This window comes from Vibrio qingdaonensis (assembly GCF_026191675.1).
In the GTDB taxonomy this organism is placed as follows: domain Bacteria; phylum Pseudomonadota; class Gammaproteobacteria; order Enterobacterales; family Vibrionaceae; genus Vibrio; species Vibrio qingdaonensis.
On sequence record NZ_JAKRRY010000014.1, the window covers coordinates 57,672 to 115,342 of the forward strand.

Sequence of the window (57,671 nt, forward strand, 5' to 3'; positions counted from 1 at the left end):
TGCGAAAACAAGGGTATGCCTTTAAGCTCTTTAGCGGTGACAACTTCGAAGATGACCTTTACCGAGATACCATTTTTAGGAATTACCCGTGGGTTGATATATCGAAAAATACCGATGGCACCCCCTCGGAAATCCCCATCAGTGATAACGCAGCAATTGAACGCTGGCAACAATCCCTTATTAGCGATGGAAGTGAGCCTTGGTTTAGTTATATAGAACTGACTACGGTTGATAGTTTTGACAACTATCAACCCGTGAAAGCAAACCTTTCACCTGAGCAACAATTCATTGCCGCCTATTCGGCCGCTGCAAGCGCTGCCGATTTTGAATTCGGAAAAATACTGCAAACACTTGTCGACCAAAAGTTGCTGGACAATACCATTGTAATTCTCACCTCCAACCATGGTACAGAATTTAATGAAACAAAAAGCCGCAGTTGGGGTTCAAATACTAATTACAGCCAATACCAATTAAAGGTTCCTTTAGTGATACATTGGCCTGGTAAGTTGGCGGCGGATTATACTCATATGACTAGCCACCTCGATGTCCCCGTTACCATCATGCAGGATTTAAGTGGTGTTTCGACCAACGCTAAAAACTACAGCAGTGGACGTAACCTGTTTGATGAAAGAAAGCGCAAGTGGATCATTGCAGGAGATACAAAAGAGCTGGCGTTGATCACCGACAATGACACCACGGTCGTCGACAAATTTGGTAACTACAGCCTTTATGATCGAGATTACCAGAAACTTGACGATAAAAACCCTCGCTTACCGATACTGATGCAAGGCTTTACCGAGTTACAGCGTTTCTACTCCAAAAGTCAGTAAAACAAAGGTTTATATCTATAATAGTGTTGACCAACGCATAATTGATCGTTTAAATTATTCCCATCGGATATTAGCGCAGCTTGGTAGCGCACCACTCTGGGGGAGTGGGGGTCACTGGTTCGAATCCAGTATATCCGACCATTATTTAGCCCCAAGTAGCAATACTTGGGGTTTTTAGATAGTTTTGTATAAGTAATAGACATCTAAGCTCACTTTTTAACCCAACAGCGATTAATCGTATTTTTTGGATTAAAAAGGGTTTACAAAGAGTAAGATGGGCATTAATATACGCTGCAACAACGGAGGGATGGCTGAGTGGTCGAAAGCACCGGTCTTGAAAACCGGCAAGGGTTAATAGCCCTTCTAGGGTTCAAATCCCTATCCCTCCGCCACATTAAAAAAGCCTGCTGATTATCAGCGGGCTTTTTGCTTTCTAGCGTATTATGAATTTAGACAACCACCGTAAAATCATCAAAACCACATCATTTAGATACAAGCATCTATTTTCTTCCATACACTCCATTGAGATGAATGTGTCTCAGGGTCGTCGCCTTTTGTCCACCACTTCGCTTCATACTGATGCCCAGCATACTGTACTCGATCACCACCAAGGTACACCTCACTACTGCTCCAAACTTGCAAGTTAGAGCAACTGCCGCCACCAGTATTCGCCTGTACCGCTATGGTCTGCGTCACGGCATCCGATAGACCACTATTATCGATCACCGTGAGCGTTACCGCGTACTGTCCATCAATCGCGTAGCTGTGCGACGTTGTAGGCGATGATGCAGTGGAACCATCGCCAAACTTCCAGCTGTAAGTTACGATGCTCCCATCGCTATCCAATGACTGAGAGGCATCAAAACGACACTGACGCTGCTCACATTGGATATCAGCCTTAGCGAAAGGCGCTTGCTGAGTACCACCGCTATTCACTTGGCTATCTGGGATCCCTGCAGGGAAATGGCTGGCGATTTTTGGCCATATTTTACTAATGTGCGCCCCTTTGTTATAGCATCCACCTAAATGATGCAGCGCAATGACTTTGTTACTGCGTAATGCGACAACTGGAGAGCCAGATGAACCTCCTTCAGTATCACATAAATACCCAGCATCCGTGCCAGCGCCTCGTCCATCAATGACAGGTTGGTCTACTTGGCATCGTGTTCCAGACGTATCCATTACCACGCCCAGCTCTTTCAAACGTCCTCCGGGATGCTGTGGTATGTAGATAGTCTCTGATTGCGAAGGAATACGAGGATCTAAACCTAAATATCCGAATGACTGAATCGCCGCAAAGTTGTTCACATTAAACAAGGTGTAGTCTAACGTTGTGCCAGTTTCCAACAGTTGATTAGCTTGCACTTTCACTGTTGACGCTTTCGCACCGTTGCAACTTGCTAGCTGATAGTTAAACCATACCTCTGTATTCGCAGCTTCTGCCGCTGACTCAATACAGTGATTATTTGTCATCATGGTGTTATCAGGTCCAACTCGCCATGCGGTGCACAAACTTCGCCCGCCAATCAACAAGCGTGCAACTGGCTTTGAGTGTTGATACTCATTACTATAGCTATTGGCATAACACGCTGCTGGTTGTTTGTTATCCGAGCCACAGATAGACTCCTCACCAGCCGGACCCAAATTGATGACCTGCTCTACTTGCTCAACGGGCAAGCCGACTTGTAGATAGTCAACCGTAACGCTAGCTTGCTCTTTGACATTACTTGCCACTAAACGAATTTCAACGGCATCCCCTTCTATCGACATCGCATAGAATTGATGAATACCATCGTCTCCTCGGTTGCTATCCCATGTTCTAGGAGTATTGTGAGTGCGACTATACTGGTAGACCTCATCTCTTTCTGGATCCGAAATCTCGAGTACGGCACCATCAGGCAGTGATACTTGGCTAAAGTGAACCTTTATAAAGCTCGCGCCAGGTTCAGAGAAAGACAGCGTGTTGGTTTCCCCTTCCAATTGTTGCTGCTCTACGAGGCCACTCGCTATCAGTTGAGTATTCATACTAATGGTATTCGATATAACGGGTAGTTCAGTCTGATCGTTCACTAGCGCCAAAGCAGAAAAGCTCAGACCATATGTGACGACTAGCGTGCTAGATACGCTCAAGGCTTTTCGCATCATGGCCGATAATTGTTTAACCATAGTTCTTCCTTTAAATAGATAAAACACAACACTGTGTTACTCATTCAAAGTAGCCTCGAGGAAGATCACGGGCGCAACGGTTTGCTATCGAGGTTAAAATTTTCGAGAGAGATAAATACAATCTGTAATTGATATGTTTGTTGTCTTTCCGGTCTATACTACGGTGATCTGATTAGTCTGAGGTTGGACTATTATCAACAAGGAACAAGCTTTATGTCTTTCATTCAAAAAATCTTCGCAGGTATCTTTTTCTTGGTATCAATGATGGCAACCGGCGCTATCGCATCTGACCATTTCCCATCACCACCCAATAAAATTCAGCACCCCTACCCCGATGTTGCGGTGACGACATTAAAATCAGCCCAAACGCTGCTCAAAGAATTCGAGCAATATGACTATACATTGGCTGGCCTTGCTCAGTCTCACACGCTACCGGCCATCTATGTTGAGACGCTTCCTCATGACTTAAACTCGCTTCCAGTGAAACAAAAAACGTCTGGCTTCATCCGCCTATTGCTACCAACAATTAGCGAGGTAAATCAGCATATTCTCGACGTTAGGCAAACGTTACTTACAATTGAGAAACGTCCTCAAACGAATTGGAGCAAAGCGGAACGACAATGGGTAGAGAGCCTTCTTAAAGACTACGACGTCAAGTCAGGGAAAATTGAAGACTTACTACTTCAGGTGGACATTATTCCGGTAGGGATGGCGCTAGCGCAAGGCATTGATGAAAGCGGTTGGGGAACCAGTCATTTCGCAATTGAAGGCAGTAACCTCTACGGTGAACATCTATCTTCACGCGGGGGCAAGTATCTCACCACACCTGGAGGGCACGTCAAAGTGGCTGCTTTTGATAACTTGTTCGCCGGTACGGCTAGCTATATGCATAATCTCAATACGACGGACGCGTACAAAGACATGTGGCTTCTTCGAAAGCAGTTGAGAAGCGAAAACAACTTAACGGGTCGTCAATTGATACAGGCATTATCACACTACTCAACCCGAGGACAAGCTTATGTCGATAATCTAGCGGCCCTGATCAAGCATCATAATCTTGATTCATTCGACCATTTACAATTAGAGTCCGATAAGCCGACACGCATTCGCTTATCTAACTAGATTGATATAAGTGCGTTGATAAAAGTGCATTGATAAAAGTGCGTTTATATAACTGAACGGATATAACCAGACAGCGAAAATAGACCTCGGTCATTATTGCTCAGCTAAGAGCTGAGCAATAATGCGATAGTATTGACGAGATTGACGACTAAAGAGAGTTACTGCTAACAAATTACGTGTAATAGATAACAAGCTTGCTATTACACATGGATGTGAGTCTTGCCAGCAAGGTGCACATTGTGCGTTACGACTCGATAGTGTTGTCCTGAGGAACAGAGGTTGCGTCTTGTTCAGCCGCGTCTTGCTCTTGAGTGTTTTCTGCTTGCGCCGAATCTAGTGCCGCTTGCTCCGCTTCCATTTTTGCGCGGTCAGCTTTAGAAATATAACGAGGCTTATTGCTCGTATGCTTCTTTGCGTTGGCTTTTTTCATTCTAGCTTTATGTATTTGATTGATCTTTTTCTTACGGTTCATCGCAGCGGTTACTCGTCTATATTATGAAGCGGAGCATAATAGCGCCCTCTTCTCACTTAATCCAGTCGATTCACTTCATCATCACAGCCTTGGACAAAACTACCAAGATGATAAGAGTGCAGCTGTTGTTCAATCAAAGGCAAAATTTTCTCATGTATGTCACTCGGAAAAGTTTTCATCGACGCTAATTGAGATAATGGTACCCATTCAACCGCATGGATATAGGATTGGTCATTGAGACCATCTAAGTTTGACAAACTCAGCTCACCCTCCCAACGGCTAATCTGATAAAACAACTCGACATGATACGTATCACGTGAAGTTTCAAGAAATTCACGAATGAAAAGCAACTCACCTACATCGACATCCAACCCGGTTTCTTCTTTATACTCTCTAATGAGGGCATGCTTACTGCTTTGGTCCGAGCTTTCCAAACCACCTCCAGGCGGTATCCAATACTCCCCTGAATAGGGATCTTTTACTCGTAGTAGCAAAATCTCATCGCCATTGATGGCAATGCCTGCCGCGCGAATGCGGTGTTTCATACCTTATGTCCCCAAAGTTTATTAGCGGCATTGATCAAGTTCATATGTACTGGAATGAGATCGCTATGTTGGCTCCGATAGCCACCACCAATCACACAGGCTATAGGTATGTGCGCTTCGAGGCAGCGAGCCAATATCCACTCGTCGCGTTTCGCAATACCCTCTGTCGTGACATTTAAATACCCGAGTTCATCGTCAATATGAATATCGACTCCTGCATCGTAAATAACCAAATCTGGATTGTGGAGTCGCAATGCAAGGTCGACCACCTCTTTGAAAGTCGCTAAAAATGCCTGATCACCAAGACCCTTTACCAAGGGAACATCTAAATCTGAGGCGGGTTTACGTGCTGGGAAATTTTTCTCACAATGAAAAGACAAGGTCACCACCTGAGGGTTATCAGCCATCAGCGTCGCGGTGCCGTCTCCTTGATGAACATCACTATCAATAATCAGTACTTTTTCTACTCCCGACGTTAAAGCATGCTGCGCCGCCAATGCTAAGTCATTAACCAAGCAAAATCCGCTGCCATAATCATAGTGTGCATGATGATATCCGCCACTAAGGTGAATCGCGACACCGTGATCCAACGCTTTTTCAACCGCTAGGCATGTTCCACCAGCAGACGTTAAGGTACGTTCAATCAGAGCCTGGCTCCAAGGAAAGCCAATACGACGCATTTTTGCCGCAGGAAGCGTACCTTGTAGTAACGCGTCAATGTAATCAGGACAATGTACTTGGGTTAGCTGAGTCGCATTAATAGCAATGGGCTCGAATAGCTCAAAGGGCGGTAGTTCTGTCTGTAAATATTGAGAGTCAATCGCCTGATATAACAAGCGATATTTATTAATGGGATATCGATGCCCTTCTGGCAGTGGTAAGTCAGAATAGATATGATGATAAATTAAGGGAACTGGCATGTCCGGCATCGTTAGTTAACTACAAAGTGATAGTCATATCTTAACGCTAGGAGAAGCAGATGAAAACCGTACTCATTACAGGTGCAAATAGAGGAATAGGCTTGGCGCTAACCAAACAATTTCTCGCACAAGACTACCAAGTACACGCCACCTACCGTTCCGTATCAACATCACAAGAGCTATTGACCCTTGAGCAAGAGCATCAACGCTTGCAACTGTATCGGTTAGATGTCACCCAATACGACGACGTTGCAACATTTGCAAAGGGGCTCCCAACGATAGATATCGTCATCAACAACGCAGGCTATTATGGCCCCAAAAAGGATCAGTCAAACCACATTGGACTTGGGCATACTGATCCCGAAGAGTGGCGCCGTGTTTTTGAAGTCAACACCATCGCCCCTCTTAAGCTCGTCGAGATGCTCTACCCCAAGCTGCAAGCTTCGTCGGTTAAAAAAATCATTTGTTTATCATCCAAAGTAGGCAGCATGACGGAAAATACGTCAGGGGGTGGCTACATCTATCGCTCATCGAAAGCGGCACTCAACTCGGTCGTAAAGAGCCTAAGTAACGATTTAACCAACCAGGGCTTTACGGTATTAGCATTGCATCCCGGCTGGGTACAAACCGCAATGGGTGGGCCTAATGCGCTGATTTCAACACAAACGTCAGCTCAAGGGTTGTTTTCTGTTATTCAATCCGCTCAAACCGAAGACTCTGGACGATTTCTCAATTTTGATGGCAAAGCACTGCCTTGGTAGCCTACATCTAGCCCTTCAAACAACGTCATGTCACGTTCCAATTAACAACAGGACTAAGCGAAGCACACCATTACTTCGCTTTTTTTCTCGTTGTAGGCTTTCGGCGCTTCTTATAAGCGGGTCTTTCAACTTTAGGTAAGTTTCTTAGTGACTCCGGCACCGGTCCTTCTTTTACTCGTAGCATTAACTGAACCATTTTTTCAGTCAAACCCGACATAAACGGTGAATAGGAATGCGTTTTTTCTGCCATGCCTTGGAGCTGATGTTCCCAATGTGCGGTCATATCAGGGTAAGTCGACTCATCCGGTAGCGCATAAACCAACCCCCTACCAGCAGGAGAACCAAGTACCGACTTGCCTTCACGCTTTAATAGCTGCCGTTTGAATAGCGTGTCCAAAATACCGGCCCGCGTCGCTTCCGTACCGATACCATCGGTTTCTTTAAGTATTTTCTTTAAAGAAGGATCGACGACAAACCTTCCGATGCCTGTCATCGCTTGTAGCAGTGTAGCTTCAGTAAAGTGCCTAGGGGGTTCAGTTTTTTTCTCTAAAATCAGTCCTTCTCGGCAGACAAGCTCTGTACCTACAGGTAATGGTGGTACCGCATCGACGCCGTCCTCTTTGTCATCCGATTGCTTGCCAAGTAATGCCCGCCATCCCGGCTCTTGAAGTCGCTTTCCTTTAGAAACAAAGTGACCACCTTGGATATCAAATTCAAGCATCGCTTCTGCGTAAACCGCTGGCGGATAAAACTGCATCACATATTGACGGGCAATCAAGCCATAAACATTCTCTTCATAGCTAGAAAGTACGCTACTGGTCTTTTTAGGCGTTGGAATAATGGCATGGTGTGCATCTACTTTACTGTTATTCCATGCTTTGGATTTTCGACTGCTGTCCGCACCATCGACACTACTGGCGTAAGCTTTACTGTTATTTTTAATCGCGGCTAACACATCGTTAGCTTGATAGAAGTGATCGTTAGGCAAGTAACGACAGTCAGAGCGTGGATAGGTAATCAACTTATGTTTTTCATACAATGCCTGACAGACATCCAGCACCTGCTGAGCACTCATGTTATAGCGTTTTGCCGCGTCAATTTGTAATGCCGATAAAGAATACGGTAAAGGTGCATTTTGCTTAGTGGATTTATGTTCAGACTTCACCACTTTTGCGGGCTGACCTTGGATACGATTCGCCACGTTTTCAACCAATTTACGGTTCAATACGCGCCCTTCTTCATCTTGCCATGGCTTACACGCTTCACTTGGTTTCCAGCGAGCACGAATATCAAACGAGTCTTGGCTATCTTGAAATGGGATTAATGCATGCAGAGTAAAGTAGTCCTTAGGGATAAAATTGGCAATTTCGTCATCACGACGAACCACCAGCCCCAATACTGGCGTTTGCACTCGCCCAACAGACAACACACCCTGATAGCCAGCTTTTTGCCCAAGCAAGGTGTACGCTCGGGACATATTCATCCCATACAGCCAGTCTGCTCTTGAACGCGCTAATGCCGACACTGACAACGGCACAAACTCTTTATTCATGCGCATGGCACCAATAGCTTTCTTAACAGCAGGTAGGTTTAGATCGCTAATCAACAGTCTCTGTGCAGCGTCTTTTTTCGCTTTGCTGACTTTGCAATAATCGATAACTTCATCAACAAGCAATTGCCCTTCTCTATCTGGGTCGCCAGCATTCACTAAAGAATCCGCTTGCTTGACCAGTTTTTTGACGACGGAAAGTTGTTTGGCTGCGGACTTTCTTGGCCGCAATTGCCACTGGTCTGGGATAATAGGGAGATCGAGTATGTTCCATTTCTTATATCGGTCATCGTAAACATCGGGCTCAACTTGCTCGAGTAGATGTCCGATACACCAAGTCACCACATCACCATTACCACACTGAATAAAGCCCTCTCCCTTTTTCTGAGGATTAGGCAAAGCCGCCGCAATTGCGCGACCTAAACTGGGTTTCTCTGCAATAAATAGACGTGTCATAAGAAATATACTGATAAAAGAAAAGGTAAGCTTAACCAAGCTTACCTTTATTAATCAAGAAAAACTGTATAAATAGACAGTTAAAGAAATTCAACAAACTTAGATAGATCGCGTTCTGGGACTTTCATTGGCGTACAGCCAGGTGTACCAACATATAGAAACCCAACAATCTGGTCCTGTCCTTTGACATTGAACGCCTGACGAACATGATCATCAAACATCCATTTTCCCGAACGCCAAAATGCCTGGAACCCCTGCGCCACTGCCGCCATCTGCATGGCTTGCACCGCACAGCCGGCAGAGAGATGCTGTTCAAACGCGGGGACTTTCTCATGTTCGGTTACGTTGGCGATCACAGTAATGACGAGCGGAGCTCGAAACGGCGCTTTTTTCGCCTTCTCAATCACTACCTCTTCACGACCTGCGTTGACCGCCGCTTCCTCTAAAATTTTTGCCAGTTTAGCCCTGCTTTCTCCTTGCGCGAGAACAAAGCGCCAAGGCGTTAACCCACCATGATCTGGTGCTCGAAGCCCCGCTTTGATGATGTTCTCTAATGCCGCCCCTTCTGGAGCCGGATCGCTTAGTCGAGCAATCGAGCGTCGGTTAAGCAGCAGTTCTAAAGCGTCCATAAACCATCCTTGATGTTATTATTCATCTCATATTGATTAATAATAACAAATAGTCAACGAGTTAACATCACTATTGATAACGATTATCAAATGCTTCGCCGTTACAGTTTTGCCGCTAATTCCACCCCTTGTCGAATGGCTCGTACCGCATCTAACTCACCTGCGTAATCGGCGCCACCAATCACATGAAGTTTATCGCCAAAATCCGGCCACTGTTCTTCAAACGGCTTAACCGATTCTTGACCCGCACATACAATCACTTTATCGGCTGGAATCAACTTGTGTTCACCTTTGACGCTAATGTGTAATCCTTCATCGTCAATTTTTTCATAAGTGACACTTGCCAGCAGATTAACGCCACGCTTCTCTAGCGTTTTCTTATGGATCCAACCCGTGGTTTTTCCAGGGCCTTTACCAACACGGCCTGGCTTACGCTGCATGACCCAAACATTAGTGTCAGATACAGTATCAGGGAAAGGATACAAGCCGCCGGGATGTTCCACTTGAGTATCGACACCCCATTCATGCAACCAGTCATCCAGTGTATGGCCAACAGGCTCAGTCAACATCGAAGCGACATCAACACCAATACCACCAGCGCCCATAATCGCCACGTTTTCCCCTGCATACACTTTGTCACGGATCAGAGTTTGATAATCAATAACTTTTTCTGGATGATCAATGCCTTCCAGTTTTGGCATTCTTGGTTTTACCCCTGAGGCCATGACAACTTCGTCGTATTCTTTGAGTAAATCAGCATTGGCTTCGGTTTCCAAGTGCAGTTTGACACCTGTTTCATCGATACGATTAGCGAAGTAACGGATGGTTTCACGAAATTCTTCTTTGCCCGGAATCTGCATCGCTAAGCGGAACTGCCCACCAATACGATCGCTCTTTTCAAACAAATCAACAGAATGACCTTTCTCAGCTAACATCGTGGCACAAGCAAGGCCAGCAGGCCCCGCGCCCACAACGGCGATGTTTTTAGATTGAGCCGCATTGCCAATCACCAATTCGGTTTCGTAACACGCTTGTGGGTTAACCAAACACGTCGCGCGTTTGCCTTTAAAGGCATTATCCAAACAGGCTTGGTTACAACCAATACAGGTATTGATTAGCTGCGATTGGTTCTGCTCAGCCTTTTTAACAAAATTAGGATCCGCCAAAAACGGTCTGGCCATCGATACCATATCCGCATGCCCTGCAGCTAACACGCGTTCTGCTTCTTCTGGCGTATTAATGCGGTTTGTCGTGATGACTGGCACTTTAAGTGAGGACGTACTTTCTCTGTCACCCAAGTAAACGCGGCTCTTGGAACCTGAGTGGCAATAGTAGGTACTTTTGCTTCATGCCAACCAATACCACTATTGATAATGGTAACGCCGGCTTCTTCAAGCGCTTTCCCAAGCTGAATAACTTCATCAAATGTACTGCCTTGCTCAACCAAATCGAGCATCGACAAGCGGAAAATGATAATAAACTCTTCACCCACGGCAGCTCGCACAGCCTTAACCACTTCTACCGCTAAGCGGATACGATTTTCATAGCTGCCCCCCCATTCGTCATAGCGCACGTTAGTACGTTTGCAGATGAACTGGTTAATGAAATAGCCTTCAGAGCCCATAATTTCCACACCATCGTAGCCGGCACTTTGCGCTAAAGCGGCGCTGTTTGCGTAAGCGTCGATGGTTTTCCAAATTTGACGACTGCTGATTTCACTTGGTGTAAAAGGAGAAATAGGGGATTTTATTTTCGAGGCACTTTGCGTAAAAGGATGGTAACCATAGCGACCTGCATGCAGAATTTGCAACGCAATCTTGCCGCCATGTTTATGTACCGCTTCTGTCACGACTTTGTGAGCTTTTGCATGCTTAGGCTTACTAAATTCAGCGGCAAATGGCGCAAGGCGACCACGTAAATTCGGAGAAAACCCGCCCGTGACTATCAGTCCAACCCCACCTTTAGCACGCTCTTCGTAGAACGCAGCGAGTTTTTGCAAGCCTTCTTTATGCTCTTCGAGGCCCGTGTGCATAGAGCCCATCAAGACGCGATTTCGCAGTTGAGTGAATCCTAAGTCGAGCGGTTTTAATAGATTTGGGTACATGGCAGACTTCACTTTGCTTTTATAATTGTGGTCTGACCAGATTATTACACTGAGGTTAATAAATCAAACTACCGTTTACATTTTTACAACATTGCGCAAAATAATTTTTGATTATTTGAACTTCATCGATGATGATAAGTCTTTAGTTTTTATGACGATGCGTTTTGATTGGGTGAAAGTCGTCACATTCACGTACAATTACAATATTCATACAGCTTATTCATGGTCGTAACACTAGACTAAGAGTTGATATTTAGGGATACAAGCACTCACCTCGTGTGATGTGGAGAGATGATGAAAAAAATAGTGCGCTTTATTGGTTTAATCTTCAAGGGGATCTGGAAAGTCATTAACTTTACCAGATTAGCGATTGTGAACCTGATCTTCTTTGCCGTCATTGCAATGCTGTACTTCGGCTTTACGCAAGTTGATTCCAGTACACCAGCCGTAAAAAAAGAGTCTGCGTTAGTGCTTAACATTGCTGGCCCTATCGTCGAGCAAAGCAGTTACGTCAATCCAATGGACTCCGTAACTGGCTCCTTGTTTGGCAAAGACATGCCGAAAGATAACGTGTTATTTGATATTGTCGATACTATTCGACATGCCTCAACCGATGATCATGTCACTGGACTGGTTCTCTCTTTGCGCGACATGCCTGAAACTAGCCTAACTAAATTGCGCTACATCGCTAAAGCCATTAACGAGTTTAAAGCGACAGGCAAGCCCGTACTCGCCTACGGATCTTTTTACAATCAGAGCCAGTATTACCTAGCCAGCTATGCCGATAAAGTTTACCTCGCCCCCGATGGTGCGGTTCTTATCAAAGGTTATAGCGCTTACTCCATGTACTATAAAACCTTACTCGAAAAACTTGATGTCACCACACATGTTTTCCGTGTAGGAACCTACAAATCAGCCGTAGAACCTTTTTTACGTGACGACATGTCTCCCGCTGCAAAAGAGTCAGCCACTCGCTGGGTTTCTCAGCTATGGGACGCGTATGTCGACGATGTTGCGACCAACAGAGAGTTAGCAACGGATGTACTCACTCCGACTATGGATGCCTTCCTAGCCGAGTTAAAGTCGGTCGATGGTGATTTGGCAGCACTTTCCAAAAAACTTGGTCTTGTAGATGAACTTGCCACTAAGCAACAAGTGAACCAAGCCATGATCGATGCCTTCGGTAGTGATGGTGATGGCAGCTTTAATGCCATTGGCTACTATGACTACCAAATGACGATTCCGTTTGATGTTCAAGCGCCACAAGACAGCGTCGCAGTTGTCGTTGCGAGTGGAACCATTATGGATGGTGAGCAGCCTAGAGGAACCGTTGGCGGCGATACCGTTGCTGGCTTGCTTAAACAAGCAAGAGAAGACGATACAGTGAAGTCAGTGGTATTACGAGTGGATAGCCCTGGTGGCAGCGCCTTTGCTTCAGAAGTCATTCGTAACGAAGTCGAAGCCCTACAGCAGGCTGGCAAACCCGTTGTTGTCTCTATGTCTAGCCTAGCCGCTTCTGGTGGCTACTGGATTTCAATGAGTGCCGACAAAATCATTGCACAACCAACAACGATCACAGGCTCTATTGGTATCTTTAGTGTCATTACTACTTTTGAAAAAGGACTCAATAACATCGGGATCAATACCGATGGCGTGGGGACATCGCCATTTTCTGGTGTTGGTGTGACCACGGGGCTCACCGAAGGCGCGTCAGCCGCGTTCCAAATGGGCATAGAGAATGGTTATAAACGCTTCATTACCTTAGTTGCCGATAACCGTGACATGACTGTCGACGGCGTGGATAACATTGCTCAAGGTCGAGTTTGGACAGGGCAAGACGCATTAGACCGTGGTCTTATCGACCAAATTGGTGATTTTGACGATGCGGTCGCGGTCGCAGCCGAGCTGGGTAATTTAGAAACCTATGATGTGTATTGGGTTGAAGAGCCACTTAGTCCTGCTCAACAATTTATGCAAGAAATGATGCAGCAAGTGAAAGTATCACTAGGCTACGATGTCTCAAGTTGGATCCCGGCTAGCTTACAGCCAGCCGCTGCGCAAATTCAGCAACAAGCCTCGCTAGTGGAAAGCTTCAATGATCCTAAAGGTCATTATGTATTATGCTTAACTTGTAATGTTGAATAGAACTAAATAAGTAGATTTAACCACTCAATTAAGCTGTAAAGAGCCGCCATTTCGGTGGCTCTTTTGTTTGTTTCCGCTATAATCGCGCTACCTGTCCAAATCATAAAAGTAATGTCTGTCATGACAAGAAAGCACATCTACATTGCCTATACTGGCGGAACCATCGGAATGAAAAAGTCCAGCCATGGTTACATCCCAGTCGCAGGCTTCATGGAAAAGCAATTAGCCAGCATGCCTGAATTTCACCGTTCAGAAATGCCTGAATTTACCATCCATGAATACGATCCTTTGATTGACTCTTCAGACATGACACCAGCGGATTGGCAGCAGATTGCTGACGATATTCGTGACAATTACGACAAGTACGATGGCTTTGTTATTCTGCACGGCACCGATACCATGGCGTATACCGCGTCAGCGCTATCATTTATGCTAGAAAACCTGGGTAAGCCAGTCATCGTTACCGGCTCACAGATCCCTCTAGCAGAGCTTCGTTCAGATGGTCAAGCCAACTTACTGAATGCACTGCATATTGCTGCCAACTACCCAATTAATGAAGTGACGCTATTCTTCAACAACCAGCTAATGCGTGGTAACCGTAGCACGAAATCACACGCTGACGGTTTTAATGCGTTTACTTCGCCTAACTTGCCTTCTTTACTTGAAGCAGGGATCAATATTCAGCTAAGTAATGGCGTAGAAATCAATAAGCCTGCAGACGGCGAGTTCCGCGTTCATGACATCACACCCCAACCTATCGGTGTGATCACTATGTACCCTGGCATTTCACATGAAGTGATTCGAAACACGCTGCTCCAACCAGTAAACGCCATGATCTTGTTAACGTTTGGTGTGGGTAACGCACCGCAAAACCCGACGCTTTTAGCACACTTAAAAGAAGCATCAGAACGCGGCGTCATTGTCGTCAACTTAACGCAATGCTTGGCAGGTAAAGTGAATATGGGCGGCTACGCAACAGGGTGTGCGCTAGCAGATTCTGGAGTGATCAGCGGATACGATATGACGCCAGAGGCCGCACTTGCCAAGTTGCATTACTTATTAAGCCAAAACCTGTCTTATGAGCAGATTAAAACGCAAATGTCGGAAGTTCTGCGTGGTGAAATGAGTAAGTAGTCAACGCACAATTACAAGCAAACACGCTACCACAAACAAGTACACATCGAGTTGCTGTTCACCACGCTATGCGCGAGTTAGCTATACACGAGTTGGCTATACGCAAGTTAGAGTGAGCAGCACCTTCATTCACCCTGTTTCTATTTTTCAAGTTTATCCAATACCCGCTCCGCCGCCTCTTCGATTAAATCTAACACCCGCTCAAAGCCCTGCTCTCCACCATAATAGGGATCAGGTATCTCTGTCTCACCAGTGCAGCCATGGCTCAAGAAAAGCGAAACCTTGCTTTGAAGGTGATTAGGACACCTTAGCTTTAAGTCACTGAGGTTATCTTTATCAGCAGCTAAAATCATATCAAAGTGATAAAAATCCTCATCGGTGACCTGTCTCGCTGACATTCCAGCGAAACTATAACCGCGAGCCTCAGCCGCTACTTTTGCTCTCGCATCAGGCGCCGCGCCTTCATGAAACCCAATCGTGCCAGCAGAGTCCACTTCCACCGCTATACCTCGCCTTTTAGCACAAGCTTTCAGTACCGCTTCCCCCGTTGGAGAGCGACAAATGTTGCCCATGCAGACAACTAAAATTGATGGTTTCATAGCATTCCTCTTTATTTTAAAGTGCACCCATAGGTTACTCCGGAAATTCTGCTTACCCTATGAACAAAATTCTTTCGTTAATATCGTTAAAATAGCACTAATTTAAAATTTAACGTCGCGCAGCTTTGCTACCTACGTCACATTTATTTCACTCATAGAAATCAGAACTTACCAAACCCTCTCAATGCGCCCCGCCCTAACCTAAGTAAACCTAAAACCACCCCAGAGAACTACGCCAAACTTACGAAAATCTAGCGTGACTTTTACGACACAAACAAATAAATCATTGTTATTAAAGGTTTTGTTATTTTTTTTACTTTGTAACAACGATTGATGTCACACAAAATTAATAGTCAATTTAAATCTGTTCCGTGAGCCGTTACTTTTGCGCCGTCTTAATTCCCCAACTTGGAGATAGCATGCCTCGTCGCAGTATGATTACCATCGCTTTAATGAGCATTAGCTTTGCTAGTTCAGCACAGAGCCACCTTGCCGCTCAGCCTCTTGTCGATACCCTATCGGAAAACCTATCGATTCAATATCAAGTCGATAGCAACTTGACCGACAGTAATGGATTACCTTGCCAGGAGCTTGGTGCGGATTGGGCGCTTTGTAATCAAAGTACGATGACCCTAACCAACGGCGGTACTGCCATTAAATCCAAAGACTGGTCACTCTATATTCATAGTGTGCGTATTATCTTAAAGCTGGATACAGATCAGTTCTCAATACAACGTATTACAGGCGATCTCTACGAAATCAAACCTACCTCTTCATTCAAAGGCATCGAATCTGGTGAGAGTTTAGATATTCCTGTTATCGGTGAATACTGGCAGCTATTTGAATCTGATTTCATGCCTCGTGCGTTTGTTAGCGCTGACAATGCAACGCCTAAAGTTCTCACTCAAATGGACACGGAAGATTTGAGCCAATTTGTTGCCCCGATTGAAGCGAAAAAACTAAAACGTGTATCGACGGACAACAATACCCTTGTTACGCCAGAAGTTCGTTACCAAAACAATGCTGACTTATCTTTGACGCCAGTTAATCAACACATTATTCCGACCCCTCACCAACTTATTGAAGGCAATGGAAGCCTTGATATACGAGCTGGTATTGATTTCACGTCACTACCAATAGACCAAGCAACACTGAGCGCGATTGAATCAAGAGCTCTAGCACTCGGTCTATCAAAATCGGGCAGTGTTGGTGTGTATGGTGAAGTGGATAAAACGGCGCTTGCTAAAGAAATTCAAGTAAGCGGTGGCTATAAACTGACTATTAATGAAAATGGTATTCACGTATTTGGCTATGACGACGCCGGTTTGTATTATGCTATGCAGTCTCTATTTTCCCTGATCGATCTTGATGACCCAAGCCAAATTCCTTACTTAGAAATAAGCGATGCACCCCGTTATCAATACCGTGGTGTGATGGTCGATGTTGCCCGTAATTTCCACTCTAAGCAGGCTATTATCAAAACGCTCGACCAAATGAGCGCCTATAAACTCAATAAACTTCATTTACATCTTACTGACGATGAAGGATGGCGTTTAGAGATCCCTGGGTTGCCGGAGTTAACCGATATTGGTGCTAAACGCTGCTTCGATAAAACCGAAACCGAATGCCTATTGCCACAGCTCGGCTCTGGACCGGACAGCAACAATATGGGATCGGGTCACTTTAGCCGCGCGGATTATATTGAAATCCTTCGCTACGCTGCCGCTCGTCATATTGAAGTCATACCCGAAATCGATATGCCAGCTCACGCTCGAGCTGCGGTTGTCGCCATGGAGGCTCGTTACAATGACTTCAAAGCACAAGGAAAGTTAGAGCTTGCGGAAGAATACCGCCTCATCGATCCGGAAGATGACTCAAACGTCACAACGGTACAGTTCTATGATCGAAAAAGCTTTATTAACCCCTGCTTAGAATCGTCGCATCATTTCGTCACAAAAGTGGTATCTGAAGTGCAAGCCATGCACAGTGAAGCTGGCGTACCATTAACTACTTGGCATTTCGGTGGTGATGAAGCGAAAAACATCAAATTACTCGGTGGACACCAAGACCGTCAGGCCGTTCAAAAGGTGGCAGGAAAAGGTGAGATCGACCTTAGTAATGAACATCACCCATTTGAAAAATCACCAAAATGCCAACAATTGTTAGCCGATACCGCTCTGACATCCGTTAAAGAGCTACCTAGTTATTTTGCTAAAAACGTAGCGAAAATTGCCAAAGATAAAGGTGTAGGGCAATTTCAAGCGTGGCAAGATGGCTTGAAAACAGCAACAGATTCAGGCGATTTTGCAACAGAAACAACACGAGTTAATTTCTGGGATACCTTGTATTGGGGCGGCACCGCCTCTGCGTACGAATGGGCTAAGAAAGGCTACCAAGTTATTATCTCTAACCCTGACTACCTATATATGGATTTCCCTTACGAATTCGATCCAAAAGAGCGTGGCTACTACTGGGCAACGCGCTCAACCAACACTCGTAAGATGTTCTCTTTTGCGCCGGAAAACCTACCTCAAAATGCAGAGACATCACTTGATAGAGATGGCAATGGGTTTGAAGGCAAAGGCACAATCGAGGCGCCCGCGTTTTATGGCATGTCAGCTCAGTTATGGTCTGAGACCGTAAGAACGGATGACCAATACGAATATATGGTTTTCCCGCGCGTTTTGGCAGCAGCTGAGCGTGCATGGCACAAAGGCAGCTGGGAAACCCCGTATACCGTCGGTAGAACATACTCCCAAGACACACAGTGGGTTAATAAAGAGGCGCTTGCTGCTGACTTCAATCGTTTTGCAAACATCTTAGGTCAACGAGAGTTAGCTAAGCTCGAAAAAGTCGGTATTCAATACCGCCTTCCAGTTCCAGGAGCAATCCTAAACAACGGCAAATTAGAGATGAACAGCGCTTTCCCTGGAATCCAACTTCAGTACTCGCTAAACCAAGGACAAAATTGGCTGAATTACGATAGCGATACACTACCAACTATTCATACTGATGTGTGGCTACGCAGTATCGATCGCCAAGGTCAGCGAAGCAGCAGAATCACCATTCTAAAACTCTAATATTTCAACACCTATCCATCAATGTTGCCCAAAGATGACTTTGGGCAACAACTTATAAAAAAGATAATCAACAATGAAAAAGCTAGCAGTAACAATGCTGACCTGTGTTTCAGTAGGCGCAATCGCATCCGATAACATCGATATTGACGCTATTAAAGCAGGCATGAAATATGAGGTGTACGGTAAGATCGCCCTACAAGCTCACTTTCGGGAGTACGCGAACTCCCCCAATTTAACTGGGTTTCAAACCAACAATGAAAGTCGTATCGGCTTTCGTGGCAGTAAACAATTCGCTAAATTTAAGCCACTATTTATCTGGCAAATCGAGTCGGGTTACGTCGACCCTTCTTATAAAAATCATGAAGCTAGCGGCGGATTGGGTGAGCGAGACACGTTTGTAGGTTTTGAGGACTGGGACTCATTTGGGCAGATTCGTTTGGGCCGAGTGCTCACACCCATGTACGAAATTGTCGACTGGCCAGGTGCTAACCCGGGAATGGGCGATGTTTGGGACTGGGGTGGTATGATTGGCGGTGCCAAATTTCAAGATCGCTCATCCAATAGCATCCGATGGGACTCGCCTGAATGGCGTGGCGCATCTGTTGACGTGGGCTATGGCCGAACAAAAGCAGCGGCGACTGGCGCGGACCAAGGGTGGTGGCAAGGTAGTGCAGCGCACTACAAAGCGGGGCCTTTCTTAATTTCTGGTGCGTACGAAATTAACCGCAACACCAAAGAAACCGTCAATTATGAAAAACCGGGAAGCACGCCCGCGAAGACCTCTGATAGTCGTATTTGGGACAACAATACCTACCTTGCAAGTTTACAAGGCTGGTTCGACAACGGTATTTCATTCTTTACCCAATACCGTTGGCAAGATGCGTTGGTTACATCTGGTCTCGATACGGGGCGAAAAGAAAAGCAAAATGCCTTCTCAACCGCATTTATGTATGATATTTCAGATTGGCAGTTCAAACTTGGCTACGCGAAAAATGAGGAACTCAGCGTCAACGGTCAGACATTATCAGGAACGGATGACGATGTAATTTCTTTCCAGACTATGTATTACGTTGACCCAACTGCCGTCCTATATTTTCGAGCAAAAGACGTAAGAATGGGTGACAACAAACTGCCAGTATCTGGCTCGCAGGACTTATCTTATCGTCGTTGGAAGTCAGACTCGTACGACGAAGTATCGGTTGGTGTCGAATACGTATTTTAACCACTGAATATTTAGGGAGGTCTTCCTCCCTATTAATGAGGTAACCATGAAAAAAATAATTAGCAGCCTACTTCTGTTGTTTACGTGCTTTAATTTACACGCACAAGAAACCACACACCTTCTTGAACTTGGGCGCGGTATTGTGGTCCACGTCGTCAACGGTGAAGCAGTCGAAAACGGGTTTTTCAATGACAATAATCAGTTGATTTTAAACCAAGCAGAAAACCAACTGCTTTTAACACTAGAGCAGCCGATCCCTTACAACACGATGAAAGAAAAGTATCGTTCAAATTTGATCGTGTTAACGTTTGAATTAACCTCTTCCAACGCAACGCTATCTTATCCTTTATTTAGAGATAAAGCCGATGCTCGAGCCTTTGAGCAAGAACTCAATTTTGAGTTCATAGACACAGAAAACTCATCTATTCGTTTTGTCGCGGACACCATTGCGACGACGGGCTTTGTCGGGTTTGAAGACTTCGTCGGGATTCTTAAAGAATATAACCGCAAGCAACAAGAACAATGAAAAACGCCAACGAGCTCAATTTAACTAATACCCACTTTGCAGTGGGTATTAGTTTTTAAGTGATTCCAGCCTAACCGTGCGCCGATATCCCTATTTATTCTCTTGTTTTTTTCTTTTCATATTCCTTTATCATGGAATAAACGTTAGCTGCCGCTTAATAAAGGGAATCAATCATGTCACTGTCAGATGAACAAAAACAGTTAAAACACAAAGCTCGTCAACAAAAAGTTAAAGAAAATGTTGATGAGAAAATTGCCAATGCCCAAGAAGAAAAAGGGCTACTACTTATCATTACTGGCAATGGTAAAGGCAAATCAACCTCAGGCTTTGGCACTGTAGCTCGAGCAGTAGGTCACGATAAAAAAGCTGCGGTGGCGCAGTTCATCAAAGGCACATGGGCAAACGGCGAGAGAAACCTTCTAGAAAAACTCGGTGTTGAGTTTCAAGTCATGGCGACAGGCTTTACCTGGGAAACACAAAATAAAGAAGCAGATACGATTGCTGCACAGTTGGTGTGGCAAGAGTGCAAACGTATGCTCAAAGACGACACTATTGATGTGGTGTTATTTGACGAACTCACCTACATGGTCAGCTATGGTTATATTGACTTAGATGAAGTGGTTGAAGCGCTAACCGAACGCCCTAAGATGCAATCGGTCATCATCACGGGCCGTGGCGCTCACCGCACTCTCATCGAACTTGCTGATACGGTTTCTGAAGTTAAGAATGTCAAACACGCTTTTGAATCTGGCGTTAAAGCACTAAAAGGCGTCGATTGGTGATTAATTAACCAAACGGCCTTCCCCATCACAAAAATGAGATGCAAGTCTCATTTTTTTCTATATACTGCCCCACCGTTTGCTGCGCACTCGCGTCAGTTATACACCAATACAAGCCGTCACCAAGGAACTGTGAACGACCCCAAGGAATTGGACCAGCTGCAATTTTAAAAGCTTGTAAAGGTATAAAAATGGTCAAATATTTCTTTTCCTATCGTCAAGATTGGTTTCCGCAACCCTCGACGCTAACGTCTTGGTCTTCTTCTCCAATGCTGTTTACACTCACTGCTCGTGAGGTATACCCACTATGACCGCTATCCTTTTCGGGTTATTTGGCATCGCTTCCCTTATCGCTATTGGTTTTATCTTCTCAGAGAACCGAAAAGCAATTAACTGGAATACCGTGCTACGCGCACTATTACTGCAAGTTCTGTTTGCCGCTTTTGTCTTGTACATCCCTTTTGGTCAACACATCCTTGGTGCGATGAGCAATGGCGTAGCAAAAGTCCTGAGTTTCTCTGACGTGGGTATCCAATTTTTATTTGGTGATCTCGCCACTGAAGGGTTTATCTTTGCCGTTCGCGTTCTGCCAATTATCATTGTGATCAGCGCCCTTATCTCCGCTCTGTATTACCTTGGTATTATGCAAATCGTGATTCGTGTTTTAGGGGGCCTTATCCAACGCTTCCTGGGTACCAGCAAGGCAGAATCACTGGTTGCAACAGGTAACATTTTCCTCTCTCAAGGTGAGTCACCGTTACTTATCCGTCCATTTCTTGCGACGATGACTCGCTCAGAACTATTCGCGGTGATGGCAGGTGGCATGGCGTCGGTTGCTGGCAGTGTATTAGGCGGTTATGCCGGACTAGGCGTGGAACTGCGATATCTGATTGCCGCCAGCTTTATGGCTGCACCTGGTTCTCTTATGATGGCGAAGCTCATTGTTCCTGAACAACACACCCCAGCGGACCACCAATCAATAGACTTAGACACCGGCGATCAAAGCAACGTCATTGATGCGCTTGCATCTGGTGCAATGAATGGCGTTAAGGTCGCCGTTGCCGTGGGTACAATGCTGGTGGCATTTGTCAGCGTGGTCGCAATGGCGAATGCCGCTATTGAATCGATCGCAGAGCTATTTGGTGCCGACGGCATTACTTTGCAACTGCTGTTTGGGTACGTGTTTGCCCCCATTGCGTGGCTGATTGGCGTCGACCAAAGTGAGATGATGCTAGCCGGTTCATTTATTGGTCAAAAAGTGGTCATGAATGAGTTTGTCGCGTTCATCGACTTTATTAAGTACCAAGCAACACTGTCTGAACACAGCCAAATTATTATTACTTTTGCGCTCTGCGGCTTCGCAAATATTGGCTCGATTGCCATTCAACTGGGCTCCATTGGTGTCATGTCGCCAGAGCGTCGCTCTGATGTGGCAAGTTTAGGGTTTAAAGCAGTATTGGCAGGTACCCTTGCAAACTTAATGAGTGCTTGTTTAGCTGGGATATTCTTTTCGCTCTAAATGCTTAGCAATTGGTTAATCTAGCACTTGTCAGAAGCAAAAAGCGGTGTCCAAGGACACCGCTTTTTAATAACCATTCAACGCTATACTGCGTATGGTTAGCCTTATCACTCTAGTTAAATAGCCCCTTCAGAAGACCATCAACGGCTTTCTTCGTTTTTTCATCTTTGATGCCAAGACGCTCTGTCGCGCGTTCCACTTCTTTTTGTGCTTTTTGCTTAAGCACATCATCAAAGACCAATGCAAACTGCGGTTGTGTCCAGGCACCAGTGACTTTAATCGGAATAGTGACATCACGCAGTTCAGTAATACTTTGTCCGCCTTGTCCTTCTAACGTTCCGACTACAGAGGTGCGAACTAAAAAGTCGACCGTCTCATCAATGTAATTCGCCGACCCTTCGCCATTAATACGTAATAGCGGTGACTCGGCCTTCATATTGTTGGTCGATACCACGCCCTTATTCAAAGTTAATGTTGCCGTCATGGCACTAAAGTCCGTTTTCTGAGGACCTTGTTTACCATCTGGTGACTGCCCCTTAAATCGAGCGTAATTATCACGAATCATTTGAGCGACGTTGATGCCATTTACCGCACCATCTTCAAAGTTGATCTTGATGGTTCCCTTCAAATTTTTCTTAATGCCCGTCTGAGTTAAGCTTTTGCCGGTAATATTGACATCAATATTACCCGTTCCTTCCAGCTTATCATTACCCGCAACGTCTTTAAGTAAAGGCTGAACTTTCACTCCTTTGATTTTTTTCACTGCGCTATAGCTTGCCGGCGACTTTCTCGCATCAAGCTTCGCTTTAGCAGTAATCGAACCCTGGTACAGGTTTGAACTAAATGATGTTAACTCCGCCACACCACGGTTAACATAAAATTGCGTCTTAACTGCCTGCATGTGTGCATTGGCGGCTTTAAATTTATCGATGGTAATTGAGCCTTTAACATCCAAGCCTTTTAAGGCACTAAGATCCGGTTCAACTTCTACCGCGTTAGCAGGCTTTTCGCTACCACTGCCCGCTGCAGTTTTGTCTTCCTGTTTAGCGGCTTCCTGTGACTGAGCCAGACCTAAAAATTCGTCTAGATCAATATTTGGGCTATGCAGTGAAAAACGCACTTGAGGAATATCAGCAAGCTGAACCGTCGCTTTCCCATCCAACGCAATGTTATTCACCGTCAACTTTTGCAAGACAAAGTCGAGAAATTGCTTCTTCAAATCAAACTCTAAATTTGATGCCATACCCACTTTCATTGGTGACTGGGGCAAAGCTTCCCCCTCTACCGCAGCATCCAGTGTTAACGCATTCAAGGTTAACCTTGTCATCGCTTTATCGATTTCAAATGCGGTACTACCTGATGCATTCAACGCCATGTCCGCCACGATACCTTGAAGCGCAAAGCTAATGTTATTCACTTTATCAAATTCAAACGTATCAAGTTTTAATTGAGCACTATCAATCTTGTTCACACCATCATTGAAAGTGGCATCAAATTCAATATTTCTCAGCGCGTAACGACTGAAGTCTTGGCTTAACGTAAAATCTGCCGTACCGTTGGCAGTAAACTGCTGAGTTGCGGCTTGCCCTTTTGCTTCCATTGCACCTTTGACTGAAAATTTCGCCGTCGTCCATTGGTCTGCGGCAAACTCAGAGACGGTTAGACCAACATCATAAAGCTTAGTCAAGGCTCCCGTTTGGGCGTCTGAAATTTCGAGTAATGCATTGGAAACCGTCACACCGGAAAGAGAAATCTTCCAGCCATCAGCCGATGTAGCACTTACATCTTGTGTTTGAGTTGCCACGTCTTGAGTGGTGGTTTCTGGCGTCGCCTCTTTGGCTGCCGTTATCGCATCTAAATTAGAGCGGCCGTCGGCAAGCGTCTCTAGGTACACTTGCGCACCATCTAATGTTACTGAACCAATCTCTAATGTCTTATCAAGTATTGGCATCACGGCAATACTTACACCCACTTGGGTTACGCTAAATAAATTTGGGTTGTTAAAGCCTTGCGGGTTTTTTAGTTTCGTCTCGCCCAATTCAAAGCCAAGAGACGGGAAGAACTGCCAACTGATGTCACCGTTAATTTCCAACTCAAGTCCAGTTTGTGTTTGAACTTGTTCAGTGATCATTGGTTTAAACTGATTTGGATTAACAAACACAACCAGTGCAGTGATGGCGACGATTATCACCAAAATTGGAATGGCGAGAATAAGGAGTAGTTTTTTCATTGGCAACTTCCTTGCAAGGCTAAAAAACAAAAAGTGGCACATAAAGTGCCACTAATTTATTAAAAAATAAAGCAATTTAAACGTTACGAGCACACCCATTCAGTATAGAACAAATTGCAACACCGTAACGTAAGAATTCAAATGCCTGACGGTAAGAATTACGCTCTAAGCAACTTCGCAATATGTGCCTTAAGTACGTCGATCGCTATACGGTTTTTACCACCGCGAGGAACGATAATATCGGCATACTGCTTCGACGGTTCAATGAACTGCATGAACATAGGACGAACGGTCTTTTGATATTGTTGTAGAACAGACTCCATTGTACGGCCACGCTCTTCAACATCACGAGTCACACGACGCAACAAGCAAATATCTAACGGTGTATCCATAAAGACAGTCGCATGCATCAGCTTACGTAGTCTTGGATCCGTTAGCAGCAAGATACCTTCAAGAATGATCACTTTTTTCGGCGTTAATGCCGTCGTTGTGCTCGTACGTGTATGATCAGAATAGCTATATTCCGGCACTTCAACCGCTTCACCGCGAATCAACGCCTCTAGATGGTCACACAATAAGTCGTGATCAAGCGCACTTGGGTGGTCGTAGTTGGTTTTAACACGCTCATCCATGCTCAGATGGCTTTGGTCGTTGTAGTAACAATCTTCCGTGATCACACCAATTTGATGATCGCCCACTTTTTCGCGCAGTTCGTTATAGATAGTGCTCGCAATGAGACTTTTTCCAGAAGCAGAAGCGCCAGCGATACCGACGATGACACATTGATTATTATCAGACATTCTTTGCACCTAGTACATATATGGTGGTGAGGACAAAACCGGGTAATTATAGGGATTTCACCCCTTAGATACTAGACGATTGCGCAGTTATTTGGTGTTCAATATTACCTTTCGTCACCAATTTTCACTTTGCAATCGATTACTTTTTTCACCCTTACCGCAATCACCTAGAAATACGCTACTCAACCATGGTAAATTGAATCGAATCAGGTTTGGCTTGACCGCTCCAATAAAGGTCGGCGCACACTCTTTCAGCTAACGTTTGATAAATGGCGGCATGCTCACCTTGAGGATTGGCCACTACCGTTGGCGCACCATTATCCACTGACTCACGAATATCAATATGCAGCGGCACCTGAGCTAATAGATTAATACCAAATTTGGACGCCATCCATTCTGCGCCACCAGAGCCAAAAATATGCTCTTTCGAGCCACACTGGCTACAGATGTGATAACTCATGTTTTCAATCACGCCCAGCACTGGCACCGATACTTTATCAAACATCGCCACCCCTTTTATGGCATCGGCTAACGCTAAGTCTTGAGGCGTCGTTACGATTAATGCTGCCGTCACGGGAATTTGCTGTGACAGGGTCAATTGAATGTCACCAGTACCTGGTGGCATATCAAGGACCAGATAATCCAGCTCAGGCCATTCTGTTTCATTTAATAACTGTGCGAGAGCTTTTGATGCCATTGGACCCCGCCAAATCGCTGCATCATCAGAACTAATTAAATAACCAATCGACTGGGTATAGATGCCGTGTGCTTCAACGGGTTGCATCCATTTGCCATCACGAACCTCAGGGTGGGCATCCATTTTACCGAGCATCAGTGGTACCGACGGCCCATAGACATCGGCATCCAAAATCCCCACTTTCGCCCCTAACTTGCTAATGGCAAGCGCAAGATTGACCGCCGTCGTTGATTTACCTACACCACCTTTTGCCGACGTCACTGCGATAATATTCTTCACGCCCTTTACTTCAGCCGCCACAGTCGTAACTAGGGGTTTAGTTGAACAACAAACTGAGAAATTGAACGGCGCAACCTGTTGGCTTTCTTGCGCTGTATTGATCCATGCTTCTAACTCATTTAAAAGTGTTTGGTTAGCAAAGGGCAGCGTAATAATAAACTCACCTGTCGCTAGCACCTTTACTACTTCAGGCACTTCGCTCCAGCCAACTTTCAAATTATCCGCTGTAAATTCTCCTAGCCATTGACAAAATTCTTGTTTCGACTCAAACGTGCGCATTAGGGGGTTCCTTGTATTTGCTATTACTGTAAGACTAGCACTGAGTTGCCAGAACCAGAACCCCAAAAAAGTTAAGGGGATTGACTCGGGATACCTTGGAGTCACGACGAGCATCATGTAGTATTAGCCAATATTTTACACTGAATAAGAAAGCGATAATTAAGTATGGCAACCGATCCGAGAAATCTTTCCGCAAGGAAACTGTTGGTAACCTGCGCGCTACCGTACGCTAATGGCTCAATCCACCTAGGTCACATGCTTGAACATATTCAAGCTGACATCTGGGTACGCTATCAGCGTCTACGTGGCAACGTAGTTAACTTCATTTGTGCTGATGACGCTCACGGCACACCAATCATGCTGAAAGCTCAGCAGATGGGGATCTCGCCAGAAGAAATGATCGCAGCGGTTAGCGAAGAGCACCAAAAAGATTTCGCAGGCTTTGATATTAGCTTTGATAACTATCACAGCACGCACAGTGATGAGAACCGCGAGCTTGCTTCTCATATCTATCTAGAGCTTAAGAAAAACGGCTTTATTTCTAGCCGTACAATTTCTCAATTGTTCGATCCTGAAAAAGAAATGTTCTTACCGGATCGTTTTGTTAAAGGCACGTGCCCTAAGTGTAAGTCTGAAGACCAATACGGCGACAACTGTGACAACTGTGGCGAAACCTACAGCCCTACAGAGCTGATTAACCCGAAATCAGCAGTCTCTGGTGCCACACCTGTAATGAAAGACTCAGAGCACTTCTTCTTTGACCTGCCTCAATTCGAAAGCATGCTAAAAGAATGGACACGTTCTGGCTCTCTACAGAACGAAACTGCAAACAAAATGCAGGAATGGTTTGAGTCTGGCTTACAGCAATGGGACATCTCTCGTGATGCGCCTTACTTTGGTTTTGAAATCCCAGGCGAAAAAGATAAATTCTTCTACGTGTGGCTTGATGCCCCTATCGGCTACATGGGTTCATTTAAAAACCTTTGTGACAAGCGCGACGACCTAGACTTCGATGAGTACTGGAAAAAAGACAGCACGACTGAGCTTTACCACTTCATCGGTAAAGATATTGTTTATTTCCACAGCCTATTCTGGCCTGCAATGCTTGAAGGTTCCGGCTTCCGTAAACCAAATAATGTGTTTGTTCACGGTTATGTCACCGTAAATGGCGCAAAGATGTCGAAATCAAAAGGTACCTTTGTTAAGGCGAGTACTTACCTTAACCATTTGGACCCTGAGTGCTTGCGTTACTACTATGCAGCCAAATTAAACAGCCGTATTGATGACTTAGATCTTAACCTTGAAGACTTCACCCAGCGCGTTAACGCTGACGTTGTTAACAAGATTGTTAACCTAGCATCTCGTAATGCTGGTTTCATCACTAAGCGTTTTGATGGCAAGCTATCTGACAATTTTGCCGAACCTGAGCTTTATAACGAATTTGTCGCAGCGGCTGACCGTATCGGCGCATTCTATGAGTCTCGTGAATTTGGTCGCGCGATTCGTGAAATCACCGCTCTTGCTGACAAAGCTAACCAATATGTCGATGAGAAGGCCCCATGGGTAGTCGCTAAAGAAGAAGGTAAAGACCAAGAGCTGCAAGATATCTGTTCTGTTGGTATCAACCTTTTCCGAGTGCTTATCGCCTACTTGAAGCCAGTGATGCCAGAACTTGCTTCTAGAACTGAAGCGTTCTTAAATGAAGAGTTAACGTGGGAGAGCATTGAAACTCCGTTGACCGCTCATGACATTACTAAGTTCAAAGCTCTATTCAACCGCATTGACCCGAAAAAGGTTGAAGCCATGGTAGAAGCCTCGAAAGAAGATGCAGCGATTGAAATGGCTGCAAAGGAAAAAGCGGAAGCGGAAAAAGAACAAGCCAGTCAAACTGAACTTGATAAAGAGCCAATCGCTGAAGAGATTGAATTCGATGACTTTGCAAAAGTCGACATGCGAATTGCACGTATCATCTCTTGCGAAGAAGTGCCAAAAGCAAACAAGCTACTTAAATTCCAATTGGATATTGGCGGCGAAACTCGTCAGGTATTCTCTGGTATTAAATCGGCGTATAAACCAGAAGAACTGGAAGGGAAGCTAACCGTGATGGTCGCTAACCTAAAACCACGTAAAATGAAATTTGGTATGTCTGAAGGCATGATTCTAGCGGCTGGCCCTGGTGGCAGCGACCTATGGATTCTAGAACCGCACGAAGGCGCACAGCCGGGTATGCGAGTCATGTAAGCCATCTTCAACACGTAAAAAGAAAAAGCCAACTTTCGAGTTGGCTTTTTTATATGACAAAGTCAGCAGTTTTAGTGCAACTGCACCATAAGCATACAGCCTCCTTGGCCGATTGGAAGTAAGGGCAATATAAATCTTTGATTTTGTTTACAAAAAATTTTGGCATTACGATTGCAATCATTAACTAAGTGATACACCGACTATCAGGAGATTGTTATGTTTATCTTAGTTTCTATTCTTATCTCACTTTGTCTACTTGCGTTAATCTATCGTTATTCATATCGGCATAACCACAAGCTAGAACGTCGATACCAACTCATTGTTCACCTAAGAGATCTGGTCAACCTAATCCAACGACACCGCTCAGGAAGTCATTATTCACTGGCGTTTGATCAGAAAAAAGCTAAACAACTGCGCAAGGTGGAGCAGGCCATCGACGTACACTGCCAGGCGCTTATTCAACTATCCCATATCAATAACAAGCCAATGTACCGCGTGCTACACAACAATATTGCGTTAATGATTCGCTCGTGGACGCATTTTAGTGTGAATAAAAACCAAATCGTACACGGCAAAATGGTTCGTCACCTATTATTGCTCATTGATGACCTTATGGTGGCATGGCTTATCGATATTGAAAAAGAGGAGCTTGAGAAGGAATATAGTACAAAATGGCATTGCGTCATAGATTGCCTAGACTGCCTGACTCAGCTACGACTGTGTATTCAAAAATCCGATTCTACATTAGGTAAACAGCAACTATTACACTACTGCCAGATTATGCGTAAGAAACTGCATCGGCTGAGTGTCACTCACTCACACACTCTCGCACCTTTGCCAATATATGGCGTCGCGATGGTTGACCTTGATGCCATACTCGCTAACCCTCCAGAACTCATCGACAAAGAAAGCATGTATCAACTTAGCTCGGCGCTCTCTGATTCCATTTTGAATATTTATGATGAACTCATCGGCGAACTCGCAGAAACTCTCTATCAACCTTTACCTAAACTCGCCGTTATTTAATGCACCGTTTCGCCATAATAAAAAAACCGCCGATTGGCGGTTTTTTTATTGTCAGCATTACATCACGTAAAAATCACTCACGCTGACTAAAAACTAACTGTCATCTTCAGTAAAACTCGTCGGTAGTGTGGTTTTCATCTGATTCCATACTTGGCCACTTGCCAAGCCATACTGACGAATCACAACCGGTAGCCGATCACGATCACCTGACTCACAAATCACGAGTAAATCTTTATAAAAGTTCAGTGCTAACATTCTCGCCTCTGGGTTGGAGAAGTAGTACGTTCCCACACGATCGTAGAGCTTTTTCAAACCGTTAAAGATAAGCCCGTAAATTTGGTTACCAGAATGGAAAGCCAAACGTTGGAACAACATGTAATCGTAAAAATTAAAAGTACGAGCGATCAATGCGATCTGGCGCTTCTCTTCATCTTTCTCGGTTTCGTCTTTCACATGTTGACGAATTTTATCTTCGTATGGTGATGTTTCTACGAAGGCATCCCAAGATTCAGCGTTTAGCAAGCTTTCACAAGACTCAATAATGCCTTCAATGGTTCTTTCCGAGTTCTCTTTATTCGCTTTAAACGCGTAACGCATAAATATTGGGCTAATATTTGTGCGTGCTGCTAATAAGTCTTCAACAATAGAGGTCGCGTTGCCAGCATCCAATGTCATTAACGTATCAAGAATGTGTAGACCTGACGTCTCCATAAATTGGTTAACTTTGGTTGGCTTACCATGTTGAATTGTTAACCATCCATCGCGAGCAAGCCGCTGTAGCACTTCACGCAAGGTTGTCCTTGTCACCCCAATTAGTTCTGATAACTCTCGCTCAGCCGGTAGAATTGAACCAGGGGGAAAGCGACCATTCCAGATACTTTCGATAATATATTTTTCAGCGAACCCTGCAGGGCTCTTCGCCTTAATCACCATTATGGGGTTTATCCAATTATTTAATTCATTTGACTATAGAACTCATCATACCACTACTTCAAGAAATTGGTAAACCTACACTACTTATATCTGTAACATTAAAAATATAGAGTATTGACTCTATATTGACATTTCTTTAGCGGTTAGCATTCATTACTCGCAAATATCATTAAGCACCCCGTGTTAATCACTCCATCACATACTCATGACCCACGAGATATAGCAGGCGGCACTACTATGCGCCGTGGTTATTATTACGTTATATCCGAAGTAAATGCGGCTTTACCCAAGAATAACTTTCTTTTTTAAGCAATTCGTTTCAACTACTATCGTTGAGCCCTGTTTTTTACAATTGCTTGCATCGTATAACACCATGCTAGGGCACCATAAAACCATGTTTTACTTATATTGCATGGATCGCGTTTTTGGAAAAAACTAGAATAATCAACCCCTGAAATTGTAATTTTTGTTGACTATATCCAATCAAAGAGTAGAGTTGCGGTCGAAGCAAGGAGCGCTTAAAAACTGAGAGACTTGGCAAGTGAACAAAGGCCTTCGCCCACGTGTAACGACGTTTGTTTTCTAAGTTTTTATAGTTTAATTTTGTTTGGAACCTCCTCTCAAATACTCTAACGCCTTCTTGTAATTTTCGATTAATAACTACATAAGAGTATTACTATGCCGATGTCTATAGGAAAGGCTTTCATCAAGAACTTCCTTGGTAAAGCTCCGGATTGGTATAAATTAGCGATCATTGCTTTCCTAATTATCAACCCTATTGTTTTTTTCCTGATTGATCCGTTTGTAGCTGGCTGGCTACTTGTTGTTGAGTTCATCTTCACCCTTGCAATGGCGCTCAAGTGCTATCCATTGCAACCCGGCGGATTACTCGCAATTGAAGCCGTTGCTATGGGGATGACCAGCCCCGCCATGGTGAAACACGAAATAGTAAACAACATCGAAGTACTGCTACTCCTTGTATTTATGGTGGCAGGTATCTACTTCATGAAACAACTGTTGTTGTTCATGTTTACCAAAATCTTACTGGGTATCCAGTCTAAGACGATCCTTTCTTTGGCGTTTTGTTTTACCGCAGCCTTCCTATCAGCCTTCCTTGACGCGCTAACGGTAATCGCCGTTGTTATCAGTGTTGCCATTGGCTTTTACTCTATTTATCATAAGGTTGCATCTGGAAAAGGCTCAGGCTCTTCCCATGACCATACGCATGATGATGAGCTGTCAGAACTCACTCGTGATGATCTTGAAGATTATCGTGCCTTCTTGCGCTCTTTACTCATGCACGCAGGTGTAGGTACAGCATTAGGCGGCGTAATGACAATGGTTGGCGAACCACAAAACCTAATTATTGCCGATCAGGCAGGTTGGTTATTTGGTGAGTTCATTATTCGCATGCTACCTGTCACCGCGCCGGTCTTTGTACTTGGTCTGGTAACATGTGCGCTTGTTGAAAAATTCAAAGTCTTTGGCTACGGCGCGCAGCTTCCTGATAACGTTCGTCAAATCTTAGTCGACTTTGATCGTGAAGAACGTAAGACCAGAACAAAACAAGACGTAGCAAAACTATGGATTCAGGGTGCTATCGCCGTTTGGTTGATTGTCGCACTGGCTATGCACCTTGCTGCTGTGGGTCTTATCGGTCTATCGGTTATTATCCTCGCTACTGCGTTTACTGGCGTCATTGAAGAGCATTCCATGGGTAAAGCTTTTGAAGAAGCCTTACCGTTTACGGCGCTGCTTGCAGTATTCTTCTCTATTGTTGCCGTTATTATCGACCAAGGCCTATTCAAGCCGATCATCGATGCCGTGCTCCATGTCGAAGACAAAGGTACGCAATTGGCGCTGTTCTACGTCGCCAACGGTATTCTATCCATGGTTTCGGACAACGTATTTGTAGGAACCGTTTACATCAACGAAGTAAAAGCCGCTCTGAACGATGGACTGATTACTCGCGACCAGTTCGACTTACTGGCTGTCGCTATCAACACCGGTACTAACCTACCTTCTGTTGCGACACCAAATGGTCAGGCAGCATTCTTGTTCCTATTAACCTCAGCACTGGCACCACTTATCCGCCTGTCGTATGGCAAAATGGTCATCATGGCACTGCCTTATACTGTCGTTCTGGCATTAGTGGGTCTGTTTGGCATCGTGTATTTACTCGAGCCTATGACGGCTTGGTTTTACGACGCAGGTTGGATTGTAGAGAATTCAAGTAAGGTTATTGAGGCCGCCATCTCATCTGGTCATTAATTTTTAGTTGCTTGTGAAACTAATCCACGTTAAAAAGCTCTGAGTATTCAGAGCTTTTTTTATTTCAAGGACGACTCCGTGACGATTCTTTCCAACATCAAAGCATTTTCCAAGACACGCCTATCATGGGCATTATTATTTGCGTGCACGTTAATTTTTGAACTGTGCGCGTTATTCTTCCAGCATGTGTTAATGCTAGGTCCGTGTGTCATGTGCATTTATGAGCGTGTTGCCATGTTTGGCATCTTAGGTGCAGCGACGATCGGTCTCATCAACCCAAACAATACGGTATTACGCTGGACCGGGCTGATTGCATGGGGGGCTGCTGCCGTTAAGGGATTAACATTGTCACTTGAGCATGTGGATTATCAGTTTAACCCGTCACCGTTTAAAACTTGTGACCTCTTTGTCACCTTTCCAGATTGGGCGCCACTTAACGAATGGGCCCCATGGATGTTTGAAGCCTATGGCGATTGTTCGAAAGTTGTGTGGCAATTTTTAACGCTTTCAATGCCGCAATGGTTAGTCATTATTTTTGCAGGTAACCTGGTCGCATTGGCCATTATTGTATTGGCTCAGGGTGCAAAACAGTCCCGCTCGCGGACTCGCGGTTTTCAGTAACGGCTGAGCATATACTCCCAAATAAAAGCCCCCTGTCGCGGTATCACGACAGGGGGCTTTTCGATTTCTCAAGTCGCCGTTACTTTCCACAACACTTTTTGTATTTTTTACTACTGCCACAAGGACAAGGGTCATTACGGCCTGTATCTTTAAATGGATTAACCGACTGAGATTGATGACCAATCATCATTTCATCAGCCGCCAACGCGATCTCATTAATCATGTGATCGAGCTGCGGAGCTAAGTCATTAAGCTGAGGTAGCGTTTCATAGCCTGCCTGTGTCATTTCTGCATGTGTTTGGCTTTCATCAATCGCCAACATTAGCGTGGTTAGAAACGCTTGTAGCATTCGGATCGTGCCATCACTTGGCGATTTTTCAAACCACAACGGCTCAACATGTTGCCACGCTGCCATGAAGCCTTCAGCAAAGTCTGCCAGACGCTCACGATTATCATCCAAATCCGGTAGTACATTGTATTGATTGGCTTTTAGATACGCATACTGGGCGTTCAGATGCGCGACCACCCACTCTTCTTGTTGCTTATCATAGTCAGCAATAACCGTCGCTAACCACTCTGAAGGTGCTAATGGTGAAACGGTGAAGTTTGCGGCAAGAATAGCCCCTTCCAAGTAGTCTGCCGACTCGCCTTGCCATCCGTTAGGTAATTGAATGAGATTCATCATATGGGTTTCTGTATTTAGGTTTGCCGCAAGTATATTTCGCCCCTAGCAATACATCAATGGTCGATTCTTGATCGCTTTCCAGATAGAATCCCCGCTCCAGAATAATGAGAGTACCCCTATGCGTGTTGTTTTAGGTCCAATGGAAGGTGTGTTAGACCATTTAATGCGAGAAATTTTGACTGAGATTAACGACTACGATCTCTGCGTCACAGAATTTGTACGTGTGGTTGACCAGCGCTTACCAGACCATGTTTTCCACCGCATTTGCCCCGAGCTTACGCAAGGTTCGCAAACTAAATCAGGGACTCCGATTCACATCCAATTGCTTGGCCAACATGCACAATGGATGGCAGAAAACGCCGTCATTGCTGCGGAACTGGGCGCGAAAGGCGTTGATCTTAATTTTGGCTGTCCTGCAAAGCTGGTAAATAAGAGCAACGGCGGCGCCGCAATGCTTCAACACCCTGAACAAATTTACCAAGTCATTAAGTCATGTCGTGATGCAGTCGACCCCACTGTTCCTGTAACCGCCAAGATTCGCCTAGGCTGGGAAAACCCCGATGATTGCTTTGAAATTGTCGATGCTGTTGAGCAAGCGGGGGCGGCTGAACTTGCCGTTCATGCTCGCACCAAAGCGGGCGGATATAAAGCCAGTGAAATTAAGTGGGATTACATTAATGAAATACGCAAGCGCGTTTCGATTCCATTAATTGCCAATGGTGAAATCTGGAACTACGAGGATGGTCAACGCTGCATTGCCACCACTGGTGTCGATTCATTAATGGTGTGCCGAGGCGCGTTTAACGTACCGAACCTAGGCAATGTGGTCAAACATAACCAGGCACCTATGCCGTGGAGTGAAGTAGTGGAACTCTTGATCCAATACTCCACCTATGAAATGAAAGGCGACAAGGGGATGTACTACCCTAACCGCGTGAAGCAGTGGTTTGCTTACTTACGGAATCAGTACCCAGAAGCCATGGAATTATTTCGCGAGATTCGAATTCACAAAACCGCCGCGCCTATTGTGGCCGATATCAAACGCTATCGCGATGCACTTCACGTCAGTTAACCGCAATTTCCGTTAACTTTAATTTCAGTGAACAACAAGTAAAGTGCATGATGCGCGATAGCCTGTCGCTATATTTTCATCCGTTAAACAACAGTATAGATGCTTTACCCTTCACCTCTACGGTAAGGGTATCTGCGTCAATATCACATGGCGTTTTCGTCCACCAGCATCGTAAGCCTTCACAATTGGCCGCAATTTTCCAAAGTGGTAACGAAACGGTCATCGGCGTATCCGATAGGTTAAAACCACTGATTACAACGTTACCCTTAAATTCTCGCGCATAAATCAAGCCGCCCGCTTCTACCCATAGCGGGACAAAACTGCCCTTTTGTAACGCCGGTAGCTGGCGTCTTGCGGCAATCAGCTTAGTAAAGTATTCAAGCCATTCATTGTTTTCCATTCTATCCCAAGGGAAACAGCGCCTGTTGTCAGGATCATGGCTCCCTTTTAACCCAACTTCTGTCCCGTAATATAGACAAGGTGCCCCCACATAAGTCATCAGTAGCTGTGCCGCGATTTTAAATCTATCCACATCGCCTTGTAATGTGGTCAACAAGCGCTCAGTATCGTGGCTGTCTAATTGGTTAAGCTGAGAAAGCTGATTCGCCCATGGTAGCTTGGCACTCGCTTCACGTAACCACGCCAAAAAATCGCGGCAATCAAGCTCAATCGGATCAAACTGAATATCTTTGCTCGCCAATAGCGCTCTAACTGGATGAGCAAAGCCATAATAGTTCATCGAGCCATCCTCTTGGTCACCTTGTAGCCAGCTCGTTGCCTCAAAAAAGTGTTCCCCAAGCATGTAAGAGTCCGGTGATACTGATTTCATCGCCTCACGAAAAGCCGTAACATAGTGCGCATTATTCGCCGCCCCTTCGCCTTCCCCTAGCATATGAATCACATCAAAGCGCCAACCATCAATCAAGTAAGGCGGCTTCAACCAATGTTTGATCACCGAATCTTCGCTCTGATAAATCGCGTCCCGAACCTGTTTATTATTGAAGTTCAGCACGGGTAAGGTATCAATACCCTTCCAACCGACGTAGACTAAACTATCACTGCCCTCATCGTTTTGACCTTTAAAGAAATAATAATCCCGATATGGACTATTGACCGAACCATAGGCACCGTTCCTTGTTTGTGATTTATCAAACCAAGCATGCTCAGTGGAAGTATGATTAAGCACGGCATCGAGTACGATCTTCATCCCTCTTTGATGGATGTCCTCGGATAGTGTTGCAAACTGCTGGTTAGTCCCAAATTTCGGGTCAATAGAATAGTAGTCTACCGTGTCATACTTATGGTTTGAGTAAGAAGTGAAGATCGGGTTGAGGTACAGTGTTGTAATGCCTAGCGCTTGTAAATAATCTAACTTTTGTTGTACGCCGGCTAAATCACCACCGTAAAACTCAACGGCACCAGTATTGCCATGTTGACCAACCGGTTCTCCCCACGATCGCTTCACTGATTGTCGATTTTTGCCTAAATACTGATATTCACCATCTTCAACACCAATAGACGGATCACCATTACAAAAACGTTCCGGGAATATCTGATAGAAGACCTGCTCAGACACCCATTCTGGTGGTCGGGCGACTCGATTGTATTTAAAGTGATACTCCCTACCGGGCATCCTTACTTGCACGCCACGACCATCTAACCAATACTGAGCCTGCCCTAAGATCGCTTTAAAGGTGTAATAAGTGACTGACTTATCCTGACTCAGAGGCAGTATTGCCTGCCACACTCGCAAACGCCCTTTTTTCTCTCCTGATACCATGTCAATGAGGTACTCTTCATTGTCGGGTTCATGCCTTAGCAGCACCCGCTCAAACGGTAAGTCTTCGGTGAGTAGTTCAATATGTAAACAATCAGCATGTGCAGTAACACCGTCAGTAGTCTGCGAATGATAGAGATAAGGAGTGCTCATAAGTCTCTTGTTACCAGTGATTTAGGATGACGCTATTCTAATCAACTCCGTAGACAAAAAAATCCCCCTTCAAATTGAAGAGGGATCACAGTTAGTAGGCGGAGAAGACTAGGCGTAGAGCTTAATCGCACTCACGCTCGGCTAGCTCAATAGCAGGCTATCATCCGCCAGTTCTTCGCCACGTACTTTAGAGAACATTTCCAGCAAATCTGGAACACCCATGTTAGCGCGTTGCTCACCCGACACATCAAGGACGATCTCCCCTTGATGCAGCATCACCGTTCTATCACCACACGCCAACGCATCTTTCATTGAGTGCGTTACCATCATGACCGTCAAATTAAACTCACTAATGACCTTCTTAGTGAGATCGATAATAAAAGCGGCCATACGTGGGTCCAATGCTGCGGTATGCTCATCAAGGAGTAGCAGCTTACTGTCTGATAATGTTGCCATCACAAGGCTGACCGCTTGACGCTGGCCTCCTGACAGCAAGCCGATATTATCACCAAGACGATCTTCTAAACCTAACCCTAAAATACTGATGCGCTCTTGAAACAACTTACGACGTTTCGAAGACAGGGACATACTCCAGCCACGCTTTTTACCGCGCATATACGCCAACGCCATATTCTCTTCAATAGTCAAATCAGCACAAGTCCCCGCTAAAGGATCTTGAAACACCCGGGCACATTGATTCGCCCGTTGATCCACCGTTTGTCGAGTTACGTCCATTTCATCAATCAATACTCGGCCACCTACCATGGGTGTCTCGCCTGTCACAGCGCCGAGTAACGTCGATTTACCCGCCCCGTTGGAACCGATCACAGTTAAAAACTGATGTTCAGGTACTTCTAAATTCACACTTCTTAACGCTCGGTTTTCCAAGATGGTCCCTGGGTTAAAAGTGACTTGAATATCTTCTAATCGAATCATGCTACTTTCCCCGTGTTGCCTGAATTTGAAACCACTTTATTCTCAACAGGCTTACTGACCTTTTTTGCTTTCAGGTTTCCTTTGATCTTCGGCGCTATCAGCGCAGCGGCAACTAATACCGCGGTGACCAAGTTAAGATCCGATGCTTGCAACCCGAACATGCCACTGCTTAAGGCGAACGCCACTGCGAGTCGATACAGCACTGAACCGACGATTACAGCAACAACCGCTACCCAAATTTTACGACCCGGAATAAGAGTTTGACCTAGAATCACGGCTGCCAATCCAACAACAATAGTACCGACACCCGATGTCACATCAGCAAAGCTATTGGTTTGGGCAAATAACGCCCCGGCAAAACCCACAAAGCCATTTGATAGAGCAAGACAAAAATACGTATAAAATGCCGTGCTTGCCCCCTGCGCTTTCACCATTCTAGCGTTGACGCCAGTCGCTCGCAGCCCTAAGCCAAAATCACTATTGAGTAAGCGAACAACAAACCACGCTGAAATAAGTACCAACACACCAACCACGAGCGGTCGAATGTACATCGAGTTACCCATCATCTCGAATGGGGTCAAAATGGTTTCTTCACCCAACAGCGCGATATTCGGACGGCCCATAATGCGGATATTGATAGAGAAAGCCGCTATCATTGTTAAGATAGACGCCAGTAAGTGCAAAATACCACAGCGAACAGCTAGGAATGCCGTCACCCAACCTGTTGCTGCACCTGCAAGTACCGCCATGCCTGTAGCGATCCAAGGGTTAACACCCGATACAATAGCGGTTGCTGCAACGGCCGCCCCCATAGGGAAACTGCCATCAACACTTAAATCAGGGAAATCAAGTACTCGGAATGTGAGGTAGACGCCTAAAGCGACAAGGCCATAAATCAGACCAATTTCTAGAGCACCAAAGAATGCGAAAGCAGACATAACAACTCCTTTTCTGCTTATTAAAAGGGCCAAGCATAAATGCTTGGCCCAGGTAGGAATAAAACTATTTAACGCTTGTTGCGCGATCCATTACGGTTTTAGGAATAGTAAGACCTAGTTTTTTCGCAGCTGTCGCATTGATCACCAAATCAGAACCTTTTGCGACCTTAACGTCTAACTCACCCGGCGCTTTACCATCCAGAATTTTCGCTACGTAATCAGCAGTTTGAACACCAATTTGGTAATAATCAAAGCCTAGGCTGGCAACGGCACCACGCTCAACATAAGAGGTTGCCGCACCAAATACAGGGGTCTTCGCTTGGTTTGCCGATACAATCATCCCTTCAATAGCACTCGCAACCGTGTTGTCAATAAGGGCATAGATAATGTCAGACTTTGATACGATCGCTTGAGTTGCCGTTTGTACGTCAGCACTCTTCAGCGCCGTCGCCTCAACTAACTCAATGCCATGTTTTTTGGTGCTTTCTTTTAATAATGTCATCAAGCTAACCGCATTCGCTTCGCCTGGGTTGTACACCACACCAATGGTTTTGACGTCGGGCATAATCTCTTTAATGAGCTCTACGTGTTGATCAACGGGCGATAAATCAGAAAGCCCCGTTACGTTCTTACCGGGCTGCTCAAGCTGCTTTACCAACTTTGCGCCAACCGGATCTGTTACTGCAGTAAAGACGACTGGAATATCACGAGTTGCAGAGACTAACGCCTGCGCTGTTGGCGTAGCGATTCCTACAAGTACATCTGGACGCTCACCCACAAATTGACGGGCAATTTGTACCGCTATCGCAGGATTACCTTGTGCTGTTTTATAATCAAACTCTAAGTTTTTACCTTCTTCGTAGCCGTTTGCTTTTAAGCCATCGACCAGTCCTTGTCTGGTTGCATCTAACGCTGGATGCTCAACAATCTGTGAAACAGCGACTTTCGCTGTTTTAGCCATAATGCTTGCTGAAGACAACAGCGCGACACCCGTTAAGAGCGCCGTAGTAATTAGTTTGCTTGCTTTCATCTTGACTCCTTGATTCAGCAACGTACTTCTGTGTTTGCTGTGACAACCCCTTACTCACAAGGGTGTAAAATTTGTTTTACATTCTGTTTTTAATGCAATTTAACCATTGCATTTAACTAGTATTACTACCAGTTACCTTACCAAATTGAAAGAACTTATTAACATTCAACCTCGCAAACGTGCTATGAAAACAAATTATTAAGAAATATTTCTCTCATCCCGTACAAGCACACGTACAGCAAAGTGCGCACTCTTTATCCGTACAGCATAACCAGAGACATTTTACGCGACCCTTGCATTCGCAACCTTTCACGACTTGATAAGCCATTCCTGTGACTAATCAGTAATCACGGCTATATTTGAAACCATAAAGCTCGGAAAGGTGAGAAGCGTCATTTAAAAAAGGGGAAGACATGAAAACCAACATACTGATCATTATTGGCTTATTCGCCATGGCAGTAAGTAGCGTCTACAGTAAAGAATTTGAAAGTAGCCAATACAAAAAAGTCGCCCAGCTCTCCGGGGTGCCCTGGGGCATCGAAAGCATTTCTGCCGATCAGCTATTAATCACACTGCGTGATGGTCGTATAGTGACGCTGACTGCGAATACTGGCAAAGTTAAACCCGTGAGTGGACTTCCAACGGTATATAGCGGCGGCCAAGGCGGCTTAATGGATGTGGTTAAGAATCCACAAAAAAACAATGAGTACTTTTTTACTTACGCTAAACCTAATGCGCAAGGCGATGGCGGATCTCCTACTCTTGCCAAAGCTACCCTAGTTCAAAATTCGCTGAACGACTGGCAAGATATATTCACGAGTAATGTGGTGGTAACCACAGGTAGGCATTTCGGTAGTCGGTTAGCCATTCAAGATGACTTTGTCTTCATGACGATCGGTGACGCTGGCGTACGAAAAAACGGACAAGACACCACGACTCACGCCGGTACTATAATTCGTCTCAACCTCGACGGTAGCATTCCAAAGAGTAACCCCTTTATTGCTAATGATAACTTTCAACCTGAAATATACAGCTATGGGCATCGAAATCCACAAGGTATTGCCTATCATCCCAGAACCCAACAGCTTTGGGCAATTGAGCACGGCCCTCGCGGCGGAGACGAGCTCAACCTAATTGAAAAAGGTCAAAACTATGGCTGGCCAATCACCTCACACGGCAAAGAGTATTGGGGCCCTGTTAGTGTTGGAGAGGCAACAGAAAAAGAAGGCATATCAGCCCCTAAAAAAGTGTATATCCCTTCTATTGCGCCCAGCTCTTTGTATATTTATCCAAGCCAAACCTTCCCTCGCCTCGAAGGTAAATTATTGATTGGGGCACTAAAGCTCACTCACATCAACTTGTTAGATGTCAACCAAATTGGTCAAGTACTAGAAGAGCGTCGCTACTACGAAACGTTAAATGAAAGGATCCGAGACATCACGTCAGATACCCAAGGCGCTTTGTGGTTCACCACCGACTCAGGGGGCATCTATACGATCACTCGTTCTAATAATGTGAAGTAGCAGCCTACGTAGCCTGAGGGGACTCATGCCAATCAATATTCAAGCAACATGTTGATTTACGCGGCAAACAAAAACAGCTTGCTACGCTAGCAAGCTGTTGGGATGGTGGTGGGCAATGACATTCATTGAACGTTAGCAGCGTTTGAGTACTACGGTGCTGGATTTAGCGTCAATGGGTTCCCTAAAACCAACGGTCAAACGAACTGCGATCGAGTTGCCTAAACGCTTTATTCAATATAATCGCCAACTCTTTATAACGAGGCTTCGCTTTGACTGGCTCGAGTGCGTACCCGGTCTCAGTCACTTTTTGATGTAACTCTCTATACCACGAGGCCAGAGCAGGGGGAAGCTTGGTGTGTGAACGGTTTCCTAACCACCACATACCTTGTAAAGGCAGGCTAATCGCAAACAAGGCGATAACAATAGTTTGAGGCATCGCCTGAGCGTTATTAAAGACCATTTGAGTCAGCACGCTGATTGCAGCCACCGCAGGCATCACTTTTACAGCAAACTTTGTCGCCTTAATAATGCGCTGCTCTGGGAACAGAGGGGTTAACTCTTTTCTCATTGGCCAAGTATCCATGTACTTCTGACCATTTTTTAAACTCTGAGTTAAGCTTAGTCTCTCACTCATCAGCAACCTCACTAAAAAAAAGTTTAACCATTCAAATAAAAACGCAAAATATTGACGAAAGTTAATATTCTTTCAAATTTATTTTGTTATCATTACGCAATATCGTTATTCTTTGCGCTACCTCAATCTCATTGTTGACTTTATTTTGGAATAAGGCAACTACGAGATGAACGTCGCAAGGACGCAAAAGTGATTTTCTTGGAAAATCGCTTATGATTATACGGCAATTGTAGAATTTTTGATCAAGGCTGAATCGTAACAATTTGTACCTTCTCAGCCTTGAGAATTTATACCCTTGATCTTGGATCAGACAAATTACAGGTAACCTTTAATGTCTAAGCTAGTTTTAGTTCTAAACTGCGGCAGTTCTTCTCTTAAGTTCGCTATCGTTGACGCAACCACTGGTGACGAGCACCTAACAGGTCTTGCTGAGTGTCTTCACCTTCCTGAAGCACGTATCAAGTGGAAACTTGATGGCAAGCACGAAGCACAACTAGGCAACGGTGCAGCTCACGAAGAAGCACTAGCGTTCATGGTAGACACTATTCTTGCTTCTAAGCCTGAGCTTAAAGCGAACCTTGGCGCGATCGGTCACCGTATCGTTCACGGCGGCGAACAGTTCACTAAATCTGCACTGATCACTGATGACGTTCTTAAAGGTATCGAAGACTCTGCAACATTTGCACCTCTTCATAACCCTGCTCACATCATCGGTATTGAAGCTGCGAAGCACAGCTTCCCTGAACTGAAAAACGTAGCGGTATTTGACACAGCATTCCACCAAACAATGCCTGAAGAAGCTTACCTATACGCACTTCCGTACAACCTATACAAAGAGCACGGTATCCGTCGTTACGGCATGCACGGTACTTCTCACCTGTTTATCGCTCGTGAAGCAGCAGAGCTACTTGGCAAGCCAACAAACGAACTAAACATCATCAACTGCCACCTTGGTAACGGCGCATCTGTATGTGCTATCAAAAATGGTGAGTCTGTCGATACTTCAATGGGTCTTACTCCACTTGAAGGTCTTGTGATGGGTACTCGTTGTGGTGACATCGATCCTGCAATCATCTTCCACCTACACGACGCACTAGGCTACTCTGTTGAGCAAATCAACAACATGCTAACTAAAGAGTCTGGTCTACAAGGTCTAACAGAAGTGACGTCTGACTGTCGTTTTGTTGAAGACAACTACGGTGAGAAAGCAGAAGCAACACGTGCAATGGACGTGTTCTGTCACCGCCTTGCAAAATACGTTGCAGGCTACACAGCGACACTAGAAGGTCGTCTAGACGCTATCGTATTTACTGGCGGCATCGGTGAAAACTCTGCACCAATCCGTGAAATGGTTCTTAACCGTCTAGGCGTATTTGGTATCGAAGTAGATGGCGACGCTAACCTGAAAGCGCGTTTCGGTGGTGAAGGTACTATCACTACTGCAAGCAGCCGCATCCCAGCTATGGTTATCTCTACTAATGAAGAGCTAGTTATTGCTGAAGATACTGCGCGCCTAGCAGGTCTTTAATTTTCAAACTGGCTAACCAATAGGTTAGCCAGTTTTCTATTGAACTCAGTCATTTCGCTGCCCATTCAACGTGCATTAATACGCTGAGCTTCATCCCCCTTCATATAGTTTGAGGTGCTCAAAGAATGTCCCGTACTATTATGCTTATCCCTACTAGCGCAGGCGTCGGCCTAACAAGCGTTAGCATGGGTCTCCTTCGCGCGATGGAGCGTAAAGGTGTTAAAGTTTCTTTTTACAAGCCTATCGCTCAACCTCGTAGCGGTGGCGATCAGCCAGATCTAACAACCACTATCGTAGCCGCCAATAGCGACATGCAAATTGGTACGCCGCTGCAAATGTCTGTCGCCGAGAACCTTATCGGTAACGACAATATGGATGAGCTACTCGAAACCGTTGTTGAACGTTATAACCAAATCAACAAAGATGCGGACGTAACGCTGATCGAAGGTCTAGTCCCAACTCGTAAGCACCCTTTTGCTAACCAAGTGAACGCGGAAATCGCGGCAACACTTGGCGCTGAAATCGTGATGGTTGCGACTCCAAGCACAGACAACCCAGTGCAGCTTAAAGAGCGTATTGAAGTAGCCTGTTCTAACTTTGGTGGCACTAAGAACAAAAACATCTCAGGCGTTATCATCAACAAGCTTAACGCACCAGTAGATGAAGCAGGTCGTACTCGCCCTGACCTATCTGAAATCTTCGATGATGCAGATACAGCGAAGCAAAACGAATTGAAAGTGATGGAAATCTTCAACACTAGTCCAATTCGTGTGCTAGGTTGCGTGACTTGGAGCATCGATCTTATTGCGACCCGTGCTATCGACATGGCACAGCACTTAAATGCTGAAATCATCAATGAAGGTGACATTGCAACGCGTCGCGTTAAGAGCATTACGTTCTGTGCACGTTCACTACCAAACATGATTGAGCACTTTAAGCCAGGTTCACTACTTGTGACTTCCGCAGACCGTCCAGACGTTATCGTTGCAGCAGCACTAGCAGCAATGAACGGTGTTGAAATCGGCGCTATCCTACTGACTGGCGGCTATGATGTTCCAGCTGAAATCAGCGACCTAATCAAGCCTGCGCTTGATACTGGTCTACCGATCTTCAAAGCACAAGGCAACACATGGCAGACTTCTCTGAACCTTCAAAGCTTTAGCATTGAAGTACCAGCGGATGATAAAGAGCGTATCGAATTCATTAACGATCACGTTGCCGGTCATGTAGATGGTAACTGGATTGAATCAATGACAGAAGGCACTCAAAAGTCTCGTCGTTTAAGCCCACCAGCATTCCGTTACCAACTTACTGAGTTCGCTCGTAAAGCGGGTAAGCGTATTGTACTTCCTGAAGGCGATGAGCCACGTACCGTTAAAGCTGCGGCTATCTGTGCAGAGCGTGGTATTGCACAATGTGTTCTTCTTGGTAACCCAGACGAAATACGCCGTGTTGCTGCGCAACAAGGTGTAGAGCTTGGTGCTGGCGTTGAAATTATCGATTCTGATGCGGTTCGTGAAAACTACGTCGCTCGTTTGGTTGAGCTTCGCGGCGCGAAAGGCATGACAGAAGTTGTGGCTCGTGAAAAACTTCAAGATTCTGTTTTCCTAGGCACAATGATGCTAGAAAACGACGAAGTTGACGGCCTTGTTTCTGGTGCGGTACACACGACAGCAAACACTATCGTGCCACCGTTCCAAATCATCAAAACTGCGCCTGATGCCTCTATCGTATCCTCTATCTTCTTCATGCTTCTGCCTGATCAAGTATTGGTTTACGGTGACTGTGCAATCAACCCAGATCCAACGGCTGAACAGCTTGCAGAGATTGCAATCCAGTCTGCAGATTCTGCAACGGCATTTGGTATCGAACCACGTGTTGCAATGATCTCATACTCTACTGGTGAATCTGGTAAAGGCGCAGATGTTGATAAAGTACGTGAAGCGACGAAACTTGCTCAAGCAAAACGTCCTGACCTTATCATTGACGGCCCGCTACAGTACGACGCTGCTATCATGGAAAATGTTGCCGCTTCTAAAGCGCCTAACTCTCCTGTTGCTGGTAAAGCGACGGTATTCGTATTCCCTGACCTAAATACAGGTAACACGACATACAAAGCGGTACAACGTTCTGCTGACCTTGTGTCAATTGGTCCAATGCTTCAAGGCATGCGTAAACCAGTTAATGACTTGTCACGTGGCGCGCTAGTAGACGATATCGTTTACACCATCGCTCTAACAGCAATTCAATCAAGCCAAGAGCAAGGTTAATCTCTGTTTAACGCCTGAATGACGAAAGCCTCCATATGTGGAGGCTTTTTTGTATCTAGTTTTATCGCTGCAGCCCATCGACTCGCCCCATCTTAACCTAACGGGTTTAGTGAATCACGATCGTGTGGCGTATCAAGATCTAAGTCAGGCCCCAACGGAACCACTTGCGTCGGGTTAATCCCCGCATGGCTGAAGTAATAGTGACGTTTAATATGATAAAAGTCCGTCGTTTCCTTAATACCTTTGACCTGATACAGCTCTTTTAAGTATCCCTGAATATTTTTATAGTCGGCAATACGCTTTTTATTGCATTTAAAATGCCCAACGTAAACGGCATCAAAACGCACTAAGGTGGTAAACAATCGCCAATCGGCTTCCGTTATTTGTTCTCCTGCCAAGTAGCGGTGCGTCACGAGATGCTGCTCCACTTTATCTAATGCAGAAAACAACGCATGGTAAGCCTCTTCGTATGCTTCTTGTGTTGTCGCAAAGCCACAACGATAAACGCCGTTATTGATCGCGGGATAAACAAAGTCATTCCACTCATCAATCTGTTTTTGTAACTTCAACGGATAATAATCCTTGTCATCACCCGTGAGTTCATTGAACTCTGTGTTAAACATACGAATAATTTCAGATGATTCATTGCTAACAATGGTTTGCGTCTTTTTATCCCATAATACAGGCACGGTGACACGCCCACTGTAATCCGCTTTCGCTTGAGTATACATTTGATGTAGATGGCTATGCCCAAACAGAGGTTCTGGAAGCCCGAAAGACCAACCTTTATCTAACATATCTGGGCAAACCACGGTGACGTCGATGTGAGACTCTAGCCCTTTCAGTGCACGAAAGATTAACGTGCGGTGCGCCCAAGGGCATGCTAGAGACACATAAAGATGGTAGCGACCAGACTCTGGTTGAAAGTCTGCCTCGGGATTATTTGTGACCCAATGGCGGAAGCCTGCATCTTCACGAACGAATTTACCGCCACTGGTTTTCGTGTCATACCAAACATCATGCCATACACCATCAACTAATTTGCCCATAATCTGCTCTCTCCTTACTTTACGTTAAAGACAGTATAGAAAATGCCTTCACAAAGGTTCAGTGGGGTAAGTAAAAGAAGATGTTCAAATAAATTGAAGAAACAAAAAAAGCGCGACTCAATTTGATGTCGCGCTTAGGCCTGTCACAGGCTGAAAAGCGAGTTAGCTTGTATCATCGGTATACGATTATGCGGTATTTCTCTATACCGATAACGCTATATCACGACACTAAACAGAAACGTTCAAACACGACACGGCATGCACATCCGTTCCTTGAAGCCCCGGCTTTTGCTGTGCACATTGCTCTGTCGCTTGCGGGCAACGAGTTCTAAACACACAACCAGAAGGCGGATTGATAGGCGACGGCAAGTCCCCTTCAAGCATCTGGATCGTCTTGTTACGTTCAAGCTTAGGATCTGGAATCGGTACTGCCGACATCAGTGCTTTGGTATATGGGTGCTTAGGGTCAGCAAACAAAGCATCTGCCTCTCCTAGTTCGACTGCATTACCCAGATACATTACAAGCACGCGATCAGAGATATGCTTCACTACCGATAAATCATGCGCAATGAACACTAAGCTCAACCCTAACTCGGTCTGTAACTCCTTCAACAAGTTCACCACTTGTGCTTGTATAGATACATCAAGCGCAGAAACAGGCTCGTCACAGATGATCATTTTCGGTTTTAGAATCAGTGCTCGCGCAATACCAATACGTTGACACTGACCACCCGAAAATTCATGTGGATAACGGTTGATGACGTTAGGCAATAGCCCTACTTTCGTCATCATCTCCTTCACCTGATCTTTTACTTCTTGCTTAGATAATTCAGGGTAAAAGGTCTGCAAAGGCTCTGCGATGATGTCACCGACGGTCATTCTAGGGTTCAGTGATGCCAATGGATCTTGGAAAATCATCTGAATTTCTTTACGAGTCTCACGACGCTGGACCGCTTGCATTTTGGTGAGGTCTTGCCCTAACCACATGACTTCACCATCGGTGGCTTCGACCAATCCAATAATGGCACGAGCAAACGTAGACTTACCACAACCAGACTCGCCTACGACGCCCAAGGTTTCGCCTTCAAACAAATGAACATCAACGCCATCAACGGCTTTTAGATTCGCCGGTTTTGACCATGGCCAAGCCGATTTTGATGCAATGCTAAAATGCACTTTCAGGTTTTTAACATCAAGAATTAACTGTTTATTATCTGTCATAGCGTTCATCGTACCCACGTCTCCCAATCAGAAAAACACGCGCGTTGGCGGTCTTGGCCAAAGCTCGTCAATATCGGTGCCTCTTTACGACAACGATCAGTGACTCGATGGCATCGCTCTTGGTAAGGACACCCAGTAGGCAAGCGTAGCAAGTTTGGTGGGTTGCCTGGAATCGTTGGTAGTACATCACCTTCGGTATCTAAACGAGGAATAGCCTTGAGCAGACCTTCCGCGTATGGGTGAGTCGGCTGATAGAAAATCTCATCAACCGTACCGTACTCCATAGTACGTCCAGCGTACATAACCAACACTTTATCGCACGATCCTGCCACGACACCAAGATCGTGGGTGATCATAATAATGGCGGTGTTGAATTCACTTTTTAGCTCGTTCAATAGATCCATAATCTGTGCTTGTACCGTCACGTCTAGCGCGGTAGTCGGTTCATCGGCAATCAACAGCTTTGGACGGCATAATAGCGCCATTGCGATCATCACACGTTGACGCATACCGCCAGAGAACTCATGGGGGTACATAGTAATACGTTTACGGGCTTCTGGGATTTTAACCGCTTCAAGCATCCGTACCGATTCTTCAAACGCTTCTGACCGTCCCATGCCTTTGTGAAGCATCAGGACTTCCATCAATTGGTCGCTTACCTTCATATAAGGGTTTAACGACGTCATTGGGTCTTGGAAAATCATCGCGATTTGCTCTGCACGAACCTTGTTCAGTGCTTTTTCTGGCAAGTTAAGGATTTCATTACCTTCAAATTTCGCGCTGCCAGAAATAATACCGTTCTTTGCCAATAGTCCCATAATCGCAAATACCGTTTGCGATTTACCAGACCCTGACTCTCCCACAATACCTAAGGTTTCACCTTGGTTTAAAGAGAAATTCAAATCGTTTACTGCGGTCACTATCCCATCTTGGGTGGTAAATTCGACTCGCAGATCTTTGACATCTAATAAGCTCATAATACTTCCTTTCTCTAATTCTTATCGGTCTTTTGGATCAAGCGCGTCACGAAGACCATCGCCTACATAGTTGAAACAGAACAGAGTGACGACCATAAAGATGGCTGGGTAAATCAATTGCCAGATTGCCACTTCCATAGTTTGAGAGCCTTCTTGAAGAAGTGCGCCCCAACTTGTCATGGGTTCTTGTACACCTAAGCCAAGGAAAGAAAGGAAAGATTCCGTCAAAATCATGCTTGGTATAAGCAGTGTTGAGTAAACCGCAACAATACCAAGTACATTCGGAACGATGTGTTTTGTAATAATTTTCCAGTTACTTACACCGGAAACGTGTGCTGCTTCAATAAACTCTTTGCTGCGTAAGCTCAACGTTTGACCACGAACAATTCGCGCCATGTCCAGCCAAGCTATCGCACCAATCGCGACAAAGATTAAAACAATATTACGACCAAAGAAGGTCACCAGTACAATCACAAGGAACATGAAAGGTACCGCATATAAGATCTCTAGAATACGCATCATGACGCGGTCAACACGTCCGCCAATAAAGCCGGATGTCGCACCATATAGGGTACCGATAAGCACGGCTACAAATGCACCTAACACCCCTACCATCAGTGAAATACGCCCACCAATTAAGGTACGCACATAAAGATCACGGCCTAAACTGTCGGTACCAAACCAGTGCTCGGCACTTGGTGCGGCATGCATGGCATACCAATCGGTATCATCAAAGGCGTATTGAGCAAACATCGGCAAGAAAATAACCGCCAGCGTCATCAGTGTAAGAATAAACAGACTCACCATTGCCGCTTTGTTGCGCATAAAACGAATACGGGCGTCTTGCCACAAACTGCGGCCTTCAATTTCTAAATTCTCGGAAAAATTTTCAATCGCTTCCAAGTTTTCTTTTTTCGTTAACATCATTCCCGCACTCCCTTAGTAACGAATTTTCGGGTCAATCATCGCTAGCAAAATATCAACGACAGCGTTGAAAAGGATGAAGAGGAAACCAATCAAAATGGTCACGCCCATCACTAACGAGTAATCGCGGTTAAATGCGGCATTAACAAAGAGTTTGCCAATACCCGGTAAGCCGAAGATGGTTTCGACTACGACCGAACCGGTAATGATACCTACGAACGCAGGCCCCATATACGATACAACCGGTAACAGCGCAGGTTTTAAGGCATGCTTAAGAACAATGTAACGGTAACTCAAACCCTTGGCACGGGCGGTGCGAATAAAGTTACTGTTCAGCGTTTCTATCATGCTGCCACGAGTAATACGGGCAAAGGTGGCGACATAAAGTAACGACATGGCGATAACCGGTAATACGATGTATTGCATTCCGCCATCATGCCAACCACCCGCAGGGAACAAATTCCAGTGCAATGAGAATAGATAAATCAAAGCCGGTGCCAACACAAAGGATGGCATCACCACCCCGAGCATGGCGGTCGACATTATGGTGTAATCGAGCCAGGTATTATGCTTCAAGGCGGCGATAGTCCCGACGCTTACCCCCATAATCACAGTAAAGACAAAGGCAATAAGCCCCACTTTTGCTGACACTGGCAGCGCCACTGCAATCAGCTCATTTACGGTATAGTCTTGATATTTAAAAGAAGGGCCGAAGTCGCCTTGCAGAATATTCGTTAAGTACGTGGTGTACTGTTCGAACACTGGCTTATCAAGGCCATACTTCGCTTCAATGTTCGCCATTACTTCCGGTGGAAGTGGGCGCTCACTTGAAAAAGGGTTACCTGGCGCAAAGCGCATCAGGAAAAAAGAGACGGTAATTAATACCAACAAGGTTGGTATTGCTTCAAATATCCGTTTCATAATGAATTTAAGCATAAACTCATCCATCCAGTCTGTGACAATTTAAAATAAAAGAGACCCTGCGTGTGCTTTCGCACACACAGTGTCTTATATCGTTATATTTTTTATAGGGTGTTATTTAGCTTTGATGTAGAGATCTTTTGAGTAGATCTTATCTTCTGCGTTACCTTCAGGGTAACCACCAAGCTCAGGTGATACGAGACGAGTTGTCACGTACTGATAGATTGGTGCAATTGGCATGTCTTTCGCTAGGAGCTTCTCAGCTTCGATGTAAAGCTTCGTGCGCTCATCTTCTGAAGTTGAGCTAAGTGCTTTCTCAATCACTGCATCGTAGTCTTTGCTCTTATAGTGCTGACCTGCAGTTGTATTTGCACTTACCATTAGCGTTAAGAATGAAGAGGCTTCGTTGTAGTCACCACACCAGCCAGCACGTGCAACATCAAAGTTACCGGTATCTTTGCTGTCTAGGTAAGATTTCCACTCTTGGTTCTCAAGTTTCGCGTTAATACCCAGCTCTTTTTTCCACATTGAAGCAATCGCTACAGCAATCTTCTTATGGTTTTCAGAGGTGTTGTACAACAGATCGAATTCTAGAGGGTTGCTCTTAGAGTAACCAGCTTCTTCTAGAAGGCGTTTTGCTTCAGCAATACGCTCTTTCTGACTCAGCTGACCGTATTCTGGAGTGACTGGATCAAAGCCCGCTGTAATTTCAGGCGTTAGGAAGTACGCTGGTTTTTGACCTTGACCTAGGATCGCTTTAGAAATGATATCGCGGTCCATGGCATAAGACATCGCTTTACGAACTCGCACATCATTAAACGGCGCTTTCTGGGCATTGAACTGGTAGTAATACGTACATAGGTTACCCTTGATGTTGACATCTTGTGGGTACTCTTTTTGTAGGCGACGGAAATGCTCGTTTGGCACTTCATAAGTGAAATCCAGTTCACCAGACAAGAAACGGTTCATTTCCGCTACTTGGTTTTCAATTGGTAGGAAGGTAACTTTCGTTAGAACCGTGTTTCCTTGGTCCCAGTATGAATCGCTCTTAACAAGCTCTAGACGCTCATTCACAACCCACTTGTTTGGTACAAATGCACCATTACCAACGAAGTTTTCAGGCTTCGTCCACTGGTCACCAAATTTTTCTACCGTTGCTTGATGGACAGGCTTCACTGTGGTGTGGCCCATCATCATTACGAAATATGGTACAGCCGTATCAAGCGTTACTTCCAATGTATGCTCGTCTAGTGCTTTAACACCCAGCTCACTCTTATCTTTTTTACCCGCTACGATATCTTTAGCATTCGCCATCTTGGTGTATTCCATATACCAAGCGTATGGTGAAGCCGTTTTAGGATCGACAGCGCGTTGAAAACTGAAGACAAAGTCATTCGCCGTTACAGGATCGCCATTTGACCATTTCGCGTCATCACGAAGATGGAATACAAAGGTTTTGTTGTCTGCGGTTTCCCAAGACTTAGCAACACCAGGGATAGTTTTGCCGTTTGCATCTTGGTTAACTAGGCCTTCAAGGAGATCACGAATCACGTGAGACTCTGGAACACCCTGCGATTTATGCGGATCGAGTGTTGCAACCTCAGTACCATTACCACGTACAAGCTCTTGCTTATCGGCTAGTTTTGTACCGGCAGGAACTTCTGCGGCAAGCGAAGAAAAAGAGGTGGCAGCCACTGCCATGCTCGCGCCTAGAAGAAGGGCTTGCGTGATTTTGTTCTTATACATGCATCTAACTCCAAGTAATTTTTATTGCATCCATGACGTCTTTATACAGGGCTAGAACGGACAGCATTTTAGATTAATTTAGCTCAAAACTTGAGCACAAAAATCTAAACCCATACAAAGATTGCGGTTCACATTACCAACCTTCGAAGTAATTTGCCATTAATTTGTAACGAAAATGGCATAACACTCCTGTTTGCTCGAATAATCAGCAGATCGTTCCAGAATAAGGCGTAATTGCACAAACAATTTACTACAATGCGCTTCCTGGCCCTATGAACCTATTTATAATTCTAAAATTAGCGAAATTAATAGCGAAACATGCCAACTAATTACGATAAAATTTAACATTTCGTTTTCATTCTACCTTTTACACAGCATTATCAAATGTCAAAAAAAAGCTAAATGTGACGCTTATCACAAGGTAATGGGTGTTACTTTGCGTTCCGTAGCAGTAATTCACAGTTCTGCATGAACAAGACGTTGCTACCACCCTATAACTCGTGACATAGGACGAAGAGCACACTCGTCTTTCTAAGTTAGCGTCTTGAAGATAAATTAAGCGGAATAAACGATATTGGTGATTATATTTAACAATGTAGCACGCAGAATGCCATCATGTTTGACAAAAAAAAACCCAGCCTTTGACTACCAAAAAGACTGGGATAACTGGATTCATATGCACGGCTCAAGTGCAAATTCAGATAAGGAGATTGTTATCCAAAGAAAACACATAGCTTTCTTTTTCAACAGCCTTAATGTTAAATATATTTAACATTAAGGCTAGTCCCCTTTCAGGTTACACGCAGAATGCTTAATGAACGTGCTGACCACCAAAGTAAACGGTTAAAGGATCAACATTGCTGTCCGAAGGCACCGTAGAGGCGGCTTCCAAAAATAAAGAGAATAACTCCGACTGTGAGGATATCTTTAGCTTGTTGTGTATTCGTTTACGATACACTTTAACGGTCTCCGTGCTAACTTCTAATAGTGGCGCAATCGCTTTGGTCGAGTAACCCTGCAATACAAGTTGGGTCACCTGACATTCCCTCTCACTCAAAAAGTCTTTGCCGAAGTTACTAAATATGTCATTGAGTTGGTGCCCTATCGTACGCTCTTCTACCTTACCAACTTGAAAGTGTTTACTGACCGCAGCTTGAATGAGCTCAAAGTAGTTCATCAAGCGGCATCGCTCATCGCACTCCACTGAGTCTCGCTTGCGAAGACCTAACGACAAGACAACGTTAAATTCCTCAGAGCATTTAATTAACAGCCCCACCTCTTTCTTGAGCCCTGTTTGCTTATAGACTTGCTGATAGTAGTCACTGGTATAAAACTCATCAGGGGCAATATCTTCAAGTCGATACACGCCATCTGTCGTTCCGGCGCGAATGAGCTGGTAAAATGGGTCAAGTACAAGCGTATTGAGCAGCTCTTTATTCTTCACTTCATCAATGAAATAGTCTGAGTCGTTGTAAATCATCACGGGCGATTTGCCCTGACTAAACCCCATCACCACCAAGCTTTCGTAATCAATTATATTCGTAGCAAGTTGTGATAACTCAGACAGAAACTGTGTCTCTCCAATGGCTTTTATTACGCCAGGGTACTTGTCACAGAACACTTGCCAACCTTCCATAGGTAAGGACATAGACACTCCTTTCGTCATTGCCGCATTTGTATTAAGGATGTATCACGAATAACCATTCACCTCAATTCACGCGCTTTCAATCTATTCGTAAACCCTACAACGTCGCGTATGAACTATTAGTTTGTCGGCCGATAACTCGTAAACTAACCGCTGATGTCACTCCGCTGCCTGCTGGATTACATATGAATGTAAGTAGATATTTCAACCATATTGGCAAATATAATTAACACCAAAAAGTAGCAATGCCCTTTTTTGACTGGACTCATCACAGTTTTGCATCACATTTTGTATGAACAACCGCCGTATAGCCCCGCCGAATAATACCAAAACGCTTCACCTCCAAATCCCGTACCCAATTTGGGGTACAGACTAAGCAATGCAACAATGTACATAATATTTAACAAATCAATAACAAAACAGGCGTACTATGCAGGGACAGATGATCAACAGCCAACTGACTATCACGGAAATCATGCGACATGCTGAAAGAGTGAATAGTGGTACCGAAGTCGTATCCATAACCCATGATAATCCCATCCATCGCTACACGTTAAAAGAGGCATTTAAGCGAGTGAGGCAACTCGCCAACGCTTTGCAAGACTTAGGCATTAAACAAGGGGATAGAGTTGCAACGCTCGCATGGAATGACTATCGACATCTTGAGCTTTATTACGCCGTATCATGTTCAGGGGCAGTGTTACATACCGTCAACCCTCGCCTGTTTCCGGAACAAATCGAGTACATCGTTAACCACGCAGAAGATTCCGTCGTTTTCTTTGACCCCTTCTTTCTGCCACTCATTGAACAGCTTAAAGAAAAACTACCAACCGTGACTCGGTTCATCGCACTTACCGACTCGCAACACCTGCCAACCAACAATATCGAAGACCTGACCGACTATGAGACGTTAATCCAAGATAAAAGCTCGCAGTTTACATGGCCTGACATCAAAGAAGACCAAGCAAGCTCACTGTGTTATACCTCAGGGACAACGGGCAATCCAAAAGGCGTATTATATAGCCACCGCTCTACCGTTTTACATTCAATGGGTAGTGCACTCCCGGATGCTTTTTCCCTCTCATTAGACGAAACCGTTATGCCTATCGTGCCCATGTTTCATGTAAACGGATGGGGGCTTGCTTATAGCGCGCCTATGACCGGCACTAAACTTGTTCTCCCTGGACCTAAAATGGCAGACGGTGAAACGCTCACTCACCTCATTAATGAGGAAGGCGTGACCATGACCGCTGGCGTACCCGTGATTTGGCTGACACTACTAGAACATTTAAAAAAGACCGATACTCAAGTGCCTAGCTTAAACCGAATTGTTGTCGGAGGCTCCGCTTGTCCCGAGCTTCTCATTGCAGAATTTGATGAACTGTTTAATGTCTCTGTTCATCATGCCTGGGGAATGACAGAAATGAGCCCTCTTGGCACATTCAATCAACTGACCCCAAGTATCAAAGCACAAGGACAAGCACAGCAAATGGCCACTAAGCTAAAACAAGGTCGAATCGTCTTTGGTGTGGATATCCGTATTGAAGATTGGGAGGGCAATGAACTTGATTGGACAGGCAACCAATTCGGTTCGGTAAAAGTACGAGGCCCTTGGGTCGCCTCGGGATACTACAAGCAAGGTGAGCAACTAGACAGTAATGGCTACTTCGATACCGGAGATGTCGCCAGCATAGATAAAAATGGCTATATGATGATCACCGATCGTTCAAAAGACGTGATTAAATCGGGCGGGGAATGGATAAGTTCAATTGAACTAGAAAACATTGCCGTTGGTCATCCCGATGTGAAAGAAGCCGCGGTCATTGGTGTATCCGATCCTAAATGGGGCGAGCGTCCGCTGCTTATTGTCGTGACCCATCAAGTAGAAGTCACTCAGCAAGAGCTATTGGGCTACTTTGACGGCAAAGTAGCCAAGTTTTGCATACCCGATGCTGTTGTGTTCGTCAAAGATCTGCCTCATACCGCAACGGGTAAACTCAGTAAAAAAGACTTACGTACCCGCTTTAAAGACCGAACGTTAGGTTAATAACATCGCTCAAAGAGCCATAATCGGCGTTTGAGCGACGCCCCCTACCAGAATCACAATGGCAACATATTTAACAAACTTGTAACCCAAAGGGGGACTGTTGATATTAGCCCTTTCAGCACACTATAGAATTGTTAACAAATGGTTAAAACAAGGAATTAGTTATGAAAGTCGCACAAATTGAAAATACAGCCATGCTCGCTGGCTTTGTCATGTTCAGTATAATGGCAGCTGCTGGTTACATTATGATGGGCCCAAGTTACGTAGACTCCAACTTAGTCTTCGTCGATGCATTATTCTCAACGCTATCTGCTATCTGTACATTTGGCGCCATTATTGTGTCTCGCACGGTGGCTAAGCACTACTCACACATGCCTGAAGGTGAGAGTAACCCTGAAAACTACTACGTACTGTTTCGCGCGAGCCTATTAGTCCTTGTGTTGCTGCTTGCCTTAGCGGGTGCTGTAGATACTCTTACTCTTTTGTATGGCGGTCAAACTGTATCACTTCCTAACGCTGAACTATTTGCTATGTACTTCCTTGGTATTGGCCTTTTTTACTGTGTCTTATGGTTCCTTTATGCTCGGGCCAATCGTAAAGTCAACGGTCAAAGCTCTCTTTTAACTGCTGAAACACTTAACGCTAAAGTCAATGCTTTCC

The 57,671-nt window shown here is 45.0% G+C and carries 45 protein-coding genes, 2 tRNA genes and 1 pseudogene (2 of these 48 cut by a window edge); 22 read left to right on the forward strand and 26 right to left on the reverse strand.

From position 1 onward, the window contains the following. The 3 genes from MD535_RS12055 to MD535_RS12065 form a co-directional block, all read left to right on the forward strand. Positions 1-830: the 3' end of a DUF3413 domain-containing protein gene (locus tag MD535_RS12055; RefSeq protein WP_265675267.1), read on the forward strand. It extends 994 nt beyond the left edge of the window; the window shows 830 of its 1,824 coding nt (coding positions 995-1,824); the start codon falls outside the window, past its left edge; it ends in the stop codon at positions 828-830. Positions 831-894: 64 nt separating this feature from the next. Then, positions 895-971 (forward strand) — tRNA-Pro (locus MD535_RS12060). Positions 972-1,131: 160 nt separating this feature from the next. Continuing rightward, positions 1,132-1,222: transfer RNA gene (locus MD535_RS12065), tRNA-Ser, on the forward strand. A 94-nt stretch (positions 1,223-1,316) separates the two neighbouring features. Here MD535_RS12065 and MD535_RS12070 read toward each other — a convergent pair. Then, on the reverse strand, positions 1,317-2,996 hold the full coding sequence (locus MD535_RS12070) for a PKD domain-containing protein (protein ID WP_265675268.1): 1,680 nt from the start codon (positions 2,994-2,996) through the stop codon (positions 1,317-1,319). 213 nt (positions 2,997-3,209) lie between these two features. Here MD535_RS12070 and MD535_RS12075 point away from each other — a divergent pair, with 213 nt between their 5' ends. Then, positions 3,210-4,118 carry a glucosaminidase domain-containing protein gene (locus MD535_RS12075; protein ID WP_265675269.1) on the forward strand — a complete coding sequence of 303 codons (909 nt, stop codon included), beginning with the start codon at positions 3,210-3,212 and terminating at the stop codon, positions 4,116-4,118. 244 nt (positions 4,119-4,362) lie between these two features. On the opposite strand, the gene MD535_RS12080 is transcribed toward MD535_RS12075, so the two are convergent. From MD535_RS12080 to MD535_RS12090, 3 genes are read right to left on the reverse strand one after another with little or no spacing between them, the layout of a single operon-like run. Next, complete coding sequence (locus tag MD535_RS12080; RefSeq protein WP_265675270.1) at positions 4,363-4,590, reverse strand: DUF2986 domain-containing protein; 228 nt, start codon at positions 4,588-4,590, stop codon at positions 4,363-4,365. A 56-nt stretch (positions 4,591-4,646) separates the two neighbouring features. Further along, positions 4,647-5,135 carry an NUDIX domain-containing protein gene (locus MD535_RS12085; protein WP_265675271.1) on the reverse strand — a complete coding sequence of 163 codons (489 nt, stop codon included), beginning with the start codon at positions 5,133-5,135 and terminating at the stop codon, positions 4,647-4,649. Further along, complete coding sequence (locus MD535_RS12090) at positions 5,132-6,064, reverse strand: histone deacetylase family protein (RefSeq protein ID WP_265675272.1); 933 nt, start codon at positions 6,062-6,064, stop codon at positions 5,132-5,134. The genes MD535_RS12085 and MD535_RS12090 overlap by 4 nt, the downstream gene beginning before the upstream one ends. 50 nt (positions 6,065-6,114) lie before the next feature. Between MD535_RS12090 and MD535_RS12095 the strand changes: the two genes are divergently transcribed. Continuing rightward, positions 6,115-6,816, forward strand: coding sequence for an SDR family oxidoreductase (locus tag MD535_RS12095; protein ID WP_265675273.1), 702 nt, complete (start codon positions 6,115-6,117; stop codon positions 6,814-6,816). A 70-nt stretch (positions 6,817-6,886) separates the two neighbouring features. Here the strand turns inward: MD535_RS12095 and MD535_RS12100 are convergent, their stop codons facing one another. The 4 genes and pseudogenes from MD535_RS12100 to MD535_RS26310 form a co-directional block, all read right to left on the reverse strand. Then, complete coding sequence (locus MD535_RS12100; protein WP_265675274.1) at positions 6,887-8,821, reverse strand: DNA topoisomerase III; 1,935 nt, start codon at positions 8,819-8,821, stop codon at positions 6,887-6,889. 80 nt (positions 8,822-8,901) lie between these two features. Further along, positions 8,902-9,450 (reverse strand): NAD(P)H nitroreductase, encoded by a 549-nt coding sequence (locus MD535_RS12105; RefSeq protein ID WP_265675275.1) that lies wholly within the window; start codon positions 9,448-9,450, stop codon positions 8,902-8,904. A 101-nt stretch (positions 9,451-9,551) separates the two neighbouring features. Next, positions 9,552-10,640 carry an FAD-dependent oxidoreductase gene (locus MD535_RS26305; RefSeq protein ID WP_390902928.1) on the reverse strand — a complete coding sequence of 363 codons (1,089 nt, stop codon included), beginning with the start codon at positions 10,638-10,640 and terminating at the stop codon, positions 9,552-9,554. Then, positions 10,635-11,554: pseudogene (locus tag MD535_RS26310) on the reverse strand (2,4-dienoyl-CoA reductase FMN-binding domain-containing protein); the annotation flags it as partial. The pseudogene MD535_RS26310 and the gene MD535_RS26305, both read right to left, overlap by 6 nt. A 294-nt stretch (positions 11,555-11,848) precedes the next feature. Between MD535_RS26310 and sppA the strand changes: the two are divergent. Further along, entirely contained in the window at positions 11,849-13,699 is a 1,851-nt protein-coding gene (sppA, locus tag MD535_RS12115) for a signal peptide peptidase SppA (RefSeq protein ID WP_265675316.1), read from the forward strand. 120 nt (positions 13,700-13,819) lie between these two features. Then, complete coding sequence (ansA, locus tag MD535_RS12120; protein WP_265675276.1) at positions 13,820-14,833, forward strand: asparaginase; 1,014 nt, start codon at positions 13,820-13,822, stop codon at positions 14,831-14,833. 140 nt (positions 14,834-14,973) lie between these two features. Here ansA and MD535_RS12125 read toward each other — a convergent pair whose 3' ends face one another. Continuing rightward, the gene (locus tag MD535_RS12125) at positions 14,974-15,432 is read right to left on the reverse strand and encodes a low molecular weight protein-tyrosine-phosphatase (protein ID WP_265675277.1); all 459 of its coding nucleotides are present in this window, start codon (positions 15,430-15,432) and stop codon (positions 14,974-14,976) included. 419 nt (positions 15,433-15,851) lie between these two features. Between MD535_RS12125 and MD535_RS12130 the strand changes: the two genes are divergently transcribed. The 5 genes from MD535_RS12130 to MD535_RS12150 all read left to right on the forward strand — a co-directional run bounded on the left by MD535_RS12130 (position 15,852) and on the right by MD535_RS12150 (position 22,558). Beyond that, on the forward strand, positions 15,852-18,512 hold the full coding sequence (locus MD535_RS12130) for a beta-N-acetylhexosaminidase (protein WP_265675278.1): 2,661 nt from the start codon (positions 15,852-15,854) through the stop codon (positions 18,510-18,512). 73 nt (positions 18,513-18,585) lie between these two features. After that, entirely contained in the window at positions 18,586-19,734 is a 1,149-nt protein-coding gene (locus tag MD535_RS12135) for a porin (RefSeq protein WP_265675279.1), read from the forward strand. A 46-nt stretch (positions 19,735-19,780) separates the two neighbouring features. Then, positions 19,781-20,260 carry a DUF2057 family protein gene (locus MD535_RS12140; protein WP_265675280.1) on the forward strand — a complete coding sequence of 160 codons (480 nt, stop codon included), beginning with the start codon at positions 19,781-19,783 and terminating at the stop codon, positions 20,258-20,260. Positions 20,261-20,433: 173 nt separating this feature from the next. Then, positions 20,434-21,042 carry a cob(I)yrinic acid a,c-diamide adenosyltransferase gene (gene cobO / locus MD535_RS12145; protein WP_265675281.1) on the forward strand — a complete coding sequence of 203 codons (609 nt, stop codon included), beginning with the start codon at positions 20,434-20,436 and terminating at the stop codon, positions 21,040-21,042. 304 nt (positions 21,043-21,346) lie between these two features. Next, a complete protein-coding gene (locus MD535_RS12150; protein WP_265675282.1) occupies positions 21,347-22,558 on the forward strand; it encodes a NupC/NupG family nucleoside CNT transporter in 1,212 nt (403 codons plus the stop codon). A gap of 112 nt (positions 22,559-22,670) precedes the next feature. On the opposite strand, the gene MD535_RS12155 is transcribed toward MD535_RS12150, so the two are convergent. The 3 genes from MD535_RS12155 to apbC form a co-directional block, all read right to left on the reverse strand. After that, positions 22,671-24,788 carry an AsmA family protein gene (locus MD535_RS12155; RefSeq protein ID WP_265675283.1) on the reverse strand — a complete coding sequence of 706 codons (2,118 nt, stop codon included), beginning with the start codon at positions 24,786-24,788 and terminating at the stop codon, positions 22,671-22,673. A 158-nt stretch (positions 24,789-24,946) separates the two neighbouring features. Beyond that, positions 24,947-25,588: a uridine kinase gene (udk, locus tag MD535_RS12160; protein WP_265675284.1), complete on the reverse strand. Its 642-nt coding sequence runs from the start codon at positions 25,586-25,588 to the stop codon at positions 24,947-24,949. A gap of 178 nt (positions 25,589-25,766) precedes the next feature. After that, entirely contained in the window at positions 25,767-26,843 is a 1,077-nt protein-coding gene (gene apbC, locus MD535_RS12165; protein ID WP_265675285.1) for an iron-sulfur cluster carrier protein ApbC, read from the reverse strand. A gap of 165 nt (positions 26,844-27,008) precedes the next feature. On the opposite strand from apbC, the gene metG reads away from it, so the two are divergent. Continuing rightward, positions 27,009-29,084, forward strand: coding sequence for a methionine--tRNA ligase (gene metG, locus MD535_RS12170; RefSeq protein WP_265675286.1), 2,076 nt, complete (start codon positions 27,009-27,011; stop codon positions 29,082-29,084). Between the two features lie 216 nt (positions 29,085-29,300). After that, complete coding sequence (locus tag MD535_RS12175; RefSeq protein WP_265675287.1) at positions 29,301-30,110, forward strand: hypothetical protein; 810 nt, start codon at positions 29,301-29,303, stop codon at positions 30,108-30,110. A 93-nt stretch (positions 30,111-30,203) separates the two neighbouring features. Here MD535_RS12175 and fadR read toward each other — a convergent pair whose 3' ends face one another. Beyond that, the gene (gene fadR, locus MD535_RS12180) at positions 30,204-31,043 is read right to left on the reverse strand and encodes a fatty acid metabolism transcriptional regulator FadR (protein ID WP_265675288.1); all 840 of its coding nucleotides are present in this window, start codon (positions 31,041-31,043) and stop codon (positions 30,204-30,206) included. Between the two features lie 678 nt (positions 31,044-31,721). Between fadR and nhaB the strand changes: the two genes are divergently transcribed. After that, positions 31,722-33,314 carry a Na(+)/H(+) antiporter NhaB gene (gene nhaB, locus MD535_RS12185; protein ID WP_265675289.1) on the forward strand — a complete coding sequence of 531 codons (1,593 nt, stop codon included), beginning with the start codon at positions 31,722-31,724 and terminating at the stop codon, positions 33,312-33,314. A 78-nt stretch (positions 33,315-33,392) separates the two neighbouring features. Further along, positions 33,393-33,935, forward strand: a complete 543-nt coding sequence (gene dsbB, locus MD535_RS12190) for a disulfide bond formation protein DsbB (RefSeq protein WP_265675290.1) — start codon at positions 33,393-33,395, stop codon at positions 33,933-33,935. Positions 33,936-34,014: 79 nt separating this feature from the next. On the opposite strand, the gene MD535_RS12195 is transcribed toward dsbB, so the two are convergent. After that, positions 34,015-34,620, reverse strand: coding sequence for an SEC-C metal-binding domain-containing protein (locus tag MD535_RS12195; RefSeq protein WP_265675291.1), 606 nt, complete (start codon positions 34,618-34,620; stop codon positions 34,015-34,017). 118 nt (positions 34,621-34,738) lie between these two features. Here MD535_RS12195 and dusC point away from each other — a divergent pair, with 118 nt between their 5' ends. Then, entirely contained in the window at positions 34,739-35,692 is a 954-nt protein-coding gene (gene dusC / locus MD535_RS12200; RefSeq protein WP_265675292.1) for a tRNA dihydrouridine(16) synthase DusC, read from the forward strand. Between the two features lie 76 nt (positions 35,693-35,768). On the opposite strand, the gene malZ is transcribed toward dusC, so the two are convergent. From malZ to MD535_RS12220, 4 genes are all read right to left on the reverse strand, one after another. Then, entirely contained in the window at positions 35,769-37,622 is a 1,854-nt protein-coding gene (malZ, locus tag MD535_RS12205; RefSeq protein WP_265675293.1) for a maltodextrin glucosidase, read from the reverse strand. A 141-nt stretch (positions 37,623-37,763) separates the two neighbouring features. Further along, complete coding sequence (locus tag MD535_RS12210) at positions 37,764-38,558, reverse strand: ABC transporter ATP-binding protein (RefSeq protein ID WP_265675294.1); 795 nt, start codon at positions 38,556-38,558, stop codon at positions 37,764-37,766. Then, a complete protein-coding gene (locus MD535_RS12215; RefSeq protein ID WP_265675295.1) occupies positions 38,555-39,496 on the reverse strand; it encodes an ABC transporter permease in 942 nt (313 codons plus the stop codon). The genes MD535_RS12210 and MD535_RS12215 overlap by 4 nt, the downstream gene beginning before the upstream one ends. 64 nt (positions 39,497-39,560) lie before the next feature. Next, positions 39,561-40,526, reverse strand: a complete 966-nt coding sequence (locus tag MD535_RS12220) for an ABC transporter substrate-binding protein (protein WP_265675296.1) — start codon at positions 40,524-40,526, stop codon at positions 39,561-39,563. Positions 40,527-40,939: 413 nt separating this feature from the next. On the opposite strand from MD535_RS12220, the gene MD535_RS12225 reads away from it, so the two are divergent. Beyond that, complete coding sequence (locus MD535_RS12225) at positions 40,940-42,049, forward strand: PQQ-dependent sugar dehydrogenase (protein ID WP_265675297.1); 1,110 nt, start codon at positions 40,940-40,942, stop codon at positions 42,047-42,049. A 181-nt stretch (positions 42,050-42,230) separates the two neighbouring features. Here the strand turns inward: MD535_RS12225 and yfbV are convergent, their stop codons facing one another. Beyond that, on the reverse strand, positions 42,231-42,683 hold the full coding sequence (gene yfbV, locus MD535_RS12230) for a terminus macrodomain insulation protein YfbV (RefSeq protein ID WP_265675298.1): 453 nt from the start codon (positions 42,681-42,683) through the stop codon (positions 42,231-42,233). Between the two features lie 331 nt (positions 42,684-43,014). Here yfbV and MD535_RS12235 point away from each other — a divergent pair, with 331 nt between their 5' ends. Both MD535_RS12235 and pta read left to right on the forward strand, forming a co-directional pair. Beyond that, positions 43,015-44,211 carry an acetate kinase gene (locus MD535_RS12235; RefSeq protein ID WP_265675299.1) on the forward strand — a complete coding sequence of 399 codons (1,197 nt, stop codon included), beginning with the start codon at positions 43,015-43,017 and terminating at the stop codon, positions 44,209-44,211. A gap of 125 nt (positions 44,212-44,336) precedes the next feature. After that, on the forward strand, positions 44,337-46,481 hold the full coding sequence (gene pta, locus MD535_RS12240) for a phosphate acetyltransferase (RefSeq protein ID WP_265675300.1): 2,145 nt from the start codon (positions 44,337-44,339) through the stop codon (positions 46,479-46,481). A gap of 92 nt (positions 46,482-46,573) precedes the next feature. Here the strand turns inward: pta and MD535_RS12245 are convergent, their stop codons facing one another. The 7 genes from MD535_RS12245 to MD535_RS12275 all read right to left on the reverse strand — a co-directional run bounded on the left by MD535_RS12245 (position 46,574) and on the right by MD535_RS12275 (position 54,967). Continuing rightward, on the reverse strand, positions 46,574-47,530 hold the full coding sequence (locus tag MD535_RS12245; protein ID WP_265675301.1) for a glutathione S-transferase family protein: 957 nt from the start codon (positions 47,528-47,530) through the stop codon (positions 46,574-46,576). Between the two features lie 228 nt (positions 47,531-47,758). Next, positions 47,759-48,751 (reverse strand): murein tripeptide/oligopeptide ABC transporter ATP binding protein OppF, encoded by a 993-nt coding sequence (gene oppF / locus MD535_RS12250; protein WP_279348269.1) that lies wholly within the window; start codon positions 48,749-48,751, stop codon positions 47,759-47,761. Between the two features lie 5 nt (positions 48,752-48,756). Further along, positions 48,757-49,728 carry an ABC transporter ATP-binding protein gene (gene oppD, locus MD535_RS12255; protein ID WP_265675303.1) on the reverse strand — a complete coding sequence of 324 codons (972 nt, stop codon included), beginning with the start codon at positions 49,726-49,728 and terminating at the stop codon, positions 48,757-48,759. A 21-nt stretch (positions 49,729-49,749) separates the two neighbouring features. Further along, the gene (oppC, locus tag MD535_RS12260; protein ID WP_265675317.1) at positions 49,750-50,652 is read right to left on the reverse strand and encodes an oligopeptide ABC transporter permease OppC; all 903 of its coding nucleotides are present in this window, start codon (positions 50,650-50,652) and stop codon (positions 49,750-49,752) included. A gap of 15 nt (positions 50,653-50,667) precedes the next feature. Next, positions 50,668-51,588: an oligopeptide ABC transporter permease OppB gene (gene oppB / locus MD535_RS12265; RefSeq protein ID WP_265675304.1), complete on the reverse strand. Its 921-nt coding sequence runs from the start codon at positions 51,586-51,588 to the stop codon at positions 50,668-50,670. A 99-nt stretch (positions 51,589-51,687) separates the two neighbouring features. Next, entirely contained in the window at positions 51,688-53,319 is a 1,632-nt protein-coding gene (locus tag MD535_RS12270) for an ABC transporter substrate-binding protein (RefSeq protein WP_265675305.1), read from the reverse strand. 811 nt (positions 53,320-54,130) lie between these two features. Further along, positions 54,131-54,967 (reverse strand): helix-turn-helix transcriptional regulator, encoded by an 837-nt coding sequence (locus MD535_RS12275; RefSeq protein ID WP_265675306.1) that lies wholly within the window; start codon positions 54,965-54,967, stop codon positions 54,131-54,133. Between the two features lie 427 nt (positions 54,968-55,394). Here MD535_RS12275 and MD535_RS12280 point away from each other — a divergent pair, with 427 nt between their 5' ends. Next, positions 55,395-57,011 (forward strand): long-chain fatty acid--CoA ligase, encoded by a 1,617-nt coding sequence (locus MD535_RS12280; protein ID WP_265675307.1) that lies wholly within the window; start codon positions 55,395-55,397, stop codon positions 57,009-57,011. Positions 57,012-57,175: 164 nt separating this feature from the next. After that, positions 57,176-57,671: the 5' portion of a hypothetical protein gene (locus MD535_RS12285; RefSeq protein WP_265675308.1), read on the forward strand. Its footprint extends 221 nt past the window's final position; 496 of the gene's 717 nt are visible here — the first part of the coding sequence; the start codon lies at positions 57,176-57,178; its stop codon lies off the right edge, out of view.

Bases quoted from the DNA above. Each gene is read 5' to 3' on its own strand.
- MD535_RS12070 (WP_265675268.1), bottom strand. From the start codon at position 2,996: ATGGTTAAACAATTATCGGCCATGATGCGAAAAGCCTTGAGCGTATCT.
- MD535_RS12075 (WP_265675269.1), top strand. From the start codon at position 3,210: ATGTCTTTCATTCAAAAAATCTTCGCAGGTATCTTTTTCTTGGTATCA.
- MD535_RS12080 (WP_265675270.1), bottom strand. From the start codon at position 4,590: ATGAACCGTAAGAAAAAGATCAATCAAATACATAAAGCTAGAATGAAA.
- MD535_RS12085 (WP_265675271.1), bottom strand. From the start codon at position 5,135: ATGAAACACCGCATTCGCGCGGCAGGCATTGCCATCAATGGCGATGAG.
- MD535_RS12090 (WP_265675272.1), bottom strand. From the start codon at position 6,064: ATGCCGGACATGCCAGTTCCCTTAATTTATCATCATATCTATTCTGAC.
- MD535_RS12095 (WP_265675273.1), top strand. From the start codon at position 6,115: ATGAAAACCGTACTCATTACAGGTGCAAATAGAGGAATAGGCTTGGCG.
- MD535_RS12100 (WP_265675274.1), bottom strand. From the start codon at position 8,821: ATGACACGTCTATTTATTGCAGAGAAACCCAGTTTAGGTCGCGCAATT.
- MD535_RS12105 (WP_265675275.1), bottom strand. From the start codon at position 9,450: ATGGACGCTTTAGAACTGCTGCTTAACCGACGCTCGATTGCTCGACTA.
- MD535_RS26305 (WP_390902928.1), bottom strand. From the start codon at position 10,640: ATGGTATCGATGGCCAGACCGTTTTTGGCGGATCCTAATTTTGTTAAA.
- sppA (WP_265675316.1), top strand. From the start codon at position 11,849: ATGAAAAAAATAGTGCGCTTTATTGGTTTAATCTTCAAGGGGATCTGG.
- ansA (WP_265675276.1), top strand. From the start codon at position 13,820: ATGACAAGAAAGCACATCTACATTGCCTATACTGGCGGAACCATCGGA.
- MD535_RS12125 (WP_265675277.1), bottom strand. From the start codon at position 15,432: ATGAAACCATCAATTTTAGTTGTCTGCATGGGCAACATTTGTCGCTCT.
- MD535_RS12130 (WP_265675278.1), top strand. From the start codon at position 15,852: ATGCCTCGTCGCAGTATGATTACCATCGCTTTAATGAGCATTAGCTTT.
- MD535_RS12135 (WP_265675279.1), top strand. From the start codon at position 18,586: ATGAAAAAGCTAGCAGTAACAATGCTGACCTGTGTTTCAGTAGGCGCA.
- MD535_RS12140 (WP_265675280.1), top strand. From the start codon at position 19,781: ATGAAAAAAATAATTAGCAGCCTACTTCTGTTGTTTACGTGCTTTAAT.
- cobO (WP_265675281.1), top strand. From the start codon at position 20,434: ATGTCACTGTCAGATGAACAAAAACAGTTAAAACACAAAGCTCGTCAA.
- MD535_RS12150 (WP_265675282.1), top strand. From the start codon at position 21,347: ATGACCGCTATCCTTTTCGGGTTATTTGGCATCGCTTCCCTTATCGCT.
- MD535_RS12155 (WP_265675283.1), bottom strand. From the start codon at position 24,788: ATGAAAAAACTACTCCTTATTCTCGCCATTCCAATTTTGGTGATAATC.
- udk (WP_265675284.1), bottom strand. From the start codon at position 25,588: ATGTCTGATAATAATCAATGTGTCATCGTCGGTATCGCTGGCGCTTCT.
- apbC (WP_265675285.1), bottom strand. From the start codon at position 26,843: ATGCGCACGTTTGAGTCGAAACAAGAATTTTGTCAATGGCTAGGAGAA.
- metG (WP_265675286.1), top strand. From the start codon at position 27,009: ATGGCAACCGATCCGAGAAATCTTTCCGCAAGGAAACTGTTGGTAACC.
- MD535_RS12175 (WP_265675287.1), top strand. From the start codon at position 29,301: ATGTTTATCTTAGTTTCTATTCTTATCTCACTTTGTCTACTTGCGTTA.
- fadR (WP_265675288.1), bottom strand. From the start codon at position 31,043: ATGGTGATTAAGGCGAAGAGCCCTGCAGGGTTCGCTGAAAAATATATT.
- nhaB (WP_265675289.1), top strand. From the start codon at position 31,722: ATGCCGATGTCTATAGGAAAGGCTTTCATCAAGAACTTCCTTGGTAAA.
- MD535_RS12195 (WP_265675291.1), bottom strand. From the start codon at position 34,620: ATGATGAATCTCATTCAATTACCTAACGGATGGCAAGGCGAGTCGGCA.
- dusC (WP_265675292.1), top strand. From the start codon at position 34,739: ATGCGTGTTGTTTTAGGTCCAATGGAAGGTGTGTTAGACCATTTAATG.
- malZ (WP_265675293.1), bottom strand. From the start codon at position 37,622: ATGAGCACTCCTTATCTCTATCATTCGCAGACTACTGACGGTGTTACT.
- MD535_RS12210 (WP_265675294.1), bottom strand. From the start codon at position 38,558: ATGATTCGATTAGAAGATATTCAAGTCACTTTTAACCCAGGGACCATC.
- MD535_RS12215 (WP_265675295.1), bottom strand. From the start codon at position 39,496: ATGTCTGCTTTCGCATTCTTTGGTGCTCTAGAAATTGGTCTGATTTAT.
- MD535_RS12220 (WP_265675296.1), bottom strand. From the start codon at position 40,526: ATGAAAGCAAGCAAACTAATTACTACGGCGCTCTTAACGGGTGTCGCG.
- MD535_RS12225 (WP_265675297.1), top strand. From the start codon at position 40,940: ATGAAAACCAACATACTGATCATTATTGGCTTATTCGCCATGGCAGTA.
- yfbV (WP_265675298.1), bottom strand. From the start codon at position 42,683: ATGAGTGAGAGACTAAGCTTAACTCAGAGTTTAAAAAATGGTCAGAAG.
- MD535_RS12235 (WP_265675299.1), top strand. From the start codon at position 43,015: ATGTCTAAGCTAGTTTTAGTTCTAAACTGCGGCAGTTCTTCTCTTAAG.
- pta (WP_265675300.1), top strand. From the start codon at position 44,337: ATGTCCCGTACTATTATGCTTATCCCTACTAGCGCAGGCGTCGGCCTA.
- MD535_RS12245 (WP_265675301.1), bottom strand. From the start codon at position 47,530: ATGGGCAAATTAGTTGATGGTGTATGGCATGATGTTTGGTATGACACG.
- oppF (WP_279348269.1), bottom strand. From the start codon at position 48,751: ATGACAGATAATAAACAGTTAATTCTTGATGTTAAAAACCTGAAAGTG.
- oppD (WP_265675303.1), bottom strand. From the start codon at position 49,728: ATGAGCTTATTAGATGTCAAAGATCTGCGAGTCGAATTTACCACCCAA.
- oppC (WP_265675317.1), bottom strand. From the start codon at position 50,652: ATGTTAACGAAAAAAGAAAACTTGGAAGCGATTGAAAATTTTTCCGAG.
- oppB (WP_265675304.1), bottom strand. From the start codon at position 51,588: ATGCTTAAATTCATTATGAAACGGATATTTGAAGCAATACCAACCTTG.
- MD535_RS12270 (WP_265675305.1), bottom strand. From the start codon at position 53,319: ATGTATAAGAACAAAATCACGCAAGCCCTTCTTCTAGGCGCGAGCATG.
- MD535_RS12275 (WP_265675306.1), bottom strand. From the start codon at position 54,967: ATGTCCTTACCTATGGAAGGTTGGCAAGTGTTCTGTGACAAGTACCCT.
- MD535_RS12280 (WP_265675307.1), top strand. From the start codon at position 55,395: ATGCAGGGACAGATGATCAACAGCCAACTGACTATCACGGAAATCATG.